This window comes from Paenibacillus sp. FSL R7-0210, assembly GCF_038009085.1.
Classification (GTDB): Bacteria; Bacillota; Bacilli; order Paenibacillales; family Paenibacillaceae; genus Paenibacillus_AQ; species Paenibacillus_AQ silagei.
The window spans coordinates 2,940,389-2,998,059 of the sequence record NZ_JBBPAR010000001.1; the positions used below are offsets into that span (position 1 = coordinate 2,940,389).

At 54.2% G+C, this 57,671-nt stretch carries 54 protein-coding genes and 1 riboswitch (1 of these 55 cut by a window edge); of the genes, 19 read left to right on the top strand and 35 right to left on the bottom strand.

Annotated features, from left to right (window positions below; translation table 11 throughout):
* Positions 1–88: 88 nt before the first annotated feature.
* The gene (locus MKY64_RS12780) at positions 89–436 is read right to left on the bottom strand and encodes a hypothetical protein (protein WP_340953351.1); all 348 of its coding nucleotides are present in this window, start codon (positions 434–436) and stop codon (positions 89–91) included.
* Between the two features lie 132 nt (positions 437–568).
* On the opposite strand from MKY64_RS12780, the gene MKY64_RS12785 reads away from it, so the two are divergent.
* Both MKY64_RS12785 and MKY64_RS12790 read left to right on the top strand, forming a co-directional pair.
* Entirely contained in the window at positions 569–1,714 is a 1,146-nt protein-coding gene (locus tag MKY64_RS12785; protein WP_209873326.1) for a VanZ family protein, read from the top strand.
* Positions 1,715–1,729: 15 nt separating this feature from the next.
* A complete protein-coding gene (locus tag MKY64_RS12790; protein WP_340953353.1) occupies positions 1,730–3,235 on the top strand; it encodes an amidase family protein in 1,506 nt (501 codons plus the stop codon).
* Between the two features lie 96 nt (positions 3,236–3,331).
* Here MKY64_RS12790 and MKY64_RS12795 read toward each other — a convergent pair whose 3' ends face one another.
* Complete coding sequence (locus tag MKY64_RS12795) at positions 3,332–4,099, bottom strand: exodeoxyribonuclease III (protein ID WP_340953355.1); 768 nt, start codon at positions 4,097–4,099, stop codon at positions 3,332–3,334.
* A 183-nt stretch (positions 4,100–4,282) separates the two neighbouring features.
* Here MKY64_RS12795 and MKY64_RS12800 point away from each other — a divergent pair, with 183 nt between their 5' ends.
* Complete coding sequence (locus MKY64_RS12800; RefSeq protein WP_036694360.1) at positions 4,283–4,570, top strand: hypothetical protein; 288 nt, start codon at positions 4,283–4,285, stop codon at positions 4,568–4,570.
* Between the two features lie 232 nt (positions 4,571–4,802).
* Entirely contained in the window at positions 4,803–5,285 is a 483-nt protein-coding gene (locus MKY64_RS12805) for a hypothetical protein (RefSeq protein ID WP_340953356.1), read from the top strand.
* A gap of 183 nt (positions 5,286–5,468) precedes the next feature.
* Here the strand turns inward: MKY64_RS12805 and MKY64_RS12810 are convergent, their stop codons facing one another.
* Both MKY64_RS12810 and MKY64_RS12815 read right to left on the bottom strand, forming a co-directional pair.
* Positions 5,469–6,578: a citrate synthase/methylcitrate synthase gene (locus tag MKY64_RS12810; RefSeq protein WP_340953358.1), complete on the bottom strand. Its 1,110-nt coding sequence runs from the start codon at positions 6,576–6,578 to the stop codon at positions 5,469–5,471.
* 124 nt (positions 6,579–6,702) lie between these two features.
* Positions 6,703–7,545 carry a helix-turn-helix transcriptional regulator gene (locus MKY64_RS12815; protein ID WP_340953360.1) on the bottom strand — a complete coding sequence of 281 codons (843 nt, stop codon included), beginning with the start codon at positions 7,543–7,545 and terminating at the stop codon, positions 6,703–6,705.
* 132 nt (positions 7,546–7,677) lie between these two features.
* On the opposite strand from MKY64_RS12815, the gene fabF reads away from it, so the two are divergent.
* Entirely contained in the window at positions 7,678–8,916 is a 1,239-nt protein-coding gene (fabF, locus tag MKY64_RS12820; protein WP_340953361.1) for a beta-ketoacyl-ACP synthase II, read from the top strand.
* A 116-nt stretch (positions 8,917–9,032) separates the two neighbouring features.
* On the opposite strand, the gene MKY64_RS12825 is transcribed toward fabF, so the two are convergent.
* The 3 genes from MKY64_RS12825 to MKY64_RS12835 form a co-directional block, all read right to left on the bottom strand.
* Complete coding sequence (locus MKY64_RS12825; RefSeq protein WP_340953363.1) at positions 9,033–10,466, bottom strand: glycoside hydrolase family 43 protein; 1,434 nt, start codon at positions 10,464–10,466, stop codon at positions 9,033–9,035.
* 170 nt (positions 10,467–10,636) lie between these two features.
* A complete protein-coding gene (locus MKY64_RS12830; RefSeq protein WP_036729120.1) occupies positions 10,637–11,707 on the bottom strand; it encodes an ABC transporter ATP-binding protein in 1,071 nt (356 codons plus the stop codon).
* A 125-nt stretch (positions 11,708–11,832) separates the two neighbouring features.
* Positions 11,833–12,381, bottom strand: a complete 549-nt coding sequence (locus MKY64_RS12835) for an HXXEE domain-containing protein (protein ID WP_340953365.1) — start codon at positions 12,379–12,381, stop codon at positions 11,833–11,835.
* Positions 12,382–12,512: 131 nt separating this feature from the next.
* Here MKY64_RS12835 and fabV point away from each other — a divergent pair, with 131 nt between their 5' ends.
* Complete coding sequence (fabV, locus tag MKY64_RS12840) at positions 12,513–13,706, top strand: enoyl-ACP reductase FabV (protein WP_340953366.1); 1,194 nt, start codon at positions 12,513–12,515, stop codon at positions 13,704–13,706.
* A gap of 82 nt (positions 13,707–13,788) precedes the next feature.
* On the opposite strand, the gene MKY64_RS12845 is transcribed toward fabV, so the two are convergent.
* The 5 genes from MKY64_RS12845 to MKY64_RS12865 are packed head-to-tail and all read right to left on the bottom strand — an operon-like array spanning position 13,789 to position 18,749.
* Entirely contained in the window at positions 13,789–14,760 is a 972-nt protein-coding gene (locus MKY64_RS12845) for a phosphotransferase family protein (protein ID WP_340953368.1), read from the bottom strand.
* Positions 14,761–14,763: 3 nt separating this feature from the next.
* Complete coding sequence (locus tag MKY64_RS12850) at positions 14,764–15,732, bottom strand: sugar phosphate isomerase/epimerase family protein (RefSeq protein WP_340953369.1); 969 nt, start codon at positions 15,730–15,732, stop codon at positions 14,764–14,766.
* Positions 15,733–15,772: 40 nt separating this feature from the next.
* Entirely contained in the window at positions 15,773–16,843 is a 1,071-nt protein-coding gene (locus MKY64_RS12855) for a Gfo/Idh/MocA family protein (RefSeq protein ID WP_340953371.1), read from the bottom strand.
* 48 nt (positions 16,844–16,891) lie between these two features.
* Positions 16,892–17,989, bottom strand: coding sequence for a Gfo/Idh/MocA family protein (locus MKY64_RS12860; protein WP_036729132.1), 1,098 nt, complete (start codon positions 17,987–17,989; stop codon positions 16,892–16,894).
* A complete protein-coding gene (locus tag MKY64_RS12865; RefSeq protein WP_340953373.1) occupies positions 17,982–18,749 on the bottom strand; it encodes a sugar phosphate isomerase/epimerase family protein in 768 nt (255 codons plus the stop codon). Before MKY64_RS12865 ends, MKY64_RS12860 begins: the two co-directional genes overlap by 8 nt.
* A 312-nt stretch (positions 18,750–19,061) precedes the next feature.
* Here MKY64_RS12865 and MKY64_RS12870 point away from each other — a divergent pair, with 312 nt between their 5' ends.
* Positions 19,062–19,880, top strand: coding sequence for a helix-turn-helix domain-containing protein (locus MKY64_RS12870; protein WP_036729137.1), 819 nt, complete (start codon positions 19,062–19,064; stop codon positions 19,878–19,880).
* A gap of 3 nt (positions 19,881–19,883) precedes the next feature.
* Here MKY64_RS12870 and MKY64_RS12875 read toward each other — a convergent pair whose 3' ends face one another.
* Positions 19,884–20,099 (bottom strand): hypothetical protein, encoded by a 216-nt coding sequence (locus MKY64_RS12875; protein WP_340941204.1) that lies wholly within the window; start codon positions 20,097–20,099, stop codon positions 19,884–19,886.
* 240 nt (positions 20,100–20,339) lie between these two features.
* Between MKY64_RS12875 and MKY64_RS12880 the strand changes: the two genes are divergently transcribed.
* Complete coding sequence (locus MKY64_RS12880; RefSeq protein WP_036729143.1) at positions 20,340–21,020, top strand: TIGR00266 family protein; 681 nt, start codon at positions 20,340–20,342, stop codon at positions 21,018–21,020.
* Positions 21,021–21,202: 182 nt separating this feature from the next.
* On the opposite strand, the gene fur is transcribed toward MKY64_RS12880, so the two are convergent.
* The gene (gene fur, locus MKY64_RS12885) at positions 21,203–21,676 is read right to left on the bottom strand and encodes a ferric iron uptake transcriptional regulator (protein ID WP_036729146.1); all 474 of its coding nucleotides are present in this window, start codon (positions 21,674–21,676) and stop codon (positions 21,203–21,205) included.
* A gap of 287 nt (positions 21,677–21,963) precedes the next feature.
* On the opposite strand from fur, the gene MKY64_RS12890 reads away from it, so the two are divergent.
* Together MKY64_RS12890 and MKY64_RS12895 are read left to right on the top strand one after the other, a co-directional pair.
* Positions 21,964–22,539, top strand: coding sequence for a hypothetical protein (locus MKY64_RS12890; RefSeq protein WP_340953375.1), 576 nt, complete (start codon positions 21,964–21,966; stop codon positions 22,537–22,539).
* A 114-nt stretch (positions 22,540–22,653) separates the two neighbouring features.
* The gene (locus MKY64_RS12895) at positions 22,654–23,328 is read left to right on the top strand and encodes an S-layer homology domain-containing protein (protein ID WP_036729152.1); all 675 of its coding nucleotides are present in this window, start codon (positions 22,654–22,656) and stop codon (positions 23,326–23,328) included.
* Positions 23,329–23,538: 210 nt separating this feature from the next.
* Here the strand turns inward: MKY64_RS12895 and MKY64_RS12900 are convergent, their stop codons facing one another.
* From MKY64_RS12900 to MKY64_RS12915, 4 genes are all read right to left on the bottom strand, one after another.
* Positions 23,539–24,288: an amino acid ABC transporter ATP-binding protein gene (locus MKY64_RS12900; protein ID WP_036729154.1), complete on the bottom strand. Its 750-nt coding sequence runs from the start codon at positions 24,286–24,288 to the stop codon at positions 23,539–23,541.
* 18 nt (positions 24,289–24,306) lie between these two features.
* Entirely contained in the window at positions 24,307–24,975 is a 669-nt protein-coding gene (locus MKY64_RS12905; RefSeq protein ID WP_036729156.1) for an amino acid ABC transporter permease, read from the bottom strand.
* Positions 24,975–25,829 carry an amino acid ABC transporter substrate-binding protein gene (locus MKY64_RS12910; RefSeq protein WP_036729159.1) on the bottom strand — a complete coding sequence of 285 codons (855 nt, stop codon included), beginning with the start codon at positions 25,827–25,829 and terminating at the stop codon, positions 24,975–24,977. Before MKY64_RS12910 ends, MKY64_RS12905 begins: the two co-directional genes overlap by 1 nt.
* 273 nt (positions 25,830–26,102) lie before the next feature.
* A complete protein-coding gene (locus MKY64_RS12915; RefSeq protein ID WP_051478322.1) occupies positions 26,103–27,623 on the bottom strand; it encodes a DHA2 family efflux MFS transporter permease subunit in 1,521 nt (506 codons plus the stop codon).
* Between the two features lie 181 nt (positions 27,624–27,804).
* On the opposite strand from MKY64_RS12915, the gene MKY64_RS12920 reads away from it, so the two are divergent.
* The 8 genes from MKY64_RS12920 (at position 27,805) to MKY64_RS12955 (ending at position 34,321) form a co-directional block, all read left to right on the top strand.
* Complete coding sequence (locus MKY64_RS12920; protein ID WP_340953376.1) at positions 27,805–28,461, top strand: TetR/AcrR family transcriptional regulator; 657 nt, start codon at positions 27,805–27,807, stop codon at positions 28,459–28,461.
* A gap of 68 nt (positions 28,462–28,529) precedes the next feature.
* Positions 28,530–28,632, top strand: a riboswitch (TPP riboswitch).
* A 130-nt stretch (positions 28,633–28,762) separates the two neighbouring features.
* Positions 28,763–29,533 carry an ABC transporter ATP-binding protein gene (locus MKY64_RS12925; RefSeq protein WP_340953378.1) on the top strand — a complete coding sequence of 257 codons (771 nt, stop codon included), beginning with the start codon at positions 28,763–28,765 and terminating at the stop codon, positions 29,531–29,533.
* Positions 29,514–30,290, top strand: coding sequence for an ABC transporter permease (locus tag MKY64_RS12930; RefSeq protein ID WP_340953379.1), 777 nt, complete (start codon positions 29,514–29,516; stop codon positions 30,288–30,290). Before MKY64_RS12925 ends, MKY64_RS12930 begins: the two co-directional genes overlap by 20 nt.
* A complete protein-coding gene (locus tag MKY64_RS12935) occupies positions 30,287–31,372 on the top strand; it encodes an ABC transporter substrate-binding protein (RefSeq protein WP_340953381.1) in 1,086 nt (361 codons plus the stop codon). Before MKY64_RS12930 ends, MKY64_RS12935 begins: the two co-directional genes overlap by 4 nt.
* Positions 31,373–31,390: 18 nt before the next feature.
* Positions 31,391–32,194 carry a hydroxyethylthiazole kinase gene (thiM, locus tag MKY64_RS12940; RefSeq protein ID WP_268748477.1) on the top strand — a complete coding sequence of 268 codons (804 nt, stop codon included), beginning with the start codon at positions 31,391–31,393 and terminating at the stop codon, positions 32,192–32,194.
* Positions 32,195–32,217: 23 nt separating this feature from the next.
* Entirely contained in the window at positions 32,218–33,045 is an 828-nt protein-coding gene (thiD, locus tag MKY64_RS12945) for a bifunctional hydroxymethylpyrimidine kinase/phosphomethylpyrimidine kinase (protein ID WP_339256191.1), read from the top strand.
* A complete protein-coding gene (gene thiE, locus MKY64_RS12950; protein WP_340953383.1) occupies positions 33,042–33,707 on the top strand; it encodes a thiamine phosphate synthase in 666 nt (221 codons plus the stop codon). Before thiD ends, thiE begins: the two co-directional genes overlap by 4 nt.
* Before the next feature lie 140 nt (positions 33,708–33,847).
* Positions 33,848–34,321, top strand: coding sequence for a hypothetical protein (locus MKY64_RS12955; RefSeq protein ID WP_340953385.1), 474 nt, complete (start codon positions 33,848–33,850; stop codon positions 34,319–34,321).
* On the opposite strand, the gene MKY64_RS12960 is transcribed toward MKY64_RS12955, so the two are convergent.
* Positions 34,272–34,844 (bottom strand): GNAT family N-acetyltransferase, encoded by a 573-nt coding sequence (locus MKY64_RS12960; RefSeq protein WP_340953387.1) that lies wholly within the window; start codon positions 34,842–34,844, stop codon positions 34,272–34,274. The two genes, MKY64_RS12955 and MKY64_RS12960, sit on opposite strands and share 50 nt — an antisense overlap.
* A 198-nt stretch (positions 34,845–35,042) precedes the next feature.
* On the opposite strand from MKY64_RS12960, the gene MKY64_RS12965 reads away from it, so the two are divergent.
* Positions 35,043–36,851: an ABC transporter ATP-binding protein gene (locus tag MKY64_RS12965; protein WP_340953388.1), complete on the top strand. Its 1,809-nt coding sequence runs from the start codon at positions 35,043–35,045 to the stop codon at positions 36,849–36,851.
* Positions 36,852–36,945: 94 nt separating this feature from the next.
* Here MKY64_RS12965 and MKY64_RS12970 read toward each other — a convergent pair whose 3' ends face one another.
* From MKY64_RS12970 to MKY64_RS13045, 16 genes are all read right to left on the bottom strand, one after another.
* Positions 36,946–37,884, bottom strand: a complete 939-nt coding sequence (locus MKY64_RS12970; protein ID WP_340953390.1) for a hypothetical protein — start codon at positions 37,882–37,884, stop codon at positions 36,946–36,948.
* 94 nt (positions 37,885–37,978) lie between these two features.
* Positions 37,979–38,674 carry a pseudouridine synthase gene (locus MKY64_RS12975; protein ID WP_340953391.1) on the bottom strand — a complete coding sequence of 232 codons (696 nt, stop codon included), beginning with the start codon at positions 38,672–38,674 and terminating at the stop codon, positions 37,979–37,981.
* A gap of 116 nt (positions 38,675–38,790) precedes the next feature.
* Positions 38,791–38,976: a DUF3934 family protein gene (locus MKY64_RS12980; protein ID WP_036729188.1), complete on the bottom strand. Its 186-nt coding sequence runs from the start codon at positions 38,974–38,976 to the stop codon at positions 38,791–38,793.
* A 147-nt stretch (positions 38,977–39,123) separates the two neighbouring features.
* A complete protein-coding gene (gene asd / locus MKY64_RS12985) occupies positions 39,124–40,209 on the bottom strand; it encodes an aspartate-semialdehyde dehydrogenase (protein ID WP_340953392.1) in 1,086 nt (361 codons plus the stop codon).
* 123 nt (positions 40,210–40,332) lie between these two features.
* On the bottom strand, positions 40,333–41,544 hold the full coding sequence (locus MKY64_RS12990; protein ID WP_340958075.1) for a VWA domain-containing protein: 1,212 nt from the start codon (positions 41,542–41,544) through the stop codon (positions 40,333–40,335).
* Positions 41,545–41,586: 42 nt separating this feature from the next.
* Positions 41,587–43,932 (bottom strand): DUF5682 family protein, encoded by a 2,346-nt coding sequence (locus MKY64_RS12995; protein ID WP_340953393.1) that lies wholly within the window; start codon positions 43,930–43,932, stop codon positions 41,587–41,589.
* Entirely contained in the window at positions 43,929–45,032 is a 1,104-nt protein-coding gene (locus tag MKY64_RS13000) for an AAA family ATPase (protein ID WP_076074576.1), read from the bottom strand. The genes MKY64_RS12995 and MKY64_RS13000 overlap by 4 nt, the downstream gene beginning before the upstream one ends.
* Before the next feature lie 83 nt (positions 45,033–45,115).
* Complete coding sequence (locus tag MKY64_RS13005) at positions 45,116–46,972, bottom strand: HEAT repeat domain-containing protein (RefSeq protein ID WP_340953394.1); 1,857 nt, start codon at positions 46,970–46,972, stop codon at positions 45,116–45,118.
* A 49-nt stretch (positions 46,973–47,021) separates the two neighbouring features.
* Positions 47,022–48,467, bottom strand: a complete 1,446-nt coding sequence (locus tag MKY64_RS13010) for an SWIM zinc finger family protein (protein WP_036729202.1) — start codon at positions 48,465–48,467, stop codon at positions 47,022–47,024.
* Positions 48,468–48,876: 409 nt separating this feature from the next.
* Complete coding sequence (locus MKY64_RS13015; protein ID WP_076074553.1) at positions 48,877–49,479, bottom strand: response regulator transcription factor; 603 nt, start codon at positions 49,477–49,479, stop codon at positions 48,877–48,879.
* Positions 49,476–50,615, bottom strand: coding sequence for a sensor histidine kinase (locus tag MKY64_RS13020; RefSeq protein WP_340953395.1), 1,140 nt, complete (start codon positions 50,613–50,615; stop codon positions 49,476–49,478). Before MKY64_RS13020 ends, MKY64_RS13015 begins: the two co-directional genes overlap by 4 nt.
* A 166-nt stretch (positions 50,616–50,781) precedes the next feature.
* Positions 50,782–51,849, bottom strand: a complete 1,068-nt coding sequence (locus MKY64_RS13025; protein ID WP_076074548.1) for a fatty acid desaturase — start codon at positions 51,847–51,849, stop codon at positions 50,782–50,784.
* A gap of 116 nt (positions 51,850–51,965) precedes the next feature.
* Positions 51,966–53,177, bottom strand: coding sequence for an MFS transporter (locus tag MKY64_RS13030; RefSeq protein ID WP_340953397.1), 1,212 nt, complete (start codon positions 53,175–53,177; stop codon positions 51,966–51,968).
* Positions 53,178–53,842: 665 nt separating this feature from the next.
* Entirely contained in the window at positions 53,843–55,438 is a 1,596-nt protein-coding gene (locus MKY64_RS13035) for a response regulator (RefSeq protein WP_340953398.1), read from the bottom strand.
* Between the two features lie 17 nt (positions 55,439–55,455).
* The gene (locus tag MKY64_RS13040; protein WP_036729212.1) at positions 55,456–56,823 is read right to left on the bottom strand and encodes an ABC transporter substrate-binding protein; all 1,368 of its coding nucleotides are present in this window, start codon (positions 56,821–56,823) and stop codon (positions 55,456–55,458) included.
* Positions 56,824–56,837: 14 nt separating this feature from the next.
* Positions 56,838–57,671: the final stretch of a cache domain-containing sensor histidine kinase gene (locus tag MKY64_RS13045; protein ID WP_036729213.1), read on the bottom strand. It continues 894 nt past the right edge of the window; the window shows 834 of its 1,728 coding nt (coding positions 895–1,728); the start codon falls outside the window, past its right edge — the gene reads right to left on this strand; it ends in the stop codon at positions 56,838–56,840.

Sequence of the window (57,671 nt, forward strand, 5' to 3'; positions counted from 1 at the left end):
AAGACCGGGAAGATGGCACCTATCTATGCTCTATATACAACCGGAAGCTGAGCATAATGTAATCCCTCCGCTTCCGGCAGCGCTTCCGCTACTGCTTATCCACCTGAAGTAATTGAATGGTCTTCACATCATACGTATGGGCGATTTTCTCTTCCGCGATCACTTTCAGCTTCGTCAGGCTGGCCACCTTGGCCGGATCTGCCCGGGAGAGCAGTCGCCACAGTTCGGGGTCGGACAGGGTCTGATAGAGCTTGTCGTCATCATATTCCTTACGGTTCTGAGTGACCAGCTTCACCTTGTAGCTGCCGAACACCGCCTCGGTCTGCCCCGCTTCATTGATATGGGCAAGGATCTCCTGCCGGAGTCCGGCCAGCTCCTTTTCCAGCTCCTTCTGCTTCACCTTGAGCTTGTAATACTGTTGAACCTTCTTTTCCATATAGTCCTCACGCTCCTCTCCTAACATGTCTATGCGGGAAAGAACGGTTAGAATGATTAATTCTGTTGAGACGGTTTATGTTTAATTCTATAATGAAGTCGTTGTGACAAAATACTGACAGCAGGTGAACCCATGTTCCAGACTTATCTATTTCCGATTTCCTATGCATTCATGGCTTTTCCGGTTGCGGCGCTGTTCTTCACCTTGCCGCTGCTGATCGTGCAATACCGCCGGCACGGGTATATCAATAAAATCCGGGCCTTGGTGCTGTATTTGCTACTGCTGTACCTGCTTAACGCATTCTTCCTGGTCCTGCTTCCCTTGCCTGATTCCAGGCATAATGCAGCCCCCGCCGGGAGCATGCTCCAGTTCGTGCCGCTGCAGTTCATCCAGGATATTCTGCACAATACGCCAATTACGCGCAGCGACCCTTCCAGCTACCTTAATGTGCTAACCGGAGCGGATTTTCTGCTGGCGGCCTTCAATGTACTGCTGACCGTACCCTTCGGTATGTTCCTGGGCTACTACTTCCGCACGCGCTGGGTGGTCTGCATTATTCTGTCCTTTGCGCTGTCGCTGTTGTTCGAAATTACGCAAATTACAGGCATTTACGGGTTCTTCGACCACCCCTACCGGATCTTCGATGTCGATGACATGATCACGAATACGCTGGGCGGGATGATCGGATTCAAGCTCTCCCTATGGATCTCCGGCCTGCTGCCGAGGATTGAGAAGCTTGACAGCCAAGAGGACCTTTCCGCCAAAAGAGTGACCTACACCCGCCGCGCCCTTGCTTTCCTGCTGGATTCCATCCTGCTGCTCGCGGTGACCATTCTCCTCAATCTGCTCTCGCTGAGTATTTCGTTGTGGGCAGTTAGTATGGTCTATTTCCTGAGCATTCCTCTGCTCACAGGCGGGCGCACCTTCGGCAAATGGGTCGTGCGTATCCGGCTTAGGAGTGAAGACGGCGGCCCGGCCAGACCCTGGGGGGTATGGGCACGATATGGATTACTCTATGGCGTCTTAGGCGGAATGAATTCCCTGATGCCTGACTCCTCCTTCTTCGTCTCTATCGGCACAGCGCTGGCTGCTCTTGTGAAAATAGTCATCCTCTTGGCAGATTTGGCCTTCTTCATCCATCTGGTGCTCCGGCTGATTAAGCGTGACCGTCCACTCATCTATGAAGAGCTTAGCAGAACCCGCAATGTAATCAGCTGGCCGGAGCGGCATCAGGCAGCGGCCAGCGTGACCGGGGGCAGCACAACAAACAATGAATAGAGGTACAACATCCTTATGAATAATAACGACTTCACCCGTATATCCCCTGCTCCAAATGAGCAAGAGTGGTTAATAGAAGCAGACATCACCAGTATTCAGGAGCAAATGGCACAAGGTAACCTAACCTCCGAAGTGCTGGTAGGCTGGTATTTGGAAAGAATCAACCGGTTGGACGGTCTGCTCTGCTCCGTACTGGAGGTGAATCCAGAGGCTCTTGCGATTGCCGCGAGGCTCGACCAGGAACGAAGGGATCAGGGCAGCCGGGGACCGCTGCACGGTATTCCGGTCTTGGTCAAAGATAACATCGGCACAGCAGATCAGCTGCACACCAGTGCAGGAGCCTTGGCGCTTGCCGATTGCATAGCAGCAGAAGACGCTGAGCTTATCACACGGCTAAGGGCAGCCGGGGCAGTGATTCTGGGCAAAGCCAATATGACCGAATGGGCCAATTTCATGTCGCCGGCGATGTGGGCCGGATACAGCTCGCGAGGTGGACTTGTACTGAACCCTTACGGACCCGGAGAGCTGTTCATTGGCGGCTCCAGCTCGGGAAGTGCGGCTGCGGTTGCCGCTAACCTTGTCACCGTCGCCGTGGGCACGGAGACCTCTGGCTCCATCATCAGCCCGGCGGCCCATAACTCCCTGGTCGGCCTGAAGCCTACCTGGGGACTGGTCAGCAACAAGGGCATTATACCGGGAATCGCCAGCCAGGACAGCGCTGGTCCGATGGCCAGAACGGTCAAGGACGCTGCACTCCTGCTTAACGTATTAGCCGAGAGCGCTGACTTTTCTTCCTCTGCTGTACCGGATTATTCGGCAGGTCTGGAGCTTCATGCACTGGCAGGCAAGCGGATCGGAATTCCGCGATTCTATTATAAGGATCTGGATCATGAAGCCTTGGATATGATGGAATCTGCCATAGCGGTCCTGAGAGAGCTGGGGGCAGAAATCATTGAACCCGTGGAGCTTCCCTGTCAGGATGCTGAATGGAAGGCTACGATTCTGCAATATGAATTCAAGCGGGGATTGAACCGCTATCTGGGAAGCCTGCCGGAATCCGCTCCTGTGCATTCTCTGCAGGAGCTGATAGATTTCAACCAGCAGCATGGCGAACAGGCGCTGAAATATGGCCAAGGAAAACTGGAATGGCTGAACACCTCCGGGGATGATATTACAAAGCAGGAATACCTGAAGCAGCTGCATTATTCCCGTTCACTGGCCGGTAAGCAGGGAATCGATTATGCCCTGGAGCATTACGGTCTGGATGCGCTCCTGTTCCCCGGAGATCACGGATGTGAAGTAGCGGCAAGAGCGGGTTATCCGCTGATTACAGTTCCTGCCGGCTATACCTACTCGGGTATTGTTGCGCCAGGCGGCTATCTTACCAAGGGACCGCAGGGTATCACCTTCTGTGCTTCAGCACATAGTGAAGCTATGCTGCTAGGGATTGCGTATAGTTACGAGCAGGCTACGAAGCACCGGCGGTCGCCGGTGCTGGAGCCAGGCAGCTCGTCAGATTAACTGGTTAGCCTCCGCTCAGCCGCTGACACAATCACAAAAGGCGGTATCCCGAACTCCGGGATACCGCCTTTTGTATATCATATCTATACACTCTGTCTATGCTTCCGCCGTATCCGCCAGATGGAGGACCACCGGGCAATGATCGCTGCCTAGGACATTACATTCAATTCCGGCGTCCAGCAGACGCGGGGTCAAGCGCTCTGAAGCGAGAAAATAATCGATCCGCCAGCCCACATTCTTCTCTCTGACCTTAGGCATGTAGGACCACCAGCTGTAGGCACCCTCCAGCTCAGGATAGAACCATCTGAAGGTATCCACGAAGCCGGCTGCGAGCAGCGTGGTCATTTTGCCGCGTTCTTCGTCGGTGAAGCCTGAATTCCCCCGGTTCGATCTCGCATTCTTCAGGTCAATCTCCTGATGCGCCACATTCAGATCCCCGCACACGACAACCGGCTTATGCTCATCCAGCTTCAGCAAGTAGGCGCGGAACCGGTCCTCCCACTCCATCCGGTAGTCCAGCCTCGACAGATCGCGCTTGGCATTCGGCGTATACACATTCACCAAATAGAAATCAGGGAATTCCAGGGTGATAATCCGCCCCTCATCCTCCGTCTCCTGCTCCAGTCCATATCGTACGGATAGCGGCTTGATTCTAGTGAATACAGCCGTACCTGAATATCCTTTTTTGAGCGCATAATTCCAGTACCCGGCATATTCTTCCCCGTGGTCCAGAACAATCTGTCCCTCCTGGAGCTTCGTCTCCTGCACACAGAAGATGTCTGCGTTAACCTCCCGGAAATACTCATTAAACCCTTTATTCACACAAGCTCTCAGACCGTTCACATTCCAGGATACCAGCTTCATCGTTGTCATTTCCCCTTACCTGTCACTAGATTACATCCAGTGTACCATAGATCCGGGTTGTCTATTTGTCTATGAATCTGCCGGCATCCTATTGAAATGTGTGAATCTCCCATGGCATACGTTACAGCAATCATAGTTTTGCCGAATATACTATCCTATCACAAGGAAAAGGAGGACATTACAATGGCTATCCTATTACCGCAACAATTCTTCAATCTGCCGGCTTCTGTAGGTAAATCTTACTATGAAAATCTGGCAGGTGGCATCAACGCAGCTGTGACGGTAAACAACAATTCCGGGTTCCCCGTGGATCTCGTTATTTACCGCGTCAACGCTCCAGTGGTCACTTATCTGATCCCTGCATTTAACAGTCTCACTCTATCTGTTCATGCCCTGCTTGTCGCCGGACTTCTCAGCACAGCTGCCGGTGCAGTCTTCGGCACCATCGAAGTGGCAACCTCTGATTTCTAATCTAATGTAAGAGTATCCCCCTCATGCTCTGTTGACTATTTTTGGACTTCTCGCTATTCCGGGGAGTCCATCTTTTTGTCGTTTCAGGACAAATACGATCCATTCCGCTTATTTGATTGAATCTCTCAATTCAGAAATATATTTTGCAATCTTTAGATTAATCTCTCATTTATATAAAATTTATGATATAGTTGATGAGGAAATGATAAAATATACCAGAAAAGAGGCTATTATGAAAAAGATTTTTCTGCTTTTATTTGCGGTGCTCATGATCCAGCTCCCTATTGCTTCTGCAACATTTGCATTTGGAGAACGTCTCACGGTTCGCGAAAGATTTATTGGGAATGCGAGCCCGCTAGTATCAAACAACATGAAATATATCCTGAATTTTATGCCTTCAGGAGATATACAGTTATGGAATAATCACAAACGCACCATGATATGGCACACCAATACCAGCGACTTTAGAATATCCCAGCTCGCTATTGATCAATATAATGGCAGACTTAAGTTAATGGATTGGAATAATACTCCATTTTGGACGTCAGACAATAATGCATGGGCTACAGCGTGGTACGGACAAGGGAATGTACCAGTCAACCTCGTGGGTGACCTGCTAATCGTTCAAGATGACGGAAATTTAGTTCTTTACAACACAAAGAACGTGGGTTTAGGCTGGTATCCTGTCTGGGCTTCAAATACAGCCGGTCAATAAGTATCATCAAGTCCTCCTAGTAACATGAATGCAAACTTTTCAGCCCTTTCCCTTCCCAGCAGGAAGTGGAAAGGGCATTATTTACGTTCCGGGACATTTCTCATGCGCCTCGCTGCGGGTTGGCCCCGGCTGTTAGGCGGCTGAAGATGTTTTGTGCGCCGTTTGGGCGGATGGTATGTGCTTTTACAAGGCAGTCTCTGATTCAGGCATAGGTCCGATATAAGTAGATTGTGGCCGGAAAATCCGGTTATGGGCTGACTGCTCCAGCAAATGGGCCGTCCAGCCGACAATTCTTCCCGCTGTGAATGTAGGCGTGAAGATCTCCGGCGCCAGCTCCAGCGCCTTCAGAATAGCCGCAGCATAGAACTCAACATTGGTGAACAGGCGGCGGCCCGGCTTATATTCCTCCAGAAGCGCTATCGCTGTAGCCTCCACATGAAGCGCAAGATCAAAGGAAGCATCCTTGCCGACCATCGTAAGGGTCGCAATCTGCAGGGCTTCCGCCCGCGGGTCCTTGGTCTTGTAGATCCGGTGCCCGAAGCCCATCAGCTTCTCCCCGGCCTCAAGCTTCTCTCTCAGCCAAGGCTCCGTGCGTTCCTTCGTCCCGATCTCCTCCAGCATCGATATCACTTCATACGGCGCGCCGCCATGCAGCGGACCCTTCATGGCCCCGATCGATCCGGCTACGGCCGCGCACATATCCGATTCCGTGGACAGCACCACCCGCCCGGCGAAGGTAGAGGCATTCATGCCATGCTCCATGCACAGGATCATATAGGCGCTAAGCGCCTTTACATGAGCCTCTTCAGGCAGCTTGCCTGTGAGCAGATACAGATAATTCGCGGCATGGCCAAGCTCAGGAAGCGATTTCAGCGGCGGCAAGCCCTGAAGGCTGCGGTACCGGTAAGCTATGATCGCCGGTAGCATTGCCGTCAGCCGCACGGCTTGCTTCAGTGTGGGCGGCCAGGTGGCGTTCTCCTCATCCCCAAGCGCAGCCACTGCACTTTGTAATACCAGCATCAGTGGTACAGACGCCGGATACAGATCAAGCATCTTGCAGAGATATTCAGGAATCGCTCTCTCCGCTGCCATCTGCACCTTGAGCTGCGCCAGTTCCTCCGCATCAGGCAGATGTCCGTTCCAGAGCAAATAAGCAACTTCCTCATAGCTTTTGCTCACCGCAAGCTCCTTCGCCCAATACCCGCGGTACACCAGATACCCTTTCTCCCCATCTACCAATCCAATTGCTGTCTCTCCGGCAACTACGCCTTCTAATCCCGTTACTTTAGCCATTATATCTTTACCCCTTTTCCGGTCCCGCAGGAAGAAATTCATCATATTAGGAGTATAAACTGCAAAATCTATATTGCATATTTATAGTTTTTTATGAATCAATAAGAAAATTCTATCACCTGTATTACTTAGGTTCCATGAGCTGCTTCAGCTTGGCTTCTGTACCAGAGTCACCGGCTGGCGTGTAGATGCTACAGCGCAGATCCGCTGCACCTTGTACTTGTAGGGAGGTTAGATGGAACAGCATTTTGCCGGCTTTGGCATGCCGGAATTCCAGTACAACATCCGGCGCGGAGCTGACCCGGCTCTCTTCCCATAAATGATTGAATTCAGGATGCCGCTCCTTCATCTCCGCAATGAATTCATCGTACCAGCGGTCCTCCAGGTATTGCCCGTAGTAGGCGCGGAAGATCGATAGGTATCCCCGGACGAACTGCTCCCAATTCACAGCCAGCCGCCTGAACTCCTTGCGCTCGAACAGCAGTGAGATCATATTGCGCTGCTGCGGAGCCAACTTGGCGAAATCAAGAAACACATGCGCCGCTGCCTCATTCCAGCCCACAATGCCGCAGTGCCGGTCCGAGATGATTGTCGGGCAGGTCTTCAGCTCCTGCAATATCTTCTGCAGAGACGGATGAATCACCGAAGGCTCCTCTTGGGTATAGTCCGTGACTCCCTGCCCGTTCTCCAGCGCCAGAGCGAACAAGTAACTCCGCTCATCCTTCGTCAGTTGAAGTGCTGCAGCAATACAATCAAGAACGGATGGAGACACTTTAATATCCCGCCCTTGCTCCAGCCAGGTATACCAGGTGCTGCTTACTCCCGAGAGCTGCGCCACTTCCTCGCGCCGGAGCCCGGGCGTCCGCCTGCGGGTGCCCTCCGGGAGGCCCGCCGCTGCCGGGGTGATGGCCGCGCGTCTTGCTTTCAGGAATTCTGATAATGCTTGCAGCCTGTTCTGATTGGACATCATGCTTCCTCCTGCCTTACAGTTCGTCTGTCTGTTAGTGTAGTAGTAATTATACTAGTATAAACTACAACTTGTAATAGGATAAGCAACATGAAAAAATAAGCTTATTCAGATTAACAGGAGGAATAGCAGATGGAACGTGTCGTGATTACAGGAATGGGTATCATCTCCCCGCTTGGCAATACCGTGGACCAGTTCTGGAGCCGCCTTACGGCAGGAGAATCGGGGATTACGCCGATTGATTCTTTTGATACCACTCACTTCAAAACCAAGATTGCCGGCTCGGTACAGGCCTTCGACCCGGATGCCAGATTCGGGCGCAAGGAAGCCCGGCGAATAGACCGGTTCAGCCAGTTCGCGCTTGCTGCCGCAGAGGAAGCCTGGACGCATTCCGGTCTCCGGCTGGAGGAGCTGGACCGGGAACGGCTGGGCGTCTATGTAGGCTCCGGCGTAGGCGGTATCCAGACATTGATGGACCAGGGCGAACTGCTGCGTTCCCGGGGGCCGGAGCGGGTAAGCCCTACCCTGATCCCGATGCTGATCTCCAATATGGCGGCAGCCATGATCAGCATCAAGCTGGGGGCGCAGGGGCCTACACTCTCGCCGGTGACTGCCTGTTCCATCGGGAATACGGCCATTGGCGAAGCCTTCCGCCTGATCCGGTACGGCGGGGCCGATGTAATCATCGCCGGAGGGGCGGAAGCGGCGGTGACCGAGATTGCCCTGGCCAGCTTCGGGAATGCGACCGCTTTGTCTACACGGAACGGGGAGCCGCAGGGGGCCAGCCGGCCTTTTGACCGGAACAGGGACGGATTTGTCATTGCGGAGGGCGGAGCTATTGTGATCCTCGAATCCCTCTCCCATGCCCTGCGCAGAGATGCCGTCATCTATGGCGAGGTCACCGGATATGGCGCCAGCTCGGACGCTTATCATATGGTAGCCACCCATCCTGAGGGGATAGGAGCCTATCAGGCGATGAAGCTGGCGCTCAGCGAGGCTGGAATTAGTCCCGGAGAGGTAGATGTCATCAGCGCACACGCAACCAGCACGATCGTCGGAGACCGTTCGGAGACCCTGGCGATCAAGAAGCTGTTCGGAGAGCAGGCTTACCGGATTCCCGTCACGGCGAACAAATCGATGACCGGACATGCCCTCGGCGCAGCCGGAGGTCTGGAAGCTATTGCCCTGCTCAAAAGCCTGCAAGAAGGGATCATCCCGCCGACGATTAATCTGGAGCAGCCGGACGAGTACTGCGACCTGGATTATGTTCCTAACGTAGCCCGCCAAGCGGAGCTGAAGATCGGGATCTCCAATTCCTTTGGCTTCGGCGGCCATAACGCTGTAATCGTTCTGCGCAAGTATGAAGCATAATCGCAGCTAATTCCTATATACAGCAAACAGCGGATCTCCCATTCTAAGGGAGGTCCGCTGTTTGTAATGGTTAAGGGTATGATGCCGGCTGCGACTTGACTGTTCACGGGATCAGGTTACTTTTTCTCCGGTGACACATGGCTGCCCCAGACTGCAACGCCTTCTGCTGAAAGTGCTGTGAAGGTCATTACCTCGCTTGCGGCCGCTTCATTCCATTCCCGCAGGAACACCCCGCTGTACTCCGAACCCTCTATCGTCAGCTTCGCCATATGATCCTTGCTCAAGGACCATGTACCTGTTACTGCCCCGCTTATCGTGCCGTCTGTGTTCAGCTCTACCCTCTGCGACTCCGCCAGCTCAGCCGTAATCTCCTTGCCGTGGTTCACCAGCATGTAAGCACCCGTCACATCCTTGGCAGTGTACTTGCCTATCTTCTCGCCTCCGTAACGATGGGGTGCGACAACAGGCCAGCCTGCTTCATTCATGAACATCTGATGAACCCGAACCTCATGCTGCTCCCCAAGACCCGGGAACCGGGTATGGAAGATCAGATAATACTGCCCGCTTGTCTCGTCGTAGTACGCCGAATTATGTCCAGGGGAGACATAGCCTGTACCTGATCCGGCGGCTTCTTTAGCTGTATTCACAAATTCATAATTCCCCATCAGCTTCACGCCGTAAGGTGCGTAGGCCGGATCATCGAACAGCACTCCCGGCGTCCCCTGCGCATCCAGCATAGCCTTACCTTCCGAGTCCTCGAACGGGCCAGCCGGATGCTTGGAACGCGCTACACGGATATTATAGCCGCCATTCGCATCAAGCCCTCCGTAGGAGAGAAACAGATAGTAATAATCGGTCTCCGGGCTGTATAGCATATACGGCCCTTCAATCCGCGCATGATTCCCTCCGAGCAGCTTCTTGCCGTAGCCCTGGCCCTCCAGCGGGAAGCCCGTAGCCGGGTCTAGTTCCAGGATGAAGATGCCGCCCGAGTAGGAGCCGTAGACCATCCACAGCTTGCCGTCTTTATCAAAAAACACATCAGGGTCCACCACATTCGGCTTCTCCGTGGCATCGTACACCTCTCCATCATCCCCGATGCCGGACATTCCCGACTTCAGAATAATGCCTTTATTCTTATAAGGACCTTCAATCTCATCGGCTACGGCAATACCTAGCGCCGACAGCGGGGAATCCCCCTTGCAGGCATCGTAATACATGTAGAACTTGCCGTCTGCCAACTGAATGACATCCGGTGCCCACAGCGTATCCGACTGGGCCCAGCTAAGCGTCTCGCTAAGCTCCTCCGTTACATTCGGTATCAGCACATTATCGTCCGTCACGCCGGAAGAAATCTGCGTCCACGACATCAGGTCCTTGGATTTGGCCGAGGCCAGATGCGAACCGAACACGTAATACGTATCCTCCACCCTAATCACAGAGGGATCGTGTACAGATACATTCCCGAACTCCGGCGGCCCTTCCGGATTCCCTCCACTGCATGCCGACAGCAGGGATAAGGATATCAGCGCCGTTAAGGATCTTTTTCTCATCTCATCATAACCTCCCTATGTATACCCTTACATTTTGCTGGGCAAATGAGATTAAGTCAATACTTTTATTTATATTAGTTAGTTTTGTTTTAGGTTTATATGAAGTATAATCCCCCATATAACAAAAAAAACGCCAGGCCGATTATGGCCTGACGCTGATCTAATCAAACTTAGTATTCGCTGCTGTTGCCGACAAGTACCGGCTCTGGATAGGCATTGCTCAACACGCGGCGCTGCTTCTTCACGACATCCGGCGGCTCCACCGCTGGTGCCATCGGATGCATCAGCCAGGACTTCACAAGATGGGAGTCCGATACCTTGTACATTGGCGGTTCCTTCTCCATGTCAATCGCCATTGCATACGTGCTGCGCAGGGCGAAAGCATCCCCCTTAGGCGGCTTGATCAAGTCGGGTGGTGTGCCCGGGATCGCTGTAAGCATCGAGCCTTTGCTCTCCAGACTTGGCATGGAAGCCAGCAGGCCCCAAGTGTACGGATGTCTTGGATCGTAGAAGATCTCTTCTGCGGTACCCATTTCAACGATCTGTCCGGCATACATTACAGCTACACGGTCAGCCATTCTTGCCACAACCCCAAGGTCATGGGTGATGAAAATGATCGCTGTATCAATCTTCTTTTGCAGGTCCTTCATCAGATCGAGGATCTGTGCCTGAATCGTTACGTCAAGCGCGGTTGTCGGCTCATCGGCAATCAGGAGCTTAGGGTTAGCAGCCAGTGCCATAGCGATTACAACACGTTGGCGCATCCCGCCGCTGAATTCATGCGGATACTGCTGGAAACGGCGTTCCGGTGACGGAATACCTACCAGATTAAGCAATTCAACGCCACGTTTGTAGGCAGCTTCCTTCGTGATATTCTCATGCTTGAACAACACTTCCGTAATCTGCCGGCCAACCTTCATCATCGGGTTGAGTGAAGTCATCGGATCTTGGAAGATCATTCCGATTTCTTTGCCGCGGATTTTTTGCATCTGCTTCTCACTCTTGCCGATCAGATCTTGTCCATCGAACAGAATCTGTCCACGCTTATATTCGCCCGCAGGCTGAGGAACCAGCTTCATGACGGCTTGCGAGGTTACGCTCTTACCGGAACCGGATTCGCCAACAATCGCCAGTGTCTCCCCTTTATTTACATGAAAGCTGACACCACGGATTGCTTGAACTTCTCCTCCGCGTGTTCTGAATGATATAGCCAGGTCTTTTACCTCTAAAAGGCGCTCCATCCTGTCACCCTCTCTGTTTCTTTTCAAGTTATGATAGTGATTCCAAAAAACACGCAATACTATTATTTTATCTACCTTTAGGGGCTTACGTCAAGATTTTTCTGAAAACGTCACCGTCAAAATCATCATTCTTCGCTATGCTTATGCCTTGCCCGCTTCTTCATCAATCCCCATACAAGCGGCGGTGTTAGAATCAACATGAGCAGCAGCGACCAGCCTATGTCAGCTTCACTGACAACACCCTCATGAAGCAGACGGTAAAAAGCATACAAGGAATACGGAAATATCACAAGCAATGCTGTCACAACACCTGGGGTATACAGCTTCAGAACTATACTTTGTGCCAAATGTGTGAAGACATGCAGCAACAGCGCAGCGAGGACAGCTAAGTAGAGCCAGTAGAACTCTAAAAATACCGCAACGGAGGTTACCCCTACTATCAGAATATACACGAAGAGCACATCCATGGCAAAATTCCTCGTAGTCATGCCCATCATAGGTGCCATACGCTTCCGCAAGGAGGGGGAAAGCGATGCGGTAACAGCCGGTCCATGTTTGTTCCCCCAAGACTCCACTGTAAGAATCTCTTCAAAATCATGAAACATAAAGACTACAGGCAGCAGCCACAGCAAGCTTATTACGTCCATATGTATTTGAAGCCAGTTCAACATCATAACATCCGTCCCTTTGCCGTGAAAGTTGTCATCCGGTATGTTCTCTGCTGTCACTGTCCTGCTTGCGGGGATAACACTCGATAAAGTAAATTATATCCTAGGACCACCCAGGAAAGCGAGGTAACACTAAAATGATCATAAAACCAAGAACCCGCGGGTTCATCTGCACGACTGCCCATCCGGCAGGCTGTGCGCAGCAGGTACAGGAGCAAGTGACCTATGTACTGAATCAAAAAAGGTTTACAGGTCCCCGCAATGTGCTCGTTATCGGCGCTTCAACCGGTTACGGGCTTGCTGCCCGAATTGCAGCAGCCTTCGGTGCTGGAGCAGCCACTGTAGGTGTCTATAGGCCGAGTACAGCCAGCGAGACCCGGACCGCCTCCGCAGGCTGGTATAATTCCGCAGCGTTTGAGGAGATGGCCCACACGGCGGGCCTGCACTCCTATAGCGTGTGCGGGGACGCTTTTACCGCTGAGACAAAAGAACGGACCATCAAGTTGATCCGCAGTGAGCTTGGACAGGTTGATCTGATAATCTACAGTGTAGCCTCGGCGCGCAGAACAGACCCGCAGACCGGAGAAGTTTATCAATCTGTGTTGAAGCCCATCGGCAGCCCTTATACCAATACAACCGTTAATTTCCATACCGGAGAACTAAGCACCGTACAGATTGAACCGGCCACCGAAGCTGAAATCGATGCTACTGTTCATGTGATGGGCGGAGAAGACTGGCAGCTATGGATTGAAGCGCTTCGGGATTCCGGGGTTCTGGCAGCAGATGCGGTCACTCTCGCCTTTTCCTATGTAGGTCCAGAGCTTACACAGGCTGTCTACCGCGACGGGACCATCGGCCGGGCTAAAGACCATCTGGAAGCTACAGCCTTACAGCTGAATGCAGAATTATCACGAACTGGCGGCCGCGCCTATGTGGCAGTCAGTAAGGGTCTGGTGACCCAATCCAGCTCGGCGATTCCTGTAGTCCCGCTATACATTTCAGTACTCTATAAGGTCATGAAGGAACAGGGAGTGCACGAAGGCTGTATTGAGCAAGCCTACCGGCTGTATACCGGTTTCCTGTACAACCCTGAAGGGACTCCGGTAGATGCGCAAGGGCGCATCCGAATAGATGACCATGAGATGAGCCATGCTGTGCAGACGGAAGTGGACCGGATCTGGCCCATGCTAAGCACGGAGAACGTCTACGAATATTCCGATCTGGCCGGTTACAGACGCGAGTTCTTCCAGCTGTTCGGCTTCGAATCCGGCGGCGTTGACTATGAAGCTGACATCAGCCCGGTTGTTGCCATCCGGAACAGCAGCTACTGATTGCTGACTGACATTCATCTGGTCTGTTGTACACAATCTCAAGAGGCCGGAATCTCAGAAGAGATCCGGCCTCTTGTGTATCCTATAGTACCAGAGCCGAGAACCGCTTCCAGGACTCAGCGAGATTGTCATGCGCCCAGTTCACATGATTCTCATCCTTGTACTGGCGCGAATAACATTCTATAAGCATGATAAGGTCCAGATACAGGTCATATAGCTGCTTACGCAGCCCTTCATTCCGGCTGGCAAAAGCCGACCCGTACCCTTCATAGAACGCTGCCGAGCTCTCGAAATGCCGGAAATAATACTCCAGCAGCACATCGCCCCACATCGCCCGCTCCCAGTCAATGATGGATACGATTACCCCATCCCTTACAAAGATGTTGCCGTTCCACAGATCCCAGTGCACCAGGCGCGGCTGCGTCACTTCATCCAGAGCAGGCAGATACAGCTCCAGCACCTGTTCTATTTCCTGCTGTTCTGCGGGCAATCCTGCACCCAGTCTGACCGCATCCTGAAGCAGGTTCAGCAGCATAGACCGGAAGGTCTCCCTCCAGGTGAGCCCGCTCCCGTCAGACTCTTTGCCGAACAGCCCGAAGGCTGGCCCTTCAATCGCATTGATTCTCCGCTGATACTGACCCAGCTCGTATTCAATGGAATACCGCTGTTCCTCAGTGAGACTCTCCTTCACCTCGTTATACGGCTGCCCTTCAATCTTCTCCATGAAAAAATACGGACACGGAACCAGCTGCAGACTGTCGTCATAGCTGTACACTTCCGGCACAGGCACACCGCCAGCAGCACGTACCAGCCGGAGAGCCTCCACCTCAGCACGCATGATATCCTTCTCGTAGCTAAGAGTCTCTGTCTCCGGGTCCGGAGCCACCTTAAGAATGACGGAGCGGCCGTCGCTAAGCTCCAGGTCATAAGCCGTATTGAAGAATCCGGCAGTCAACTCCCTGCTGCTGGCGATCTGCACATCTGTCCCAAAGGCTGCGGCAGTCAAGAGACTAAGCTGCCAGTCGTTTAATTGGACTTTAGTGAAGCTCTCCACCGGTTAGACCCACCACATCTCAGACAGCGGCTCTTCGATCAGCACCTGCTTGAGATTGTCAACCGCTTTGGAGAAGCCCTCTTCAATGGACATCAAGCCGTCTTCATGCTCAATGCTGACTACAAAGTCGTAGCCTACCAGACGCAGTGCGCTCATCATATCTGCCCAGACCTTGACATCGTGTCCGTAGCCTACGGAACGGAACTGCCAGGCGCGGTCCAGCATATTCGTATAGGACTGCATGTCCGTCAGGCCATGCTTGTTGACGTTCACCGGATCAATAACGGTATCCTTCGCATGGAAGTGATGGATCGCGCCCTCACGGCCGAGAATATGAATGGCCTGTACCGGATCAATTCCCTGCCACCACATATGGCTCGGGTCCAGGTTCGCCCCGATGGCCTCTCCGGCAGCTTCTCTTAATCTCAGCAGGGTAGCCGGAGTGTGTACCGAGAAGCCTCCGTGCAGCTCAAGTCCAATCTTCACATCATGTGCAGTGGCGAAGGCCGCCTGCTCTGTCCAATAAGGAATGACCTTGTTCTCCCACTGCCAGGCCAGAATCTCCTGGTAATCATTCGGCCATGGGGCAACCGGCCAGTTCGGATATTTCGCGCCTTCATGATCGCCCGGACAGCCGGAGAAGGTATTCACAACCTTGACGCCCAGCTTCTGTGCAAGTTTCACGGTGTCTACAAATACTTCGTGATCCTTGTCTGCCAGCTCCTTCTGCGGGTGCAGCGGGTTGCCGTGGCAGCTTAACGCGCTGATGATCAAGCCACGGGATTCAATCGCGTGCTTGAATTCCTGAAGGGCCGCTTCATTCTCCAGCAGCTCTTTGGGATTGCAGTGGCTGTTTCCAGGGTACCCTCCGGTACCGATCTCAACGGCTTTCAGTCCTTTGGAGACCACATAATCCAGTGCATCCTCCAGCTTGCGGCCGCCGAACAACACCATAAATACTCCAAGTTTCATTTGCAGATTCCACCTCTCCTAAGGTTGTATTGAAGCCTGCTTAAGCTCCGTAGATATCGAAATTCTTAACCGTCTCGTTACGCTCTGCTGCTTCAAAGATCGCCTCAATCAGTCTTAGCACACGAAGCACCTCAGCATTCTTGACAATCGGCTCCGCCGTGCCTTCGATGACAGCGGCCAGATTATCATAGAAGCTGGAGGTCATCTCTAATGCCGCAGGCAGATCTTCAAGGACGGTCGAGCCTTCTGAAGGCGGGGCCATCGTCTTGGTCAAGCCTACACCTGCGCGGATCGGTGTCGGTTCAATCTTTTCCGATTCGTGGTTAGGGGCTACAATTCTGCCTCTCAGCGACCAGTCTTCAATAATAGCGGTACCCCCGGTGCCCTTCACATACCATCTTGGCATCGTAATGAAATTGGTGGTCCCTACCTCGACGATGGCTCTGATGCCGTTCTCGAACTGCAGCACCGCATCGAATCCGTCATCCACGTTATTGCCGAGGATAAAGCTCAGACTGCTGCTGACACTGCTCACCTTGCTGTCAATCATGAACAACAGCTGATCCAGCAGATGCACGCCCCAGTCCAGCAGCATCCCGCCGCCTTGCTCCTTCACATGACGCCAGTCGCCGGGAATTCCGTTGGCACCATGCACCCGGGATTCAATCTGAAAGAGTGATCCAATCGTCCCCTGCTCATACATCTCCCTGATTACGCGGAAGTCCTCATCCCAGCGTCTGTTCTGGTGCACCATCAGCACCCGTCCGGCCGCCTCCGCAGCAGCCTGCATCTCGATGAATTCTGCCGAGGACATGGCCACCGGCTTCTCACAGACTACATGCTTGCCCGCCTGAAAAGCCTGAAGGGCAATGTCCTTGTGTACATCATTCGGTGTAGCAATCAGAACAATGTCCACGGCCGGATCTGCCAGCAATTCCTCATAGCTGGAATACGCGGTGTAGCCTGCTTCCTCAGCCAGGGTGCGCCGCTCTGCCAGCAAATCGAAGGCACCGGTCACTACCACCCGGTCACTCTCTTTGATTAGTTGGGTATGGTAGCTTCCCATTCCGCCGTAACCAACGATGGCTACAGTATGTTTGATTGAACTCATGGATTCCACTCCTGTTTGTCTAATAGTCGCGTGAACCGGAAGAGGCTCTTAGTTGTCAGAACTTCCGTCGAAATATACGGCGCGTCCGGTACGTGCTGATTCATACACAGCTTCAAGAATCTGGGTAACTACGAAGGCCTGCTCCGGCAGAACCACCGGATCCTTGTCTTCTCTTACGGCTTCCAGCCACAGACGGGCTTCACGGTCTGCTTCATTCTCCGCAGCTCCGCTGTAGAAGGCTACACCACCGGAGGACAGGTCCACCTTGGTCTCATACAGGCGGCCGGCACGTTCACCGTTCAGACGCAGCCCGTCCTTCATATCCGCACCGCCTTCCGTTCCGGCAAGCATCGTCTTGGCTTCGCCGAATTCGGACACATTCAGCGCCCAGCTCGATTCAAGTACAATTGTAGCACCGTTCTCCATTGTAATGAAGCCGAAGGCGGAATCTTCTACCTTGAATTGTTCAGGGTCCCACGGACCGAAGGCATTCGCGGCGTTCTTCTTCTGGCCCAGCTTATGGAAAGTGGAGCCTACCACCATACGCGGCTTGTAGTTATTCATCAGCCAGAGTGTCAGATCCAGCGCATGGGTACCGATATCGATCAGCGGTCCTCCTCCCTGCTTCTCTTCATCCAGGAACACGCCCCAGGTTGGAACCGCGCGGCGGCGAAGCGCAATTGCCTTACCGTAATAGATATCGCCGAGTTCCCCTTCTTCACACAGCCCCTTCAGATATTCGCTGTCTGCGCGGAAACGGTTCTGATAGGCGATGGACAATTTCTTGCCTGTACGCTTGGCGGCATCCAGCATTTCCTTAGCCTGTGCAGTGGTCTTGGCCATCGGCTTCTCACACAATACATGATTGCCGGCTTCCAGTGCAGCAACCGTAATCTCGGAGTGGCTGTCATTCGGCGTGCAGACATGCACGATATCGAATCCGCCCGTTGCCAGCAGCTCACGGAAATCGGTAAATACAGCAGCGCCTTCCGAGCCGTAGGTCTTGGCAGCCTCCTGGGCACGTTCTTCCACGATATCACAGAATGCCACCATTTCGGCATCCTCCTGACGGGCAAGGCTTGGCATATGTTTGCCGTTTGCGATACCACCGCAACCGATAATAGCAATTTTGAGTTTGTTAGACATGAATACTTCCTCCTTGATTCTCATATGTTTTGATCCAGTTCAAGCTGTCAGCCACACTTGCAAGCGGCGAGCGGCTGCAGAAGTCCTGCTCGACCACTGCCCATTCCACACCAGCGCCAGCGGCTGCTTCAATGATCGCAGCCAGATCCACTTCACCTTCGCCGAGTACTACAGTCTCCGGTGAGCCGTCTTCGTTCTTCTTCAGATCCTTGAGGTGGATGATCGGCAGGCGTCCTGCGTACTTACGGATATATTCTGCCGGATCATATCCGCCGTAATACACCCAGCATGTATCCATCTCTACTTGAAGCTGCTCAGCAGGCACCGCTTCGAACAGATAATCAAAGGCCGGCTGGCCGTCAACCTTCTCTGTGAATTCAAAATCATGATTATGATAAGACAGAACAGCACCGGCAGCCTTGCATTTCTCGCCGATGGTCCGCAGACCCGCGGCTACCTCCGGCCAGTTCCGTTGTTCTTCTGTCAGATAAGGCACGATCAGATTGCGGTTGCCGATCTCCAGATTGAAGGTGATCTCCTGCTCCGTATCATTCAGCATCGCATCGTACGGACGGTGTGCTCCGACAGCAACAAGCCCTGTCTCTTCAAGCAGCGCCTTCACCTGCCCGGCCGTACGGCCGAAATAGTGGAAGAACTCCACACCGCTGTAGCCCAGCTCGGCTACCTTACGTATAGTTCCCTCGAAATCCTGTTCCAGTTCTTCTCTCAGCGTGTACAGCTGCAGTCCAACCTTAAGCATTGTTATTCCCACTCCTTATATGATCCGGAGTTATCCTGTTCTTGCTGCCGCCGCACTCCCGGTTACCTTCCCTGAAGCGCATCACCTGAACAAACGGGCTGTAAACATTGGAGAACGCAGCGTTCTCATGGTTTCATCCACTGCTTCCAGAGTTTGTAAATGTAGCGATTAGCGCCGCAATACGGCCTTCTCCACATCATTTATATGTTTTTTGCTTAGCTACATGGTAATATGAAAGCGTATATAATAAAATGAATAATATGATTAAAACATGAACAATCTGCTTATCATTTATTAGACTAGGAGGGACACATGACAACATCTGCCGCTTGCCACATTCTATCCGCCGGATTCTCCTTCCACCGCAAACCATTTCATATGTCACGCAGCGAGGGTGTACAGTATTATCTGCTGCGGCTCCAGACTGAAGGGCGCAGCCGCACCAGGGAGAACGGAGCCATTACGACCGTTGAGAGCGGTGATCTCATGCTGTTCGCACCGAATGACCCCTACTACTTGAGTATCGACAAGGAAGTCTATCCCGTCGGCAAGCCGAGGATCGAGAGCGGTGACTATCATATCTTTTGCAGCGGCCCATGGATTGAAGAATGGTGGGGACGCAAGCAGCGTCCGGCGGTACTCCGCCTGCCGATGAGTGATCATATTCTAGGCCTCTTCCGCCAGCTTGTGCTGGAGCAGCGCCGCTTGTCGGACTCCTCACCGGATATCTCTGCTTGTTATCTGCAGATTCTATGTATGGAGATTGACCGGCTGATGATTGATCAGCCCGCGATCTCACCGAAGGCTTATCTGGCTTACCGGATGAAGCAGTACGTTGAAGAGCACGCCTCTTACGCCTTCCGGCTGGAGGATGTGGCCGCACATGTGGATATCTCGGTCTCCCGGGCGGTTCATCTGTTCAAGGAAGCCTTCGGCACCACGATTGTCAAATATGTAAATGATGTACGGCTGGATATGGCCCGGGAAAAGATTACGTTCAGCCCCATGCCGCTGGAGCATGTCTCCGAGACCTGCGGTTTTGCGAACTATACCTATTTCCACCGGATTTTCCGCAGCCGGTTCGGCATGTCGCCCAAGGAGTACCGTATTCACAGCAGGGCACAGGTATAAGTATTACCCCGCTGCTCCCAGGCATGCAAAAGGAGCGCCATCATGGAAGATCCGCTCCTTGTGTTTGACCTTATTCAGTTGCTCGCGTTTGCCGGGTGTAACTCTGACATGCTGGGAGATGGCCCCGTAATCCTGATTGAGTCTGCGGTTTCTTTCTGCACACCATGTGCCTGAGCGCTCTGCCTTAAGCAGCGCCTTCTGCGTTCTTGTCCGTGCCATAAGCGGCGACACTCCTTGTCAATCGTATATTCAGTGCGGCTGCACTGTCTGTTCAATTCTAACACAATATCTTAATCGCTGCCCGGTACTCTTCACTATAATCATCTCTTACCGCATGTTAGCTCCTTGTTGCCTAAAGCGCGGCTTGCAGTAGAACAGCCTGTTACAGTATCCTTGAGGAGCAAGCTACATACCTGTGATCATAGGAATACAACCGGAAGAATGAGGAGGAACACTATTATGAAATATGATGTGCTGTATGACGGCGCCTTCGCCATGCTTAAGGTCCTGCTGGAGCCGGGCGAGAGCGTTAAGGCGGAGATGGGGGCGATGGTCGCCATGTCACCGAATGTGGAGCTGCGGGGCACCGTGGACGGCGGAATTATGCGCGGCCTGGGCCGCATGCTGAGCGGGGAGAAATTCTTCTTCCAGGAGCTGACCGCCACGCGCGGGCAGAGTGAAGTGCTGCTCTCACCCGGTTCTATCGGGGATGTACAGGCCATTGAGCTGGACGGGTCGTACAAGCTGATCGTACAGAAGGACGGCTTCCTGGCGGGAACCCAAGGCATTCAGGTCAATACCAAGATGCAGAATCTGACCCGCGGCCTGTTCTCTGGCGAAGGCTTCTTCATTCTGGAAATCAGCGGCAGGGGCACCGTCTTCCTCTCCTCCTTCGGAGCGATTCACGCCATTAACCTCGGACCGGGCGAAGAGATGATCATCGATAACGGACACCTTGTAGCTTGGCCGGACTATATGGATTACAAGGTGGAAAAAGCAGCCTCCGGCTGGCTGAACAGCTTAACCAGCGGCGAGGCCCTGGTCTGCCGGTTCCGCGGCGAAGGGGTGATCCTGGTTCAGACCCGCAATCCCGGCAGCTTCGGAACCTGGATCAAGTCCTTCGTTCCGAACCGTTCCTAGCAGCGGCAATTCGCAGATTCCGTATACACAAGTGGGAACGGCTTTGCCGTCCTTTTAGGGACGGCACCGTTTCAGCGAGAAATAGAAGGATAAGTTATAGAGTGAAACATATAACTTCTTATATTAGCAAGAAGGCGCAGGCTGAACTTCAGCCCTGCGCCTTCTGTGCGTTGCAGTTGTGCTTATGAGACGGCGCGGCAGTCCTTGTCGCCCTTGCAGCCGTTCTTTTGACAGCTATTATAGGTGCCTTTGAAATCGAGACGGTGATCAGTCACACTGAAGCCATATTCACGGGCTACCCGCGCCTCCAGCTCCACCAGCCAATCATCCTTGATCTCTTCCAGCTTACCGCATACATTACAGATCAGGTGATGATGCATATGCACATGATCGTCGTCGCGCAGATCATAACGGGCGACGCCGTCGCCGAAATTCATTTTTTGCACAATATGAAGTTCACACAGCAGCTCCAAGGTACGGTAGACGGTCGCCAGCCCCAAATGCGGGTAACTGCGCTTGACCAGCATATATACCTCTTCCACGCTTAGATGATCCTTCTCATTATCCAGCAGCACCCTCACTATCGCCTCACGCTGTGGTGTAAGCTTATAGTTATGAGCCGCAAACTGCTGGCTGATATTTGCCACTCGGTTCACCCGGGTTCCCACCTTTCCGGAAGCAGAACAATTCCCGCAGAATAATTAGTAATCGTTACGATATAAGCATAACAAACTTGCCCGTCAAAGAAAAGTCCTGACACCAGTATAACACCACTTGCCCGTAATAGCCCCCCCTCTGCCGCTCCACGCATAGATAATATTTCTGCCGAAACCGGGTCCGCCCATTCCGAAGTGCCCGCTATCCCCATACTCTATATCAAGATCACATGAAACCTATAGGTGCTTATATTGAAACGAATATGTAAAAAGTGAGGATGATCCGGATGGCGAAAGTACAACCTAAGCAGACGCAGCGGCTTGTAACAGCCCGTGTACTGCGCAGCGTAGCTGCGGCCATGCTGCCGTTCTACCGGAAAATTGCCGGAAACCGCAGTTATGCCAGGCAATGGACAACCGCGATTGTCACTGCCGACCTGGACCTGATGGGCAGCTTGCTCCACAGTATCCCCGCACTTGCGGATGCGGAGAATTACGGAACGAACGGGATCGGTTATTTCATCTCTTTCCCTTTCCCGCTGCCTGTTGCCTTCTATACTAACGGAACGACGATTCCGCCGGGAACCGCCCAGTTCACCTTCAATACAGACGCCCACCGCTGCATAGCGCGTTCCATCATCCCGTTGTACCGCGAGCTTGCGGTTAACCGGAGCTTCGCGGAAGCGATGGCTGCCGCCATCCGGCGTAAGGACAACCGGGCGGTAAGGGCGATGGTCCGCAGTCTGGTGAGAACAACGTCGCTGAAATCTGTAACGATTGAAGAGAGCGGAATAGCGCTGCTCTTCAAGACCAGATTCAGCCGGTACCCCTACCGCAATCTGCTGTTTCAGGAAATGATGTAGCTGGCCGGACCTGTAGACCGGGATACATTCGCTTGCAACCTTTTCTGATCTCATTACGTTAGAGGAGTTGATACAGGCCAAACGGCCCAACCCTATAATAGAGGTGGAATTCAGATGAGTATGAAAAAAAACACGATCGCAGCTATTACAGCAGTAACCCTCCTTTCCTTCTCTCTTGGCGGACAAATTTTCGCAGCCGGCAGCAGCTTCAAAGATATCGGCCAGGTGACCGGTAAGGATAAGATCAACTCTCTGAAGGAGCAGGGCCTGATCAAAGGAATCTCCGACACCCAATTCCTGCCGGCATCCACAGTAACTACAGCGCAGGGGATACAGTTTATCTCCGGCGGTCTCCAGCTTAGCCTGGCAGCGATTGATTTCAATAAGGCACCACAGGCAAGTGCGCTTTTCTCCAAAGTAAAAGACAATGCCTGGTACGCCGAAGCCTTCATCAATGCCCATTATAATGGTGTGAATATCCCGGCCAATATCGATCCGGCCAAGCCGATTACCAAAGAGCTGTATACCAGTATGCTGGTTCAAGCCGTGGAAAAGGCCGGTAACCTTCCGATGATCAATCTTGTCCCAGTTGAACTTACAGATGCAGACGCGCTGGACCCTTCCTATCAGGGCAGCATTCAGCGGGCGCTGAAATACAAGATCACTGCCCTCGATGCCAGCGGCAAGTTCAATCCGAAGAGCAATATTACCCGCGCTGAAGCAGCAGTAATGCTATATAACACGCTGGACTACTTGAAGTCCGTTAGCGATGGCGGCACACAGAAGTAAAGGAAAGTTGGATTCGTTCATACCGCTCCCCCGCGTATGATAGATAATAGGCTGTCCCGGAAGCCGTTACGGCTAGGGGCAGTCTTGTTTTTTTGACAGGAAATACGTAGGCTTATTGTGAGTATTCTGTGACGATCACAAACTGGGCAGCAATAAAAAGACAGACCAGGACTCCCCTCCCGGTCTGCCTTAATATACTCCGTCTCGCAATCACTCTTCCCCGCTTAGCCGGTTCAGGAATTGAAGTGCGCGCGGGTTCTTCGTCTGCTCCAGTACCTCCCGGGGGGTTCCCTGCTCCAGAATGACTCCGTTATCCATCAGGATGATCCGGTCGGCCACATCGGCCGCGAATTTCATCTCATGGGTGACGATAACCATCGTCATCCCCTCCCGGGCCAGCTGCTTGATGACCTTCAGCACCTCGCCGACCAGCTCAGGGTCAAGCGCCGAGGTCGGCTCATCGAACAGCAGCACCTCCGGCGAGACCGCCATGGCGCGGGCTATCGCTACACGCTGCTGCTGGCCGCCGGACAGCTGATGCGGATACGCATCTGCCTTGTCTGCCAGACCCACCTTGTCCAAGAGTGCCAGTGCCTTGCTGCGCGCTTCCTCCTTGGAACGCTTTTGCACCGTGATCTGTCCCTCCATGACATTGCCGATCGCCGTCATATGCGGGAACAGATTATAGGACTGGAACACCATTCCTGTCTGCTGGCGCAGGGACAGTACGGTACGCTGTGGAATTTTGGCGCCCGGGGTGAAATCCAGCTTAATCGTGTTCAGCGTAAGACTGCCCTTGTCAGGGGTCTCCAGCAGGTTGAAGCAGCGCAGCAGCGTGGTTTTGCCGGAGCCGGAAGGTCCGATAATGACCATGACCTGGCCGTGTTCAACGGCGAGATCCACACCTTTCAGCACCGCAAGCGGCCCGAAGGACTTATGTAAATCGCGTATTTCAATCATGCGTATGCCTCCTTAACCTTAACTGGCCGAATACCGGTCCAGCCGCTTCTCCAAGTAATTCTGCAGCGCCGACAACACGGAACAGAACAGCAGATAGAACAACGCCGCTTCGCAATACAGCAGCAGGGGTTCATAGGATGTCGCCACAATCTGCTGGGCTTTTCGGAAAATCTCAACATAAGTAATACTGGCCGCAAGCGAAGTATCCTTGACCAGGCTAATAAAAGAATTCGATAACGGCGGAACCGACACACGGGCCGCTTGAGGCAATATCACCCGGCGCAAAGCCTGCTTCCGGCTCATTCCCACCGAGAACGCGGCCTCCCACTGGCCTTTGTGGATAGACAGGATGGCAGCCCGGACAATCTCGGAGGAGTAGGCCCCAACACTGAGCGTGAACCCGATGACAGCGGCGATGAACGGATCAAGCACAATCCCGGCAGCGGGCAGTCCATAGAAAATAATAAACAGCTGCACCAGCAGCGGCGTTCCCCGAATCACCCATACGTAGAAGCGGGCGATCAGCCGCGGAAGCCTCCAGGAGGACAGCCGGGCAAGTGCCGTAATTACAGCCAGCAGCAGGCCCAGGATGAATGATACCAGTGCTAACGGAAGGGTAAAAGCCACCCCTGCTTTGAACAGAGGCAGCAATGAATCGAGAAATATTTGTATTTGGCGGTCATCCATCATTTCGATACGTCAGTGCCGAAGTACTTCTCGGAGATCTTAAGGTAGGTTCCGTCGCTTTTCATAGCGGTCAGTGCTTCGTTCACAGCCTGCACCAGCTCGTCATTCCCTTTCAGGAAGACTGCGGCACTATGCGAGCCTTCGGCAATCTCATCCACCTGCTTGATCTTGACATCCGGCTTCTGCTTCTTCAGATCTAGGAAAGACAAGCCGTCATTGACAGTGGCGTCAATCCGTCCGGAGAGCAGCAGATCAATCGCCTGGTTGAAGCCTTCGGTAGATACGATCTCGGCACCGTTGTCTGTGGCGATTTTGCCGAGGTTGCTGGTGAGCGACTGGCCGGCTTTTTTACCCTTGAGATCAGCGAATGTCTTAATATCCTGATTATCCTCCGGCACGATCAGCACAGCCTTGGAGACAATATACGGATCAGAGAAATCATATTTCACTTTGCGCTCATCGGTGATAGAGACTTCATTGAAGATCACATCGAAGCGCTTCGCATCCATCCCGGCAAAAATCCCATCCCATTGCGTCTCAATGAACTCCGGCTTCACACCCAAGCGCTTGGTGACTTCTTCGGCGATCTCGACATCGAAGCCCGTCAGCTTGCCGTCTGCATCATGGAAGGTGAACGGTGCGTAGGTCCCTTCCGTTCCGATGCGCAGCTTGCCGCTGGCTTTGACGGCTTCCAGGCTGTTCTGCTCCCCGGAAGCTGCACCCTCTGTAGCCGCAGCCGTAGGTTCAGCCGGAGTGTTGCCGCCCGTTGCTGTCTTGTCCGTATTGTTGCTTCCGCAAGCCGCAGCCGTGACCATGGTCAGGAGCAGCATAATAGTTAGACTTAGTTTTTTCATTCGATGAATCCCCTCTCGTATCTTCTTCTCTTCAGGCACCGTAATTAGTGGCAAAATGAATCGTAACACCGGGGTGTTACCTGCGTCAATAACTTTTTCCGATTATATGCATCGGATTTATATTGTATTGATTTTCCATAGCTTAGCTTGCCCCAAATTCTGCTCCTGCATCAGGATATTCAGAACAGAAATCAACAAAAAAAAGCGACCCTCCGGCAAAAGGAGAATCGCTGCTCTATGGATGTTACAAGCTCTGCTTCTGTGTGGGCATAGCTATACGTGCATGATTTCCGGTGCCGCCTTTTCCTTGGAACGCTCAGCTCCGGAATGGCGGCCCCGGCGCAGCAGCAGTCCAAGGACCGCACCGCCAAGCGCGACAAACATCATAATGTGGAACGTGTCCGCGAAGCCCTGCGACAATACCGTCTGCTTAGCCAGCAGCAAGGCATCCTGCGAAGCGCCTGCGGTACTCTTTCCGGCAGCGGCAGCGGCCTCCTGCATCTCGGTACCGCGCGCCGTTGTTCTTGCCGTCAGAATCGTAACCAGCGTCGAGACGGCCAGCGAGGTAATCACCTGCTGCATCGAATTCGTCAGCGAGGTTACCCGGTTCACCAGATGGCTTGGCGCCTTGTTGAGCAGATGCGTATTCATCGGCATCATCATCATACCCATTCCGGCCCCGCACATGATCAGCGGAAGGATCAGGTCGCGGCTCTGCGTGGTAAGATCCACATGGGAATACTGGAATAACGCACCGGAGACCAGACTGAGACCGCAGACCACGAGCCAGCGCACACCGATCCGGTCGAACAGTATTCCGGCAATTGGCATCATCAGCCCGGAAGCGATCGCTTGCGGCAGCAGCGTCAGGCCGGTATCAAATGCGCCGAAGCCGCGGGCCTGCTGCAGAAATTGCGGGAGCAGGAATAACGCGCCATATAAGCCGAACTGGGCAATCCACTGCACGATGATCCCTGTCGTGAAATCAACGGATTTCAGAATCCGCAGCTCCAGCAGCGGTGTCTTGGAGCGCAGTTCAGCGATGACAAAAGCGATCAGCGCCACAGCGCCCAGCAGCAGCCCGATCAGCGTCTTCTCAGAGGTCCAGCTCTGCGCGCCCTGGCTGACCCCGTAAGTGAGCGAAGCAAACGCCAGCGGGCCAAGAACCATACCGAGCTTATCCATGCCGGGCACGCTGTTCTTCGCCGCATTCGGCAGCTTGCGCAGTCCGATCAGCACAGCAATGATGCCAATCGGAATATTAATGAGGAAGATCCAGCGCCAGGAATGGTATTCAACCAGCCAGCCCGACAATACCGGACCAATAGCGGGTGCGAACAGGACGGGAATGCCCATAATCCCCATGACAACGCCAACCTTACTTTTGGGAGCCAGTCTGTACACATAGGCCATCCCGACAGGGAGCACACAGCCGCCGCCAAGTCCCTGAATGACCCGGAACACAATCAGCCATTCGGCGCTGCTTGGTGTAGCGCACAGAATCGAGCCTATCGTAAACACAATTACCGCCGTCAGGAAGACCGTCTTGGCCCCGAACCGGTCAGACAGCCAGCCTGACAGCGGAATAACTGAAGCCTGAGCCAGCATATATCCGGTAACTACCCACTGCAGCGTATGCAGGTCCGTCTTGAAATCCACCACCAGCCTGGACAAGGCTACATTCATCGCCGTACTGTCCAGCACAACCATAAATACTCCGGCAATAATGGCCAGCAGCGGAACCAGAATGCTGGACAGCCGGAAATCGGCTTCCTGCTTCAAGGTCTGATCCATGTCTCTTCTCCTCCTGAGCTGTCCGCGTTCTACATTGACCTGCGGGCAGATTGTTCTATATAATGAGTGAACGGACAACTGTCCGTAAGTGCAATTCATAGTCTACGGACAATTGTCCGTTGTGTCAATTCTTTTATTTATTTTTCTGTAAATCGCTGATTTATTTCTGAAAGGGGTTCTCATGAAAAAGCCAGACACCGATGCTGCACAGCTCCCGCGCTCAGCTCCGCAAGCCAAAGAATCCGCTCCGCCCGAGTCCGCCGATCCTTATGTACAGCGGATTCTTGAAGCTGCACGCCAGTTGTTCACCGAGAGCGGACTTGAGGCAGTCAGCATGTACAGCATTGCCAAGCGGGCAGGCATAGGACAAGGCTCCCTGTACCGCCGCTTCACGGACAAGGGTGAGATCTGTTCTGCACTGCTGAAGGGCAGCGCAGATCAATTCCTGTCCGGGCTGGAGCAGCAGGTGGCTGCCAGTGCCGGTGAAGCTCCGGCTCTCGCTCAGCTGCAGAGCAGCATTGAGCAGATTGCCGATTTCATTGAGCAGTATGCCGAGCTGCTGAATATGATCAAAGCCGAGTTCACAGGTAAGAAGCAGCTGACCCAGTTTGAGCATCCTTTTTTTCAGCGGCTGGGGGTGATGATGACAGAGCTGCTGCAGCGTGCTGCGGAGGGCGATGAGATTATTGACATTGATCCTGCCTTTGCGGCCACGGCCTTAATCTCTGTTCTCAGCCCTGATCTGTACCTGTATGAGCAAAAGCGGCACCACTCCTCCAAGTTGGACATCTCCCGGGGCATCGTCACCTTGTTCGTGACCGGTCTGGCGAAGCGCTGACCGCCTGCTCTTTACAAGAGGGGAATTTGTGGTATATTAAGTAGCAATTACGAATTCAATAACACCTGTTAATTCACTAGGGGAGTCGGCCGACTGAGACGGAGCTTAAGCTCCGGACCCTTTGAACCTGATCTGGATCATACCAGCGGAGGGAAGTGGAGCAGAATGTATCAGTGGTTCCCGTCACAGGGCCGCAGCCGACTGTACCTTCCGCCCCATTCATTGCCTCCGGGAATGAATGGGGCTTTTTTGTGCTCCTCGCAGGTTCTATTTCAATCCGGGGAGGCTTGTACATAGTCTTATGATCAACATTAGCAATCTATCCTATGCTTTCGGGACCGGTTCGTCCCGGACACCCGTCTTCTCAGAGCTATCCATGAATGTGCAGCGCGGCGAATTCATTTCTGTCGTAGGCGGAAGCGGATGCGGCAAAAGCACCTTGTTCAAAATCATCGCCGGCCTGCTGGAGCCGGACAACGGCAGGATTACGCTGAACGGAGCCGAGTCCGCTACAGCAGCGAAGAGGCTGGGCAGTGTGGCCTACATGCCGCAGCAGGATCTTCTCCTGCCTTGGCGGACCGTGCTGGACAACTGTCTGCTGCCCTGGGAACTCAAGCGCAGCCGTCCCAAAGCGGCCGCCGTGGCCGAGATTCTTACCCTGCTGCAACGCTTCGGCCTAGAGGGAACCGAAGGGGCTTATCCCCAGGAGCTGTCCGGCGGGATGCGCCAGCGCGTGGCGGTCCTCCGCACCGTGGCGGCGGGGAATGACCTGCTGCTGCTCGATGAGCCGTTCGGGGCGCTCGATGCCATTACCAAGCGCTCACTGCAGCGCTGGCTGCTCGAGTTATGGGCGGAGTTGGACAAGACGGTGCTGTTCATCACCCATGATCTGGAGGAGGCTCTGCTGCTCAGTGACAGAATCTATCTAATGACGGGCAGTGGCGGCGGCGGGATGCAGGAATTCCCAGCCGGTCTCCCCCGTCCGCGCCATCACAGTCTGAACTATCTACCGCAGTTCGCCGCCCTGCGCCAGGAATTGGAGCTGAAGCTATATGAGAACCGCCGCTCCTAGAAGATTGCTCCAGCACTACGGTCCGGCTTCCCTGCTCGCCCTGCTGACGCTTGCAGTCTGGGAGACTGTAGCCCGGCTGGGCCTGGTTCCTCCCTTCATTCTTCCGGCTCCGTCTGCGGTCTGCAAGGCCTTGCTGGAGGAACGCCGCCTGTTATTCGGGGTGCATCTGCCGGCTACACTGCTTGAGGTACTCACGGGCTTCGCACTGTCTGTGGTCTGCGGCTGCCTGCTGGGAATCGCCATGCACCTGTTCAGTCCGCTGGCCAAGGCGCTGTACCCGCTGCTGATCATCAGCCAGACGGTTCCGCTGATCGCGCTCTCTCCCCTGTTCATCATGTGGTTCGGCTACACCCTATGGAGTAAGGTCGCCGTTGTCTTCCTGACTGCTTTCTTCCCGGTGGTCATCGGCACCTATGACGGCTTGTCCAAGAACACGGACGCCTACCGGGAGCTGCTGCTGACATATGGCGCGAACCGCTGGCAGATTCTCGGGAAGGTGGGCGTTCCGCTGGCCCTGCCCTCTTTTTTCTCCGGACTGAAGCTGTCGGCTGTGTACTGTGTGATCGGTGCAACCATTGGGGAATGGCTTGGAGGCAGCCAGGGGCTGGGCTATTTCAGCCGCAGAATGGCAGGGAATCTCCAGAGTGCCAAGATGTTCGCCGCTGTTGTCTTGTTATCCGTGCTCGGTATCCTGCTGTTTCTGGCTGTCGCCGCACTGGAGAAGATTATTCTGAAGAAAAGAGGACGTTATTCATGACTACTATCCGCTATTTCCGTTATCTGCACCATGTGATTTCAAGGCCAACCGTTCTACTGTCTGCTCTGCTGCTCTGTATGCTGCCCGTCCTGGCAGGCTGCACCAATACGAACAGTCCGGCGGCCTCCGGCTCTTCGGCGGGGACTACAGCCACTTCTGAAGCTGGGACTGGAGCCGAAGGCGCAGTCCATAAGCTGACGATTATGCTCGACTGGTATCCCAATGCTGTCCACTCTTTTTTGTATGCGGCAGAGGCTGAAGGCTATTTCGCTGAGGAAGGTCTGGAGGTTGATATTCAGATGCCGGCCGATACCAATGATGCGCTGAAGCTTGTTGCTGCGGGAAAGGTGGACCTGGCACTCAGTTACCAGCCGCAGGTATTGATGGCACGGGGGGAGCAGATTCCGGTCAAGTCGATTGCTGCGCTGGTGCGCCACCCGCTGAATCATCTCATGGTAGCTGCAGACAGCGGCATCACCCGCCCGGGAGAGCTGTCCGGCAAGCAAGCCGGATATTCCTCCGTCCCGTTGTATGAAGCCATGCTGAACACGATGGTCAAAAGCGACGGCGGGGACCCTTCCTCCCTCAAGCTGGTGGATGTCGGCTATGAGCTGATCCCTGCTCTCTCCACCGGACGGGTGGATGGCATTATGGGCGGGTTCATCAACCATGAACAGCTGATTCTGGAGCAGGAAGGCCATCCGGTCCGCTCTTTCAATCCTGTGGATTACGGGGTCCCGGATTATTATGAGCTGGTGCTGGTCGCCAGTGAGCAGGGACTGCAGGATTCACAGGGCTTTTATCACAAATTCGTGGATGCGATCAGAAAAGGCCAGCAGTATACTGCCGATCACCCGGATGAAGCGCTGAAGCTGCTGCTTACCCATCAGGAGGATACCGCACCGCTGGATGAAGCCATTGAGCAGCGCAGTCTGGAGATCCTGCTGCCGCTGATGGATGCCGGTTCCCAGCCCTTCGGCTATCAGGACAGCGCATCATGGGAGAAGGTGAACCAGTGGCTGAGCGAGAACGGACTGCTGGCTGCCGAAGTGGATGTTAAGAATGCTTTTATTAATTTCTAATTACATCTTTCAGGAGGAATTCATATGTCTTATCTGTCAAAAGTACGCCAGGCGAACCCGCTGGTGCATAATATCACGAATATCGTAGTTGCTAACTTCACAGCTAATGGGCTTCTGGCCCTGGGAGCTTCGCCGTTCATGGCCGATGCCATTGAAGAAGTAGCGGATGTCGCCGCCATGTCCGGCGCGGTTGTGCTGAACATCGGTACACTGAATGAAGCTGCCATTGCTTCCATGATCGAGGCCGGAAAGGCTGCGAACCGCCACCATGTACCGCTCGTGCTTGATCCCGTTGGAGCCGGTGCTACCGCCTACCGCACGGATGTTACAGCTAAGCTGCTCAGTGAGCTACAGCTTACTGCGCTGCGCGGCAATGTGGCCGAGGTTGCCAATGTGGCCGGGGAGAGCTGGGCTAGCAAAGGCGTGGATGCCGGAGCAGGCGAGGGCGATGTAGTAGCTCTAGCCATTAAAGCAGCGCAGAAGCTGAACTGTGTCGTAATTATCACCGGCAAGGAAGACATCATCACAGATGGCAAGCGCACTTATATCGCCAGCAACGGGCACTCCATCCTGACCCGGGTGACCGGAACCGGCTGTCTGCTCAGTGCGGTGGTGGGTGCATTTCTTGCCGTAAGCGGCGGGGAGGTGCTTGAGGCGGCTGCCGAGGCCCTCTCCTTCTACGGCGTGGCAGCAGAGCTTGCCGCTGAGGCGGCTGAAGCCCAAGGTCCGGGCAGCTTCCAGATTGGGTTCCTGAATCAATTGTCACTAGTTACCCCGGAGCAATACAGCAGCCGCTCACGGCTGAAGCTGCTCGAAGCCTAAAACGCCGCAAAGGAGGGGAAAAGATGACTAGCATACGCAAAGCGTTGACCATTGCCGGCTCTGACAGCGGCGGCGGGGCCGGGATTCAGGCGGATTTGAAGACGTTTCAGGAGCTGGGGGTGTACGGCATGTCTGCACTTACTGCACTCACCGCCCAGAACACACTAGGTGTCCAGGGGGTCTATCCGATGGAGCCTGAGACCGTTGCAGCCCAGTTAGATTCGATCGGCAGTGATCTGCCGCCGGATGCCATTAAGACAGGGATGCTGTTCAGCAGTGACATTATCCGTGTGGTTGCCAGTAAAGTGCAGCAGTACGGCTGGCAGCAGAAGCTGGTGATCGATCCGGTCATGGTCGCCAAGGGCGGCTCACAGCTGCTGCTCCAGGAGGCAGTACAGGCGCTGATTACAAGCCTGCTTCCTCTCTCGCTTGCCATCACCCCCAATCTTCCAGAAGCAGAGATGTTGACAGGTATGAAGATTGAGAGCCGGGAAGACCGGGAACAGGCGGCAAGACTGCTTCATCAGATGGGACCCGAGTACATTATCTTGAAAGGCGGACATGACTCCTCAGGAGATGAGGCCGTGGATCTGCTCTATGACGGACGGGAATTCCAGTATATGTCCAGCCCGCGGATTGCGACGAAGCATACTCACGGAACCGGTTGTACCTTCTCGGCTGCGGTGACGGCGGGTCTTGCGCTGGGCCGCTCCATGCCTGAAGCCGTCCATACCGCCAAGGCCTTCATTCAAGCGGCGATTGAGGATAGTCTAAATATCGGGGCCGGGCAGGGGCCGACAAATCATTTTGCTTATGGGAACCGGATGAGATCAAGGGGGATACCGCTATGACACGGATAGATAGCGAGGATATGCGCAGACTGCTGAAGCTGTACTTCATTATGGGCAGTGTGAACTGCCGCCAATCACCCGAGGACACTTTAACCGCTGCTGCTGCTGGGGGCATCACTCTGTTCCAATTCCGGGAAAAGGGTCCCGCTGCGCTCAAGGGTGCCGCACTGCTCCGTCTAGGGCAACAGCTCCGGCAGATCTGCCGGGCCTATAACATCCCGTTCATCGTGAACGATGATCTAGAGCTTGCCGCTGCGCTGGATGCCGATGGCATTCATGTCGGCCAGGATGATCTGCCTGCCAGGCTGATCCGGGAACAGCTCGGTGAGCATAAGATCATCGGAGTCTCCGCACATAATCTGACGGAAGCCCGGCAGGCTATCGCGGACGGCGCCGATTATCTCGGAGTCGGTCCTGTCTATCCTACTTCGTCCAAGGATGATGCCCAGGCCGTCCGGGGAACTACTGTCATTGAAGAGCTAAAACGAAGCGGCCTGAGCATTCCTGTGGTGGGAATCGGCGGCATCACCCTGGAGAATGCCCCACCGGTCATCCGGGCGGGTGCGGATGGTCTCTCCATCATCTCGGCCATTGCCGGAGCTGAGGATATACGCAAGACCACGCGTAGGTTCGCGCAGCTCGTCACTGCTCCTTCTTCATAATTTCAAACCAGGCACGCTGCGGGTGGAACGATGCTGGTGGAACGATGCGGGTGCCTCATGCCACGCATAGGGTGTACCTCACTTTTCCACCCGTCTCTTTGTGGCGACATATAACGTTAACCAGGGCGCCCAGTCCAATTATGATCGGTTTTTCGATTACATTCGGCTTACGTGGCGCGCCCAATCCAAATATGATCGGTTTTCCGATTACATTCGGCCTACGCGGCGCTCCCAATCCAATTATGATCGGTTTTTCGACTACATTCGGCTTACGTGGCGCTCCCTGTCCAATTATGATCGGTTTTTCGATTACATTCGGCTTACGTGGCGCGCCCAATCCAAATATGATCGGTTTTTCGATTACATTCGGCCTACGCGGCGCTCCCAATCCAATTATGATCGGTTTTCCGATTACATTCGGCTTACGTGGCGCTCCCAATCCAATTATGATCGGTTTTTCGATTACATTCGGCTTACGTGGCGCTCCCAATCCAATTATGATCGGTTTTTCGATTACATTCGGCCTACGCGGCGCGCCCAGTCCAATTGTGTTCGGTTTTTCGATTACATTTGGCTTACGCTACCCCCTCTATCCCCGCGTAATCTGCCCATAACAATAGTAGAATAGAATTGTCCGTCTGCCAGCCGCTTATCTCTGCGCAGGACACCCTCGACCTCGAAGCCAAGGCTCTCATAGAGCCGGATCCCCTTGTCATTCCTCTCCAGAACCTTCAAGCTCAGCTTATCCAGACTGATGGTATCCGCCCAGCCGATAGACTGCTCCAGCAGGCTCCTGCCGATTCCATATCCCCAGAATTCCTGCAGCACCCCGACTCCGAACTCGGCCTGATGGGCCAGCCTGCGAAGCGGACTTCCTTCACATCTGGCGAAGCCCGCCAGCCTGTCCTGAACCTCGGCAACCAGGAACAGGTTCGTGCCGCTGGCCATATCCGCCGCTATAAGCGACCGGAAGCCCTCCGGGCCGATGAATGCTTCCCCCTGAACCCGGTCTAAATTCTCCGTCTCCCCGTCGATCTTCAGCCTCAGCGCTGATAACTGATGGGCATCCTGCGGTACGGCGGATCTCACCGTGTATCGGAGCCCTTTATTTTCATATCCCTGTGCAACAATAATCATTCTGCTTCTCCCCTCCCAAGCTTAAGGCTGCAATCTCGTTCTCCACTTCATTCCGGCTTATCCAGTTTAGCATTTACTTCCGTAAAATCCAGGCGTATAATGCCCATGACAGACATGTTTCAGGATTTTTTTTACATATATAGTATCCCTAAAATTCAAGCAAAGCTGGTGACCCTATTGTCGAGAGGCTTCAGAGCCATGGGACCCGGAGGAGGCTTCGGGCATGGCAAATTAAAGTTCGATGAGGAGGAGGCGAAGCCGGATATATCCAAAGCCCTGCTATTACGCATCGTCAAATATTTCGTCCCATACTGGAAGCAGACGCTGCTGGTGATGACCGTGCTGTGCATCTCCGCAGTGCTGGGGCTGCTCCCTCCTATCCTGATTCAGCAGATCATTGACCGGGCGCTCCCGGACAAGAATCTGCAGCTGCTCTTCCTGCTGGTTGCCGCCTCGCTGGCTACAACGGTTGTGTCAGGACTGCTCGGCGTGCTGCAGAATTATTTGAACTCTTTTATCTCCCAGAATATTGTCCATGATATGAAAAACCAAATGTACCGCCATCTGCAGAGCATGCCGCTGCAGTTCTACTCAGGCGTCAAGCAAGGCGAGGTCATCACCCGGATGACCAGTGACATTGCCGGAATTCAGGGCGTCTTCAACAGCACCATCGTCAATTGTGCCAGCAATCTGTTCATTCTGATCTCCACGGCGGTAACCCTGTTCATCATGAACTGGAAGCTTGCGCTGCTAGGCATCCTGGTCATTCCCTTATTCATCGTGCCGACCCGCAAAATGGGCAATGTGCGCTGGAAGCTGGCCAAAGAGACGCAGGAGAAGATCTCGGAGCAGAATCAGATCATTGAAGAGACGCTCAGCCTCAGCGGGTACATGCTTATGAAGCTGTTCACCAGAGAGGACACCGCGCTGGCAAGCTTTCAGACCGTAAACGCCCAGGCGACACGGCTGCAGATCCGCGAATCAATGGCCGGCCGCTGGTTTATGCTGGTCCTTACCACCTTCACCAGTATCGGGCCGATGCTGATTTATCTGTACGGGGGTTATTTATTCATCCAGGGAGAGCTAAGCATTGGAGCAATTATCACCTTCGTGGCACTGCTGAGCAGATTGTATATTCCGGTTATGCAGATGACCAATCTCTATGTGGATGTGAACCGTTCGGTGGCGCTGTTTGAACGGATTTTTGACTATTTTGATATGGACCCGCTGATTGTGGATGCTAAGCTGGCTCTTCCAAGCCGGGTTGAGGGACAAGACATCGTCTTCGAGCAGGTGAATTTCGCCTACGCCCCGGACAAGCCCGCGCTGAGCGGGATCTCCTTCACGGCAGCCGCCGGATCACTGACTGCCCTGGTCGGACCCAGCGGAGCAGGCAAAACCACCATTACCAACCTGATTCCCCGGCTCTATGAGCTGGATTCAGGCGTGATCCGTATCGGCGGCAAGGACATCCGCGAGTTCACGCTGCATTCGCTTCGCTCGCAGATTGGCCTAGTCACCCAGGACACGTACCTGTTCAACGGGACGATCCGCGAGAATCTGCTCTATGCCAACGCTGAAGCCACGGAAGCCGAGCTGACGGCCGCCTGCGAAGCTGCTTTTATTCATGATTTCATTCTGAAGCTGCCTGAGGGCTACAACACGGTTGTCGGCAACCGGGGAATCAAGCTGTCCGGCGGTGAAAAGCAGCGGATGTCCATCGCGCGCGTGCTGCTCAAGAATCCGCCCATCATCATTATGGACGAGGCCACCTCGTCGATGGACACGGTATCGGAATATTACATCCAGCAAGCCATGCAAGAATTGCTGCGCGGCAAGACCAGCATGGTCATCGCCCATCGTCTCTCTACCATCATGGCAGCCGACAATATTCTGGTTGTTCAGGACGGCAGGATTGTGGAGTCGGGGCAGCACGCTTCCCTGCTGGCTGTGAATGGGGTATACCGGGATTTGTACAACAAGCAGTTTCAGCGGGAAGATTCATAAGCCAACAGGTTCAGTCACACGTGAAAAAGAGATTCCCGGAGCAGCCTCACCTGCCCCGGGAATCTCTCCTCTTCTTGTCCGCGATCAGCGCGGCCTACCTCGTAGTACGCAGCGGCTTCAGCTTGTCCATCCAGCCGCTGATTTGTTCTGCCGTCTCCGTGCTGCGCAGCAGCCGTTGATATTCGTCCACATACCCGCCGTCACCGGCAAGCTGTCCGGCCCACTCATGGAACTCTTCGAACCGTGTCAGTGCGATACTGCGCTTCCCGAGAATCAGGTAGGCGTTCAACAGCTGCTCTAACGTCTGCTCGGACGGATTGTTTTTATACTCCTGCTCACTGAGCTGAAGCTGATCTACCGCATATTGCTTGGTTAGCAGCTTATCCGGCACATAATTCGTCCCTTCCAGCTGGTAGATGCCCATCAGCGCCGGACCCAGGGGGGATTGACCCGGATAAGGGCTGGCCAGCAGATCCTCGCTCCCGTCCTGATCCACATCCTCATAATTCACGCTGAACAGATCGTTAACCGTTACCTGCATCGTTCCGTCGATCTCTTCGACTACAATAGACGCGTACGCGGGACGGTTGTCCATCAGACTGAACAAGAAGGTATTCCGGTTGTTCTGCACCACGGCTTCAGCCCAGAGCTGCTCCTCCTCATTCCAAATGCCGCCGCCTTCCAGGGTAAGCCCGGCCTTCTTGCTGTCAAAGACCATTTTGCCCTCCTTAACGATGGCGAACTGTGTATAGCTGAACTCTCCCTTATTCCAGTAATACACCTGAAAAATCTGCCCGTTCAACTGAACCGCATCCATATGTACGAATCCCGAATACTCATCTGCAATCTCAGGGGACACTTCCGCGAGCGCTGCGGCAGCCGCGTCTTCCTCCTGATGCCCTCCAGGTGCTGCTGAGAGATCCGCTGCCGGGGAAGCGGCTGGCGCTGCAGACGGATCTGCTGATCTGCCATCCCCTGTTCTTGAGCAACCCGCTATGATCGCTAAGGCTATCAATAAGCTAATAATCCGCATGTAATCCTCCTAAATGTCGTGTCGTGGTAGCATGACTTCCTGTATACCTGTCCGGGAGCCCGCTTCGGAAGCCGTACTGGTATGTGAGTTGCCCCTAATCTTCCAGTCTGGCATGAAGCTCTGCGAGCTCTTCCTCCGTCAGCCGTCTCCACTGCCCTTGCGGAAGACCACTGAGCGTGATATGCATAATCCGTATGCGCTCCAGGCGGAGCACACGGTAGCCCAGCGCCTTGCACATCCGGCGGATCTGCAGATTCAGCCCTTGGGTCAGAATAATCATGAACTCCTGATCCGAGATCCGCCGGGTGAGGCATGGCTTGGTCCGGGTCTCCAGAATATCTACACCCGCTGACATCTCCGCCAAAAAGTCTTCCGTGACCGGCTTATCCACGCTCACCCGGTATTCCTTCTCATGACTATGCTCGGAACGCATCATCCGGTTGACAATCGACCCGTCATTGGTCATCAGAATCAGCCCTTCCGAGTGCTTGTCCAATCTGCCGACGGCAAAAATCCGGGAGGGATAGTTGATATAATCTACGATATTCCCTTCCACATGCCGGGCGGCTGTACAGGTAATGCCTACCGGCTTGTTCAGCGCCAGGTAGACCCGCTCCTCCCGGTCTGGAGTCACGGTAATTCCGTCTACAGCTACCGTATCTCCAGGCTCCACGCTTGCTCCAGGCGTACAGACCTTCCCGTTAATCGTGATCCTTCCGGCGGCAATCAGCCGGTTCGTCTCTCTGCGCGGATAGACACCGGTCTCACTGATGTATTTGTTAATTCTCATGAAGTACCCGCTTTCAGGTCCTACATATGAAAGAACACCTGATTCACATAGCCATCAGATGTTGCCTCCAACCTATAACCCTTATATTTGGTAATTATCAATGGGCAGATGTCCGCTTATTTAGCGCCTCCGGTTTTGTTGCTGCCGCTGCTGCTCTTAGCCGGTTTGGCTCCTTTGGCACCTGGGCTTCCGGGAGGGCCGCTTCGGGCCGGCTTCACGGGTTTTGCCGTCTTATTCCAGCGGGTCCAGCCCTTGCTGCCTGTTCCTCTGCCTGTGCCGCCGCCTTTACTTTTTGCCACAATATCACTCCGTCAATATTCAGTTTTCGTCGTACATTACTCTATCTTACCATTATTTCGGGCGGATTGTCAGGTCCAACTGCAAACAGCCTGCGCGGAGAGCCTCCGGCAGGCTGCATAACAGGTATCTATCCAAGAGCATAAAGTGGCTTATTTAGGCTGAATATATCCTTCGGCCTTAAGCAATTCGGCGATCAGTACCGCACCGCCGGCAGCGCCTCTCACCGTATTGTGGGACAGGCTGACGAATTTGTAATCGTACAGTGAATCCTCGCGCAGGCGTCCTGCGGAGATGCCCATGCCGTTCTCAATATCGCGGTCCAGACGGGTCTGCGGACGGTTCTCTTCCTCAAAATACGTGATGAACTGCTTAGGAGCACTCGGCAGACCGAGCTCCTGCGGACGCCCCTGGAAGCTGTTCCAGCGTTCCAGAATCTCCTCGCGGGAAGGCTTCTGCTCAAAGGAAACAAAGACAGCCGCCATATGGCCGTCAGCCACAGGTACACGAATACACTGTGTGGTGATTACCGGCTGCTCGCTTGGTACGATCCCTTCACTGGTTACCTTACCCCAGATCCGGAGCGGCTCCTGCTCGCTCTTTTCTTCTTCCCCGCCAATGAAAGGAATCACGTTATCTACCATATCCGGCCAGTCCGCGAAGGTCTTGCCTGCACCTGAAATCGCCTGATAAGTGGTTACAACCACCTTAGAAGGCTTGAACTCATGAAGTGCATTCAGAGTAGGCATATAGCTCTGAATGGAACAGTTCGGTTTCACGGCGATGAAGCCGGTCTCTGTCCCCAGACGTTTGCGCTGCTGGGCGATAACCTCCAGATGCTCCGGGTTAATCTCGGGAATCACCATCGGAACATCAGGTGTCCAGCGGTGTGCCGAATTGTTGGAGATCACCGGAGTTCCGGTACGCGCATAAGCTTCTTCCAGCGCCTTGATCTCTTCCTTCTTCATATCTACGGCGCAGAAGATCAGATCCACATCCGCTGCCACTTCCTCTACCTTGGAGGCGTCTTGAACCATAATGCCTTTGACTGCTTCCGGCATAGGGGTGGAGAGCTTCCATCTGCCTTGAACAGACTCCTCATAGGACTTGCCGGCTGAATTCGCGCTCGCCGCAATCGCCGTTACCTGAAACCATGGATGATTCTCCAAAAGTGCAATGAAACGCTGGCCGACCATACCGGTACCGCCAACAATACCCGCTCTGAGCTTCCTCGACATAAGAAATTCATTTCCTTTCAAGCAGCGCCTAGCGAAAGGTGCTTTTTAATAACCGATTATAAATGATAGCGGCATGTTACACAATATGTGATTATAAAGTAAGTGTTTCCTCTTCTAATTAAATTACCGCGTCATCCCCAGCCGCTTCGCCAATTCACCCAGCTCCTGGCCTTTCAGCGCCCCTTCCACCAGGACAGGCAACAGTGCCGGAGTACAGGCGAAGCAAGGGGTTCCGTCACGGGCGAGCTGAGCGGCAAGCCGTTCATCATAGGAAGGCTTACCCTCATCGGAGAGGGCCAGCAGCGTCATCGTCCGCACCCCGGATTCCCGCAGCTCGCGCATCCGCCGGACCAGACCGGCCTGATTACCGTTCTCATACAGATCCGATACGATAATGAACAGCGTCTTCTTCGGCTCCTCGATGAACTGCTCGCAATACTTCACCGACTTATGAATATCCGTGCCGCCCCCGAGCTGGATGCCGAAGAGCATGTCAACAGGATCATTCGCACATTGCTCCGTCAAGTCTACCACCTCGGTGTCAAAAGCAACGACACGCGTGTTCAGCGCCGGGATACTGGCGAAGATCGAGCCGATCACCGACGCCCAGATCACAGAGCTGGCCATCGAGCCGCTCTGGTCAATATCCACAATGACCGTCCATTCCTTGCTGCGGCGGGCCCGGTCGAAATAGAAGAAGCGCTCGGGGATAATCATCCGCCGCTCCGCATCGTAGTGCTTCAGATTGCGCTCGATCGTCCGTTTCCAGTCCAGCCCGCTTAGTGAAGGCAATGGGGAATGCTGCCGCTTGTTAAGCGCTCCGGTAACCGCACGGCGGATATCGGTCTCCAGCAGCTTGACCAGCTCATCCACAAGCGCCTGGACCAGCATCCTTGCGGTTTCTTTGGTTTTCTCCGGGATTTTGCCCTTGAGTGCCAGCAGCGTACCCACCAGCTGGATATCAGGCTTCACTGCCGCCAGCAGCTCCGGCTCGAAGAGCAGCTGCTTCCAGCCCTTACGCTCCATCGCATCCGTCTGAATGACCGAGACCACATCCTCCGGGAAGAAATTCCGCACATCTCCGAGCCACTTGGACAGGTTAATCGCAGCATGTCCCGAGCCTGCACCTCTGCCCTTCGATGCGGCAGCGGCACTCCCTTCTGCCTTGCCTGCGCCTGTCTCATTATAGATAGCCGCCAGTGCCGCATCCATAATCAGCTCTTCCTCACTTAGCGTCCGGCCGCTGCCTTGGCCATAGCCAGGCAAGGCCTCTTCCGCTTCCTGCCCCAGAATCAGCCGCCAGCGTGTAAGGGCGCCGTTCAGATTATCCTCCATCAGCTCTTCCTTCAGCTCTTCCTTCAGCTCTTCTTCACCCATCTATAGATCCCCGAAGTCAAAATCATTCAGATCATCCAGCATTTTGGCTTCCTCCTCCTTCAGTTCTCCTGTCAGAATCTCGGCGGCCTGCTCTGTGTTCACGCCCCACAGCTCACCCAGCAGCTCAGCGATCATCGTCTTCTCACGCGGGGAGAAGGTACTGAACGCCCGGCGCAGGAAGACCAGCGCACGCTTGAATTCCTCATCCTCCAAGGCGTTGATATAGTCATTTAGCTGCTCCCACAGGCTCATTCGCGACAACAGACCATAGCGGTTACGCATGGACAACCCTTCGAACCAGCCTGCCCCGAGGTCCGCCGGTATCCCCGGAGACAAGCGGCGCGACACCTCCGCCGCTACCTCCCCGGCAGGGATGGCTCCACGCTCCATCAGGATCGCGCAGGCGAAGCCCGACAGCCGCGGGTTGCGGTCATCCCGCTGCGCCAGCTGCAGCAGCTCCTGCAGCCATAGAGCTGTATCCGCAATCTCGCTATGCTCCTGCGAGATGTTATTCAGGTCATTCATTGCACTTATCATCAGCGCCGCCGCTTCATCATTGCAGCCGCTGGCATCCAGCAGGAACAGGCAGCCCCGGCGGAACAGCTCCTCCAGCAGCGGTACGAACGGGGCCGTATCCACCTTGCGGATGTCGCCATAACCGATGATCTTGGCCAGCTCTCTGGCCGCTGTGGCAATCGAGACGACATCGCGGCTATCCACCGCAAGGCGCTGCAGCACGCGGCTGCTCTCCTCCATCTGCGTGGTCATGGCACATTCGCAGGCGGTGACAATCAGCGCAGAGGCCTCAGCGATAGAGCTGCATTCCAGCAGCTTCTCGCGCAGCACGTAGGCTGCCGCCACCTCAATGGTCTCGCCCAGCAATGTAGACTCCACGATCTCAATCTCTACCTCCGGCGCCCACTGGAGGACCCAGTGCTCCGCCCAGGTCGCCCCGGACTGGCCGCTCGGCACATTCCGGGCGAAGTGGATGCCGAGCAGCTCCAGCCGGTGGAACAGCACCGAGCGGTGCAGATCGAGATAAGCCGCTTCACTGCTTGACACCCGGCGGTTCTCGCGCAGATCCAGCGTCAGGTCACTGGCTACAGTCGATCTGTACTTCTCCAGCTTGTAGCGCTTCAGCAGCCGGTTCAGGTCATCCTGAATCGGCGTCTGGCTGACGCCATCGGCCAGCCTTCCGATATTCGTACCGACATCCACCCGGGCCAGCGAATCGGCGATAACGGCCAGATCACCGTGGCCGAGCAAGGTCTGTGCGGCATCGCGCAGATCGCGCAGCGTAGGTGCGCTTCCGCCGTGCAGTGCCGCCAGCGACTCTGCCAGCCGCACCGCTTCAATCACTTCGGCCGTGGAGCGGTGCGTCCCTGCTCTGCGCACCATCCGGGCTACAGAGGAGAGATAGAGATGGGGCAGCTCCTCAGCGCGGCCTGAGGCCATCAGCTCCCACATCATCTGGAAGTAGTGCGGAGCCGCGTTGCCCGCACCGTAACCCGACATAGTGGAGAGCTTATAGTAGGAATACGGCATCAGCGTCAGCTTGGTAGAGCGTGTAGGTAATGACGCAAGCTCCGTATCGCTCATTCCCTCCGAGAGATCAGCCAGTGCGGCGGCGTGGTATGCACCGCAGATCACAACAATCTTCTCAGGCAGATGCCCTTCTTCAATCTTGAGCTTAATTCTCCGCCTCATGTAAGATTCGCGCAACGCGTTATAAGCATATTCCCGCGGCTGCTCTGCACGCTCCGAGGACTCCGACAGCTCCCGCATCTGGGCAGAGAAGGCCAGAATCGCGGCGCGGTATGCGCCGCTGCTGGCGTTATGCTCGTAATTACGCTCCCAGTACATATCATAGTCATGCTCACCGGCAAGCCGGGCAATCCGGCTGTATACGGACTCCGGCTCACTGACTTCCTCTTCCGCCGGCTCCCCCTGTTCTTCAGCCACAGGCTTCAGCTCCGTGCGTCCGCCGGCATCCTGTCGTAACGCATCCTGCAGCCCCAGCGTTACAGAGGAAGGCAGGTCGATGAACTCTGCCTGTGCTCCATGCTCCTGTGCCCATTTCATCCCCTGATATTCCGGGGAATACACAGCGAACGGCCAGAGTACCGTCCGTACGGGCAGATCCTCGGTGAAGGCCAGAATAGCTACCGGCGGCTTCGTTACCGCATGGGTTAAATGACGGATCTCTCCGCTTGCATCACTCGGCCCCTCAATCAGCACGGCGGTCGGCTGCAGCTCGTTCAAATATTCCAGGACATGCCTGGCACCGCCCGGAGACAGATGCCGGACTCCGAAGACATGAACGCCGGCAACCGCTGCCCTGCTCACTCGTTCATCTCCTTGCAGGCTTGATAGAGTCCGCGCCAGTCCGCTCCTTTTTTCTTCATTACATTATCCAGATATTCCTTCCACACCAGCTTATCCTTGTCGTCATCCTTGACGATCGCCCCTTGGAGTCCCGCTGCCAGATCCTCGTCGGTCAGTTCTCCGCTCCCGAAGCTTGCCGCCAGAGCCATGCTGTTCGTCAGCAGCGAGATGGCTTCTGCCGTGGAGATTACACCGGCTGGAGTCTTCACCTTCTCCTTCTTGTCGAGCGTCATGCCGCTGCGCAGCTCGCGGAAGATGGTGACCACCTTAAGCAGCGCTTCATCCGCCGGAACAGCAGCCTGCAGCTCATAGGAGGAGGCAATCTCGCCGACACGCTTCTTCACAATGGACAGCTCCGTCTCAAGGTCCGATGGCGCAGGCAGCACAATGATATTGAAGCGCCGCTTCAAGGCAGCGGACATCTCATTGACTCCGCGGTCCCGGGTATTTGCAGTGGCAATAATCGAGAAGCCCTTGCGGGCACTGGTCTCCTTGCCCAGCTCCGGCACAGAGATCGTCTTCTCCGACAGAATCGAGATCAGCGCGTCCTGTACCTCGGAAGCACAGCGGGAGATTTCCTCGAACCGGGCAATGCCGCCGTCCTCCATCGCCCGCATAATCGGGCTCTTGACCAGCGCTTCCGGCGTTGGACCGTTCGCCAGGAGCATGGCATAGTTCCAGGAATAGCGTACATGCTCTTCGCTTGTTCCCGCTGTCCCCTGAACAACCATGCCTGAGTTGCCATAGATTGCCGCCGCCAGATTCTCGGACAGCCAGGATTTCGCCGTGCCCGGCTCCCCGATCAGCAGCAGTGCCCGGTCAGTGACCAGCGTGGCAACCGCCATCTCGATCAGTCGGGTGTTGCCGATGTATTTCGGCGTAATCACGGTCTTGCCCGCCTTGCCGCCAGTAATGAACGTGAGAACTGAACGCGGGGACATCTGCCATCCGGCCGGAATACGCCCGGTGTCCTCCTTGCGCAGAGCCTCCAGCTCATCCTGGTACAGGATTTCGGCAGGCAGACGCATGTAATCCTGAAGCTGATCTTGTTCTGTTGACATGTACACCTCTCCTTGCAACTGTTTTGTGAAAAGCTAAAGTTAAGAATGTATGGCTTCGAGGAACAGGGTAGCTGTTATAAGGGTCAGGTATTCTTGGCACTCCGCAGGCTGGCCAGCACATATTCCAGCTGCTGCTTGCATTCATATCTATAGTTGGGAATAACCGCTTCCACACGGCTGGCATAGCTGGCAGGGAAGCGCTCCATCATTTTAAATATATACAATTCGAAGGTATACGGGTTATGAGGACTCTTAGTCTCCAGGGCACTCATCAACAGTTCCAGACGCTCCGGCTCAGGCACCCCGGCCCTTTCCAGTCCCTTGAAGATGTTGGGAATGAAATCACTGGCACGGCGTTTGGACAGGTCCTGCAGCTTATCAACCAGAAAGTTCCGCACGCCCTTGTGACCCGGCCGGGCAAAGGCACTGGCCAGATTCACAGCATTGTGCTGGATGAACCAGTCCAGCCAGCGGGGGTCCCAAGCTGCGGCAATCTCCTCAACCGGAAGCATCTCCCTGCTGTAAGGCTGTCTGATTCCCGCTGCATCCCACTCTACTTCATAATTCCGCCGGCGGATATCCACAACCTGATCCTCAATGGTATTAATCAGCAGCTGGGAGCGCTGAGCCGCATCCTTGGCTTCCTTACCCACAAGCGCTTTGAGTTTATCCAAGAAGGTTCCGCCGGCGAACCGGTCGAATAGCTCCTTCGGACTTATAGACTGCTGGGCGGCATGGAAATAATGCGGCAGGAAACGCACGCTCCGCTTCTCCAGCTCTGCAAGCTCTGCCAGAGCAGCACCGTCTGGAGTTTTCTCTTTATACAAGGCTGCGTGGTCCAAAAGCGGAATCCAGCCCAGTGACGAGAACCGGGGATACTCTTGAAGGATATAGCTGTAGATTTCATCCAGCTGCGGACTCCGTACCCGGCGAAGAGCGGTAAGGAAGGGAAGAAGCTCATTCCATATCTTGTCTGTCAGCTTCACGCCGTCATTTTTCTGCGGGGCTGCCTGCAGCTCCTCCATGAATAATGCCGCCAGACGGGCACTCACCTCTGCGGAATGCCCGTCCGCCAGCACTCTGCCCAGAATCTCGCGGTCCTTCTTTTGGATGAATGCCTCAACCAGCCGTTCCCCTCCCTGTAACGTACCGCCTGCCGCCAGCGCCGCATAGGCCGCTTCGCGGATGGCTTTCTTCTTGTCAGTGGACCACTCCAGCAGGTTGGGCGTGAATTGTTCATAACCGCCCAGGCATTTGATGGCTGCAGCGCGGACCTCCTCACTTCCACTCTCGGCAGCGTGGAAGATCTTATCCAGGTATTCGTCTGCACCGACCTTCCAGATTACCTCCAGTTTGCGGACCTCACTTCTTCCCCCTGAGAGATTAAGACTCTCCAGCAGGTGGCTGGCAATGACCGGCCCGTAGGACGGGAGAATATGATTCATCGCATATTCCGCCAGCTCCGCATACGGGTCGTTCAGCGCAGAGACCGCCAGCGGCAGCAATCGCAGATCCTGGAAGACCCCATCCTTATACGCATCCACTACAATCTCATATCTGCCGCTTCCGGTAGTGGTGAGTGCTTCCAGCACAGGCGCAAGCTTCCGGTAAGTCTGATTCGTCTGCAGGGTGAACTTCCGGACCGGCAAGGGTCCGGGAGTTCCGTCCACGGTTGTCGTTCCCTGAGTGTACAGAACGGACTCCAGCAGCAGGGTATTCTCCTGCAATTGAATGCCCGGGGCAGGACCGTCCGGGCTCCCCGGTTCAATCAGTGCCGTGATTCCCTCGCCTAACTTCTTAAAGACTGGTGACCGCTCGCCTAGCTGCTGAAATTGCGGAAGCAGCCGCTTCAGGCGGAAATCTTCGGCCGCCAGCTCACTTCCGGCAATATACAGTCTTCTGTATTCCTGATGCAGCTCCTGCAATAACGCTGTGCTCATGGATTGTCCTCCCATATGAATAAAGGTTTGTGGATTATGTTGAATTACTCTAGTACAGCAGACGAACGATCTCTTCGTCCTTAATGACACTTAGCGGCTGGGCACGCAGACGTCCCTGGTCCAGGTCATGCTCGAACATGACCAGAACTGTACAATCTTCGCGGGCGCCTGCCGGAAGGAACGGCAGCAGCTCCACTGTGCCCTGCGGCATCGACGGAATATCCTCCAGAAGGAGCCTTGTGCCTTCCCCGTCAGTCATAACATACTGGCCGTTCTCTGTGACGCCCAGAGCTGCGGCATGCAGCAGCATGACCGGCTGCTTGTCGCTCAGCGGGTTCTTGATCTGGTTCTTCACCTTCTTGAAGACCTCCGAATATGAACGGTGAGCCTTGGCGGCCGCCCGCTCAAGATCCGTGCCTTGCACCGGTCTTGAAGACATGGACTCGTACCTAATCCGGGCATTCATATCCCCGGGATAGGTGTACAGCTGTGGAACCACGGCAATGTCGAAGAAGCTGTCTTCCTCACGCATCAGCTTCGCCGCCTTGTAAGGGCGGTAGTTAAAGGTCCGGCGGATCTCCCCGGCTTCCGCAGAGAGATCCAGCCAAAAGCCAAGGTCTACGAACTCCTGGCGGGCCGCATCGTTGTAGCTGTAGAAGGATAACTGCAGCAGCTCTGCCCCCTCCTTCACCAGCCCGTATTCCTTCAACTCGCTAAGCTGCCAGGCATGGCCCAGCCATTCATCAATGGTGGATTCATGATCCAGCGCCAGCTCCGGGTCCTCGCTCCGGGCCAGCAGATACGTCCGGCCCTTCTTGATAAATGCGTGTAGCCGTGTCAGCTGCTCCACCGCATATGTATAGTTTTGCTCCTGATCGTTGCCGCTGAACATCATATTCGCGAAGCGGCGCAGCTCAATCTGCGCCCCGGACAAATAATAGTTCCCGAGCTGCTTCACATGCCCCTGAAGCGTCTTGGCCGCAGACTTGTCAATTGTGGACAGGCCACTGCGCACGAAGGAGAGTACCAGCTTCTCCAGCAGGTCAAGCCCTTCGAGCTGCGCGTTGATTTTTTTCTTCAGGGCGGATTTGTTAACCTTCTTCGGCTTGGACTCTGCTCCTTCAGCCGCCTGCTTCACCTTGTTCTCTTCCCGCTTCTCCGCCTTCTCGCGCTTCGATGCGATGTCCTCGGGAACCGGGGCAGGTGTGAACGTCTGGCCTTCGGTATAGGCATACAGCAGACCTAGTGCGTGCTTGCAGGGGAATTGGCGGCTGGGGCAGCTGCAGCGGAAGACCGGGCTGTCTGGTGCGATGAAGTCCACTGAGCACTCATAGGGCGTTTTGCCGCTTCCGGCACATTTTCCGAATAATAGCTCTCCGTTCTCCGACTGATGGAGCTCCACAAAGCTCTTTTTGCGGACCAGCCCCTGGCCGTTCTTGATCGCAGCAGCATTGGGTGCAAGTGAATCGACGTACGTGGATGTTAGCTCTGGCAAATTAGATTCCTCCCGGCTGAATTAGGATGTAAGCAGAATGAATGAACGTGCATACGGGGCACAAGTATTTATTACCCAGCTTCACATGAAACGACTACAAATAAGATCATATGTTTGCATTTATTTTAACAAATCTTAGCGTCCGATCCAATAGAGTAACCGCTTTCAGATGAAAAATGGGTGATAGGTCCTAGATTCGCTTCTGGTCAAGCTCCGTTCTAAGCGGTTTATGTACACTCTATAGCCGACAAGTGGAAACGGCTTTGCCGTCCTTTTAAAGGACGGTACCGTTTCAGCGAGAAATAGAAGGATAAGTTATCGTGTGCAACATATAAATTCTTATATTTACAAAAAAACGGCCAGCCCTCCTAAAAGACAGCTGCCGTTCCTGCTTCCCCGCAGGGATATTTTATTTGAACCAGCCCTTCTCCTTAAACCGCGTAATCGCCTCAATCCGGTTGCCCACATCCAGCTTGTCCAGAATGACCGAGATATAGTTGCGGACCGTTCCGGTGGTGATATAGAGCTGGCTGGCGATCTCCTTCGTGTTCTTGCCGTCTGCGATCAGCCCCAGCACTTCCTTCTCCCGCTCGGTCAGCGGATTCGCTTCCTTGCTGTAGGCTTCATCCATCAGCTCCGGCGCGTACATCCGTTTGCCGTCCATGACACTGCGGATCGACAGCGCCAGCTCCTCGCTGGGACTGTCCTTAAGCAGATAGGCATCCACTCCGGCCTTGACCGCACGCTCGAAGTACCCTGCCCGGGCAAACGTGGTCAGAATCATGATTTTGCAGCCTGCCCCCTTCAGGGCTTCTGCCGCTTCCAGGCCCGTCATAGCCGGCATTTCAATATCCATAATACAGATATCCGGCTGTAGCTGCTTCACCAGCTTCACAGCCTCTTCCCCGTTGCCCGCCTTGCCGACCACCCTCATGTCTTCCTCCAGGTCCAGCAGCGCCGACAGCGCTCCCAGCAGCATCCGCTGGTCTTCAGCTATCACGATTGATATCATTGCGCGTTCACCTCCATGTCCGGCTGCTGCGACGCATTCGGCACCTTAATCACTACTGTAGTTCCTTCATCCTGGATCACTTCCATCGAACCGTTCACGAACTCAAGCCGCTCCCGCATTCCCTGCAGGCCATGCCCCTTATGATACAGCTTGGTCCCTTCAATCCCTCCGCCGTTGTCCTTCACCTTGATGACCAGATCGGTCCGTGAAGATTCAATCTGTATCCGGCACAGCGAGGCGCCGCTATGCTTCACCACGTTGGTTACCGCCTCCTTCATGCACATGCTCAGCACATTCTCGGTAATCAGCGAGGTATTAGTCAGAACGGGATCACCCTCCAGTATATAACCGATCTCCGCCGCCTGGAGGAATTGCCGGATGCGCACCAGCTCATCTTCAACCCGGATGCCCCGCATCTGTGTGATCATCTCCCGGACTTCCTTAAGCGCGCTGCGGGCGGTTACGCGGACATCGTTAATTTCGATCATGGCCTGTGCCGGATTCTTGGTGATCAGCTTGCCGGCCAGGTCACTCTTCAGTCCGATCAGTGACAGGCGTTGTCCCAGCGTATCATGCAGATCCCGGGAGATCCGCTGACGCTCTTCCATAATGCCCAGCTCGGAGATCCGTTTGTTGGCATCCTCCAGCTGTTCCTCCAGCTTATCCTGCCTGTTGCGGTTATAGGTTGTGACCGGAAGCAGCACCACGGCAATAATACTGACCAGCACGAACGGCAGCTGCGAGAGGAATACGGGATTGCGCATAATCAGCTCATAGTTAATGGCTACAATCGTCGTCAGCAGATGGATCGGATAGAGGGTGAAGAAGGCCGCTCTTTTCTGAATATTCCCGATAAAAAAAGCCAAAAACAGCGCAAAGTACATGTACCCGAACAGCAGCGTCATCGTAACAGAAACTATCATCTGCACACTGGTCCAGAAATAGACCACCCAGCCCCTGGACTTAAACGACAGCACGTAGCAGGCGAAGAAGACCATAATCATCAGGATGCCATACACCCAGCGGTCCGCCGAGGAGGATCGGAAGATAAAATAGAACGGAAGAATGTAAAAAACAACCCATACATAAGGGCTCAGTCCCGTACTTTTATGAAAAATATGATGCCACTTCTGCATGTTAGCCATCCTTTTTGCCAGCAAGTTTATACCCCCATTTTAACATAAACCAGCCTCCGACCGGCAACTACCTTCGAAACAACCTGTGTGTATTCTAAAAAGAAAGACCAGACCCGGCATCCTGCTCCCCGGATCTGTCTTTCTGCATGTTATCATGTTACCGCTTCTATTCGCTCTGGAACCCAGGTTTGATTACCTTCAGCCCCTCTTTCACGGCAGGCTCACTCTTCCGCAAGCGCTGCTTCAACTGCTTGAAGCTGAGGAAGACCTTATGCTCTTCATCCCAAAGACGGTATTTCAGCGCTTCGAGACTGGTGCTGAGTGTAATGGTGGTTGCCTTTTGCAAAGGCGGGCTGGCATTGTGAGCCAATTCCAGATTATAATTCGGCACCTTCGGACTCAAGTGATGCACATGGTGAAATCCGATATTGCCGGTAATCCATTGTAGCAGCTTCGGCAGCTTATAGTAAGAGCTTCCTTCTACAGCGGCGTTCACGTAGCTCCACTCTTCATCATGCTCGAAGTAAGTATGTTCGAACTGGTGCTGTACATAGAACAGCCAGATGCCGAGGAAGCCGGATACGAACACAATCGGCAGCTGTACCAGCAGGAACGCCTGCCAGCCTATGAGCAGAATGATTCCAGCATATAGACCCACAATGGACACATTGGTCAGGTACGTATTCATCCGTTCCTTGCGTCTTGCCCCTTTGGCATTGAACCGGTACTGGATGAGGAATACGGCAATCGGTCCGATGACGAACATTACCAGCGGGTTACGGTAGATCCGGTAATAGAGCCGCTGGAGCGGCTTGGCAGCCACATATTCATCCACCGTCATGATCCAGATATCCCCGATGCCTCTTTTGTCGAGATTGCTGCTTCCGGCGTGATGAATCGAATGACTGTGCTTCCACTGGCGGTAAGGGACCAGGGTAAGCACACCGGTGATGGTGCCGACAATATCATTGGCCTTGCGGTTCTTGAAGAACGACCCATGACAGCAGTCATGAAAAATAATAAAGGTGCGGATGACAAAGCCGGCAGCCGGAATAGCGAACAGCAGCGTCAGCCAGTAGGACACGGATAAGCTTAAGTATGCGGCGGTCCATAATAGCACCAGGGGCCCAAGCGTATTAATGAGCTGTTTTATGCTCGTGTTGAGGTCTGTTTTCTCGTAAGGGGCTACGCTTTTCTTCAATGTAGAGAGCTGGGGTATCTGGTTGTTGGTCATCGGGATCGGTTCCTCCTCGGATGCATCCATTCAAGGATACTTCTTATATTTCAAGTATAAAGAAAGAAGTGTCATCCCCGTAAGTCATAAATATCAACTCTGATGTATGACAAATGTCATAGTCGGCTCTGGAGTGCTTGTCTGCCCGCCTCCTTCGTTCTGAGCAGCGGCAGCAGAATCAGCACCGCAATCAGGAACAGTACGCCGCTCCCTGTGAAGACTGCAGATAGGGAGAGCGTGCCTTTGGCGTAGCCGGCTACAGACATTCCGATCACCATGAAGCCCATGAACATCGGCCCCATAATGCCGCCCACCCTGCCCATATAAGCAGTCTCTGTGTGACGGAGCAGCAGGGTATTGATACCGATATGAATACAAGGGTAAAAGAATCCGCTAACCGTCTGGAGCACCAGCGTGAGCGCTGTGTGATGCGACCAGCCTACCCCTACCGTTCCTGCCGCACTGATCAGCAGGCCCAGGGATAACATTGTCTGCGGCTTCATAGTTTTGCCTTTACTCATAATAAACATTCCACCCAGCAGCATCGCCGCTCCATTCGCCATCATCACCCACTGCAGGAAGCCTTTGTCTCTGCCCAGATTCTCCATAATGATGAAGACACCCAGCGGCTGAACCAGTCCGGCGGCAAGCCCGGCGAAGGCAAACGTTACTCCAAGGTTCTTCAGTACCCGGCTTGCACGCACATAATTCAGTCCGGATATCATCTCCGCCAGGAACCCGCTGCGGGCCTGTCCGGTCTCCTCCCTCCGTTCAGCGGGCAGCTTGACCAGAATGAGCGCCGAGCCGATGAACATCCCGCCCATCACAGCAAGTGAGACCTCAATGCCGTAATGACTATAGATGAATGTGCCGATCACCGGACCAATGACCATGAAGAAGGCTGTAAGCGACTGAAACATGGCCATTACACTCTGCAGCTGCTCTTCAGGCACATGCTGCTTAAGCAGCTTCATCGCCGAAGGCTGTGAGAACTGGGACAGGATGGCAGATACCAGCGTTGCGAACAGTAAGGCCCTCCATGAGCCCGACAGCACCACCAGCAACACAGCAAAGACTGAGCAAGCGGACAGCAGATCACTTACGATCATGGTCCGTTTGGGCCGCCAGCGGTCTGCGAAGGTTCCCCCGATGATGGCGAACAGAAACAGCGGGCCGTATTCAGCCACCGAAATAAGCGAGACATAATAAGGATCATTGTGCGTAATCTCCGTCACATACAGCAGAATCGCAAAATTCCGCACCCACACCCCGAGCTGCAATAGCACATTTGACAGCATAATCGTCCGTACATACTTGTTACTTAACACGTTAACATCCTCCATTATTCAATATTAAACTAAATAGATGTATATCTAATATGTTTATTAATATATAGATGTTTTATTTATTTGTCTATATATTTAAGGATAATATTATCATTCGTCTATTAATTATAGTAGCATGATTAATCCTTCCAACACAGAAGCAGTAATGATGAACGAAAAGCAGCCCCTGTTCGCCACCTTAGTTGGATTTTATACACTTAATAAATCCGTTTTTCTTTCCGTAAGAAGATTACGTGGATTTTTGTCATCTAATTCGACCCCATTCCGCTAAAGCTCCAATTTCGCTTCCAGTAAGTGTCGTTTATCCAACTGCTTCACCGGTTTCAAAGATTTCGGCTGAAAGAGTTGGAGTTTTTCCACTTATATAAGACGCACTTAAGTTTTGAACTTGAAGCTTCGCCGTCACTGCGGTGAGCATTTGGACTTCCGGCCGCTGCCCGTCACCAGATTTCTTGATTAATCCCGCTCTTCAAGGATGTAGCAAATTAATCAGCATTAACGCCTTGAACGACAAAAAAAGCACCCATTAGCTTAGGTGCTTAGTCGCTTAGGTGCTTAGATTCTTAGTTGCTCAGACTCTTAGGCCGATTCCTTATCCGGCCTTTATGTATATCCTGCGTTTACTCAGCTTCTTGCCTGCCGGTCTGCTAAGCCTGCTTCACATGCTCCTCACGGTACTCTGTGGGCGTCTTGCCGGTCGCTTTTTTGAATACCTGGGTGAAGTATCTCGGGTCCTGATAGCCGACCAGCGGTGCGACCTGATACACTTTCACATTGCTGCTGCGCAGAATGTATTTGGCGTTCTCCATCCGGCAGTGGGTGACGAATTCGAGGAACGTGTAGCCGGAGATTTGCTTGAACAGAGTGCAGAAATGGCTGATGCTCAGATCGGCCACCTCGGATACCTCCTCGATGCTGAGATCCTTATGGTAATTGGATTCAATGTACCGCTGGACCTTCTCAATGATGCTCCGTCCGTCCTCCCGTGCTGCGGTCTTATGACTCTGCTCCAGCCAGTCGCGGAAGGTGGTCTTCAGGACATTCATCATGTCCGGCAACGTGCCCAGTCCGTTCAGCTTGCTGAACAGCCCTTCAATGGACCAGTCATTATGTGTATTCAGATGTTCGAATTGCCGGTATAACACCACACTCATCTCAATCATCAGGCGCTCCGCCAGCGGCTGGGGCAAGCTCTGGGCTTCAATGAAAACGGACATCTCGTCAAAAAGAGTCAGCATCCGCTCCATATTCAGAGTACGGATGCTCTCAATCAGCGACAGCTCCAGCTCCTTCGGATACTGCACCTCGCGGTTGCCTGCCGCTGCTGTCTCCTCTTCCAGGAAGACACCGGCCTGACCGGAATAGAAGCGCTGGTACAGCGCCTGGGAGGCTAACGGGTATACCGTGCTAAGCTGATCAATCCCGCTGGTGCTTCTGCTGATGCCGACAGAGCAGTTCAGCTTGGAGTAGCGCTTGATTCCGGCTATAAGCTGCTCCCCGAGTTCCCGCTTATCATCATTCAGGCTGGCCGGGAAGAGCAGAATCCATTCTCCGTTATAGAACGGGAAGATAGACAATGCCCCGTTCGTAAGCGACCACTCCTCCAGGATATTGCGCACGGCAAACAGCCACAGACGCTTCTCCTCGGCGCTCCATTGCGCCGTCAAGGCCGCGTAGTCGTCCAGACGGACCACGGCCATGAAGTATTCTCCCTCCAGCTCGCTGTTCTCCAGCCACGCAAGGTGCTGCAGCGGCCGCGGATTGCCCAGCGTGAATTCGGCCAGCATGCGCTCGCGGGCCAGCAGCGACAGGGTCTGCACCGAGAGCATTAGCTGCTCGTTCTCCTTCTGGCGGTCCAGGCGCTCCCTGGCCCGCTTAAGCATCTCCACCAGCTCGTCATGGTCAATCGGCTTCAGCAAGTAATCAAAAGCCCCCAGCCGCAGGGCCTCCCTGGCATATTCGAATTCCCCGTAGCCGCTGATGAAAATGAAGATCAGCTTGGCGCTGCGCGGCAGAACCTCCTTCATCAGCGTGATCCCGTCAATCACCGGCATGCGGATGTCGCTTATAATGATGTGTGGTGCGGTCTGCTGAATCTGCTGCAAGGCGGCCTCCCCGTTCTTCGCTTCCCCCACAATGCTCAGGCCCAGCTCATCCCATGGAATCGCAACCTTCAGGCTGCGCAGTATAATCGGCTCATCATCTACGAGCAGTACCTTATATTTCTCCTGCTGCTCCTTCATCACTTACACCCCCAGGCTTATTGACCCGAAGAACTCCGGATCAGATTCCAATACTGCTTGGACGCATCCTGCAGCTGCTGCAAGGCCTGCTCCGCCTGCAGCCCTCCGTCAATCATCTCCTCGATGACACTAAGGAAGGTCTTCTTCACTTCAGGCGATAACAGATTGTCATACGGGACGAAGCTCTGCTCATTCTCCTCCATCATATCCATCACCTGGGCAAAGACCGGTCCGGTCTTCTCCGGGTCAAATGCAATCCGCATCGACGGAATTCGGAGACCCTCATAGACAATCCGCGTCTGAATCTCTTTCGTATAGAAGCCCTTCATCAATTCAAGTGCCGCTGTCCGCTTCGCTCCGGTGAGGCTCGAAGACAGCCCGATGCCAATCGTATACCCTCCGGCGATAGACGGCTCTGTGCCGGCCTCCCGCGCGGGGAAGGGAATGACTCCAACCCGGCTCTGGAAATCGTCCGGGGCATTGTCCCCCGAGAATAAATTGATATCCCAGTTGCCGTTCAGATACATGGCTGCCCTGCCTTCAGTGAACAGACGGACCGCACCCTCGGTGGAGGTATCATTAGAGTCCTCACTGAAATAGCCTGCCTTCACCCATCTGTTCAGATGCCGGAACGCTTCCAGGTAGCCACTGTTCTGGAAGCTCGACATATCCTCGCCAGTAACCAGCTTCTGAATCAACTCCGGTCCGGCGTAGCGGTCCATCAGATAATGGGCGAATATCCCCGCAGGCCAGCGGTCTTCATTCCCCAGCGCAAACGGGATATACCCCGCTGCCTTCAGCTTCGCCATCACCGTATCCAGCTCGGCCAACGTAGCCGGAGTGTTAATGCCTAGCTTGGTGAAGATTTTTTTATTGTAATAGAGCGGTTCCGCATTGCCCTCGATAGGCAGTCCGTAGATATGATTGTTGAACGTCCAGAGATGCAGATCCTTGAACTGGTTGCTGAGACCGTTCTGGGCAGTGAAATCGGTCAGATCCATCAGCCGGGCTGAACGCACGTAGGGCTCGATCTCCGCTCCGCCGAACAGGACGAACATATCGGGCGGTGTGCCGGTTACCATCTCACTCTTCAGCTTCTGCTCCCGGTGGATATTCTGGTCCAGCCCCTCGAAGTTCACCTTCACATTCGGATGGCTCTCCTGGTAGCTGCGCACAACCTCCTCGAAGATCGCCAGCAGCGGCCGGTCATGCTCCTTGATCCAGAAATGCCGGAAGGTCAATGTGATCTTCTCGGGCGAAGTATCCTCAATCTGCTCCCGGTCCTCCTGCATAATGAACCATACGGCGCCGGACATCAGCACAATATAGAGGAGAATCCATCCCCAGTTGGTCAACCATCGGAGCACATGTCGCTGATCTTTCATTTGGCTTCTCCCTCTCATGACGGCTGTATCCTCGGAATCCGGATGCAGATGGCTGATCCGAAGCCCGGTGAGGAGCAGACCAGAATGCCATAGGGATTGCCGAACCGGATGTTCAGGCGCTCATGCACATTTTTCAGCCCAACCCCGCTGTCGCTGTATTTCTTGGGATTGCTCCGCTCCTTGTTCCACTGGCTCATCAGCACCTCAAGATCGAAGCCCGGCCCGTTATCCTTCACAATAATGATAATATCCTTGCCGTTCTCCTGGGCGGTGACTGTAATGGTCCCGTGCTCCTCCATCTGCTCAATGGCATGATACAAAGCGTTCTCCACAATCGGCTGAACAATCAGCTTCTGGGTCATCACGTATTTCAGCGGCTCCGGCAAGTCCAGCTCATAGGAGAATTTGTCCTCGAACCGGAACTTCTGGATATCCAAGTAATGGCGGACATGCTCGAACTCCATCTGCAGCGGGATCAGCTCCTGATTCTGGCTGATGCTGATCCGCAGCAGCCGGCCGAGCGAGATGACCATTTTGCTGATATCCCGGTTGCCTGCCAACACCGCCATGGAGTTGATCGATTCCAGTGAATTATAGATGAAATGCGGGTTGATCTGGGCCATCAGCGCCTGCATCTCCGCTTCCTTTTTGCGTCCCTGCTCGGTCTGGACCTGGTCAATCAGCTCGTTGATCTGCGAGCTCATCCGGTTGAAGCCGTCAATCAGGGAATCGCTCTCATCATTGGCCCGCAGCGGTACCGGAATCGGGGTGAAGATCCCCTGCTTGACCCGCTTCATGCCGTTCACGGCGCTGTTAATGCTGCGGACAAGCCTGCGGATGAAATAACG

Bases quoted from the DNA above. Each gene is read 5' to 3' on its own strand.
- asd (WP_340953392.1), bottom strand. From the start codon at position 40,209: ATGTCGAGGAAGCTCAGAGCGGGTATTGTTGGCGGTACCGGTATGGTC.
- MKY64_RS12825 (WP_340953363.1), bottom strand. From the start codon at position 10,466: ATGAGAAAAAGATCCTTAACGGCGCTGATATCCTTATCCCTGCTGTCG.
- MKY64_RS13000 (WP_076074576.1), bottom strand. From the start codon at position 45,032: ATGTCAACAGAACAAGATCAGCTTCAGGATTACATGCGTCTGCCTGCC.
- MKY64_RS12905 (WP_036729156.1), bottom strand. From the start codon at position 24,975: ATGGATGACCGCCAAATACAAATATTTCTCGATTCATTGCTGCCTCTG.
- MKY64_RS13025 (WP_076074548.1), bottom strand. From the start codon at position 51,849: ATGACCAACAACCAGATACCCCAGCTCTCTACATTGAAGAAAAGCGTA.
- MKY64_RS13020 (WP_340953395.1), bottom strand. From the start codon at position 50,615: ATGCAGAAGTGGCATCATATTTTTCATAAAAGTACGGGACTGAGCCCT.
- MKY64_RS12785 (WP_209873326.1), top strand. From the start codon at position 569: ATGTTCCAGACTTATCTATTTCCGATTTCCTATGCATTCATGGCTTTT.
- MKY64_RS12920 (WP_340953376.1), top strand. From the start codon at position 27,805: ATGAAAAAGCCAGACACCGATGCTGCACAGCTCCCGCGCTCAGCTCCG.
- MKY64_RS12955 (WP_340953385.1), top strand. From the start codon at position 33,848: ATGATCGGTTTTTCGATTACATTCGGCTTACGTGGCGCGCCCAATCCA.
- MKY64_RS12810 (WP_340953358.1), bottom strand. From the start codon at position 6,578: ATGGCTAAAGTAACGGGATTAGAAGGCGTAGTTGCCGGAGAGACAGCA.
- fabV (WP_340953366.1), top strand. From the start codon at position 12,513: ATGATCATAAAACCAAGAACCCGCGGGTTCATCTGCACGACTGCCCAT.
- thiE (WP_340953383.1), top strand. From the start codon at position 33,042: ATGACACGGATAGATAGCGAGGATATGCGCAGACTGCTGAAGCTGTAC.
- MKY64_RS12800 (WP_036694360.1), top strand. From the start codon at position 4,283: ATGGCTATCCTATTACCGCAACAATTCTTCAATCTGCCGGCTTCTGTA.
- MKY64_RS12975 (WP_340953391.1), bottom strand. From the start codon at position 38,674: ATGAGAATTAACAAATACATCAGTGAGACCGGTGTCTATCCGCGCAGA.
- MKY64_RS13015 (WP_076074553.1), bottom strand. From the start codon at position 49,479: ATGATATCAATCGTGATAGCTGAAGACCAGCGGATGCTGCTGGGAGCG.
- MKY64_RS12890 (WP_340953375.1), top strand. From the start codon at position 21,964: ATGGCGAAAGTACAACCTAAGCAGACGCAGCGGCTTGTAACAGCCCGT.
- MKY64_RS12780 (WP_340953351.1), bottom strand. From the start codon at position 436: ATGGAAAAGAAGGTTCAACAGTATTACAAGCTCAAGGTGAAGCAGAAG.
- MKY64_RS12865 (WP_340953373.1), bottom strand. From the start codon at position 18,749: ATGCTTAAGGTTGGACTGCAGCTGTACACGCTGAGAGAAGAACTGGAA.
- MKY64_RS12965 (WP_340953388.1), top strand. From the start codon at position 35,043: ATGGGACCCGGAGGAGGCTTCGGGCATGGCAAATTAAAGTTCGATGAG.
- MKY64_RS12790 (WP_340953353.1), top strand. From the start codon at position 1,730: ATGAATAATAACGACTTCACCCGTATATCCCCTGCTCCAAATGAGCAA.
- MKY64_RS12850 (WP_340953369.1), bottom strand. From the start codon at position 15,732: ATGAAACTTGGAGTATTTATGGTGTTGTTCGGCGGCCGCAAGCTGGAG.
- MKY64_RS12855 (WP_340953371.1), bottom strand. From the start codon at position 16,843: ATGAGTTCAATCAAACATACTGTAGCCATCGTTGGTTACGGCGGAATG.
- MKY64_RS12910 (WP_036729159.1), bottom strand. From the start codon at position 25,829: ATGAAAAAACTAAGTCTAACTATTATGCTGCTCCTGACCATGGTCACG.
- MKY64_RS12795 (WP_340953355.1), bottom strand. From the start codon at position 4,099: ATGAAGCTGGTATCCTGGAATGTGAACGGTCTGAGAGCTTGTGTGAAT.
- MKY64_RS12935 (WP_340953381.1), top strand. From the start codon at position 30,287: ATGACTACTATCCGCTATTTCCGTTATCTGCACCATGTGATTTCAAGG.
- MKY64_RS13035 (WP_340953398.1), bottom strand. From the start codon at position 55,438: ATGAAGGAGCAGCAGGAGAAATATAAGGTACTGCTCGTAGATGATGAG.
- MKY64_RS12870 (WP_036729137.1), top strand. From the start codon at position 19,062: ATGACAACATCTGCCGCTTGCCACATTCTATCCGCCGGATTCTCCTTC.
- MKY64_RS12880 (WP_036729143.1), top strand. From the start codon at position 20,340: ATGAAATATGATGTGCTGTATGACGGCGCCTTCGCCATGCTTAAGGTC.
- MKY64_RS12925 (WP_340953378.1), top strand. From the start codon at position 28,763: ATGATCAACATTAGCAATCTATCCTATGCTTTCGGGACCGGTTCGTCC.
- MKY64_RS12930 (WP_340953379.1), top strand. From the start codon at position 29,514: ATGAGAACCGCCGCTCCTAGAAGATTGCTCCAGCACTACGGTCCGGCT.
- MKY64_RS12875 (WP_340941204.1), bottom strand. From the start codon at position 20,099: ATGGCACGGACAAGAACGCAGAAGGCGCTGCTTAAGGCAGAGCGCTCA.
- MKY64_RS12835 (WP_340953365.1), bottom strand. From the start codon at position 12,381: ATGATGTTGAACTGGCTTCAAATACATATGGACGTAATAAGCTTGCTG.
- MKY64_RS12860 (WP_036729132.1), bottom strand. From the start codon at position 17,989: ATGTCTAACAAACTCAAAATTGCTATTATCGGTTGCGGTGGTATCGCA.
- fabF (WP_340953361.1), top strand. From the start codon at position 7,678: ATGGAACGTGTCGTGATTACAGGAATGGGTATCATCTCCCCGCTTGGC.
- MKY64_RS12900 (WP_036729154.1), bottom strand. From the start codon at position 24,288: ATGATTGAAATACGCGATTTACATAAGTCCTTCGGGCCGCTTGCGGTG.
- MKY64_RS12895 (WP_036729152.1), top strand. From the start codon at position 22,654: ATGAGTATGAAAAAAAACACGATCGCAGCTATTACAGCAGTAACCCTC.
- MKY64_RS12830 (WP_036729120.1), bottom strand. From the start codon at position 11,707: ATGGAGCGCCTTTTAGAGGTAAAAGACCTGGCTATATCATTCAGAACA.
- MKY64_RS12815 (WP_340953360.1), bottom strand. From the start codon at position 7,545: ATGTCCAATCAGAACAGGCTGCAAGCATTATCAGAATTCCTGAAAGCA.
- MKY64_RS13040 (WP_036729212.1), bottom strand. From the start codon at position 56,823: ATGAAAGATCAGCGACATGTGCTCCGATGGTTGACCAACTGGGGATGG.
- MKY64_RS12805 (WP_340953356.1), top strand. From the start codon at position 4,803: ATGAAAAAGATTTTTCTGCTTTTATTTGCGGTGCTCATGATCCAGCTC.
- MKY64_RS12960 (WP_340953387.1), bottom strand. From the start codon at position 34,844: ATGATTATTGTTGCACAGGGATATGAAAATAAAGGGCTCCGATACACG.
- MKY64_RS12915 (WP_051478322.1), bottom strand. From the start codon at position 27,623: ATGGATCAGACCTTGAAGCAGGAAGCCGATTTCCGGCTGTCCAGCATT.
- MKY64_RS13005 (WP_340953394.1), bottom strand. From the start codon at position 46,972: ATGAGCACAGCGTTATTGCAGGAGCTGCATCAGGAATACAGAAGACTG.
- MKY64_RS12970 (WP_340953390.1), bottom strand. From the start codon at position 37,884: ATGCGGATTATTAGCTTATTGATAGCCTTAGCGATCATAGCGGGTTGC.
- thiD (WP_339256191.1), top strand. From the start codon at position 32,218: ATGACTAGCATACGCAAAGCGTTGACCATTGCCGGCTCTGACAGCGGC.
- MKY64_RS12990 (WP_340958075.1), bottom strand. From the start codon at position 41,544: ATGGAGGATAATCTGAACGGCGCCCTTACACGCTGGCGGCTGATTCTG.